Here is a 40,530-nt window from a genome sequence, read left to right as displayed (position 1 = left end):
GGGTCGTCGCCGAACAGCAGCGCCGCGTCGAGGATCACCGAATAACCATTGCCGCCCAACGCGTCTCGGCCACCATGGTCGACGTACCACTGCGCACCCTGGAACAGGCACGTATAGGTCGGCGAGTATTTCTCCAGCAGGGCCATGGTCGGATCGAGCAGGTTCATGGACCGCACGATGTTCGACTCGTTGCGGCCGATCACGTTGATGCCGGTCTGGCTGAAGCCGATCGCCGACAGCAACAACGAATCCAGCGAGCGCTGGTCGTCCGTGATGGTCGCGCTCGTCGTCGTCGCCGAGTCCAGGATGGACAAGATGTTCTGCGCCGCATCGGAGTAGATGGCGGTGGTCTTGCCGAACAGCCGCCAGTCCTTTCCGATGGTGTCCATGCGCGGGTTGACGGTGAGTAGCACGTTGTTGGCGTCGGTGATCGCTTGTCCGAGCCGGTCGCCCTTGCCGCGCACGGATTGCGCGAAGGCCGAGAGGATCGCGTTCAGCTTTGCCGGGTCGAGCGCCTGGACCACCGACTGCAGGTTCTCGAAGACGGTGTTCACTTCCACGGTGACGTTGCGCGAGCGCAACAGCGCGCCGGGTTTCAACGATGCCGGGCTGGGATGGTCGGGAACGATCAGATCGACGTATTTCGAGCCGAACGCCGTGGTGGATTTGATCTCGGCCTCGAGGTTGCTCGGCAGATACTTGAAGGCGTCCGGTTGGATCTTCAGCTGCAGCCGAGCGGTCTTCACGTCGGTGCCGATCGACGCGACCTGACCCACCTGGACGCCGCGCAGCTTGACCTTGGCGCCGTCTTCCATCACCAGGCCGGCGCGGTCGGACACCAGCGTGAGCGGGACAAAGGCCTGGAATTTGCCCGAGAACGAGGCCGCGGTCATCGCGATCAGGCCACCGATCAGGATGAACAAGGTGGGTGCCCACCAGATCGGGTCAATCTTGCTGTGGCGGGTCCTGTTTCGCTGGAACGCCCCGTCGGCTTTGTGAGTGCTCATCCGGTCATCCCGACAGGTTGAAGTTGCCGGACTGCCCATAGACGGACAGCGAGATCATCAGGCACACGAAGGCCGTGACGATCATCGACGACCGCACCGACCGACCGACCGCTTCCCCGACGCCCGCCGGACCGCCCGTCGCGGTGAAGCCGTAATACGTGTGCACGACCATCACCCCGGCCGCCATGGTCAGCGCCGCCAAAAACGACCAGAACAGATCGGTGGGGCGCAAAAAGGTGGCGAAGTAGTGCTCGTAGACGCCTCGTGACTGCCCGTACACGTAGATCGTGAGGAACTTCGCCGCGACGAACGACATCAGCACGGCGACGGCATAGAGCGGGATGACGACCAGGATGCCGGCGATGATCCGGGTGGACGCCAAATAGGTGACCGCGCGGATGCCCATGACTTCCAGCGCGTCGATCTCCTCGTTGATGCGCATCGCGCCCAGCTGCGCGGTCGCCCCCGCACCGATCGTGGCGGCCAGTGCCAGACCGGCGGTGCAGGGCGCGATCATCCGCACGTTCAGGAACGCCGAGAGGAAGCCGGTCAGCGCTTCGACGCCGATGTTGGACAGCGTGTCGTAACCCTGTACCGCCACGAGGGCGCCGGTGGTCAGCGTGAGAAACCCGATGATGCCGACCGTGCCCCCGATGACGGCCAATGCCCCTGTGCCCATGCCCATCTCGGCGATCAGGCGCAGCAGTTCGTTCGGGTAGCGCCGTACCGCATCGACGGTGGCGGTCAGGGATTGCCCGTAGAAGGCGGTCTGTTCGCCCAGCTTCCGCGTGGAATCCGCGAGGCGGGGGCCAAGATTGACGAACCACGAGGGCTCGCGCGCGGCGTCGGTCATTTGGCCGTCACCTTCACACCGAGCGCGGTGGTCAGGATGTTGATGAAGAACAAGGCCATGAACGAGAAGACCACGGTTTCGTTCACCGCGTTGCCGACGCCGGTCGGGCCACCGCCCACCGACAGGCCCTTGTAGCAGGCGATCAGGCCGGCGGACAGCCCGAACAGCGTCGCCTTGATCAGCGAGATCACCACCTGCGGCAGCCCGGTGACCAGGGTCATCCCCGCGACGAACGCGCCGGGCGTGACGTGCTGGACGAAGACCACGAAGATGTAGCTGCCGGTCAGCCCGGTGACCGCCACCACCGAGTACAGCAGAACCGCGACGAACGTCGCCGCGATGATGCGCGGAACCACCAGTGCCTGAATCGGATTGACGCCGATCACCTTCATCGCGTCGATCTCCTCGCGGATGGTGCGCGCGCCGAGATCCGCGCACATGGCCGTCGACCCGGCACCCGAGACGACCATCGCCGTGACGACCGGTCCCACCTGAGTCACCGACGCCAACCCGGCGCCGGCACCCGACAGATCGCCCGCGCCGATCTCGACCAACAGGATGTTGAGGACGAACACGATGAGCACCGTGTACGGGATCGACAACATAATCGTCGGAAAAATGGAAACGCGGGCGACAAACCAAATCTGCTCGAGCACTTCGCGCCACGCCCATGGGCCGCGCACCGCCGCCACCAATGCCTCGGCGCTGAGCAGAAAGAATTGGCCCAGCGCGGTCATGGGCCGCGCAAGGACCGCCGCGTTCACGCTGCTCGTCCAGCCCAACGGAGGTCTTTGACTCAACCCGACCCCCATTTTCGTAACAGCGTTTATACGTTGGTAATTCGCTGGCCCTAACGCAAACAGCACTGTTTACCTGCGCCGCGTCTGCTTGAGCGCACTAGATGAGGGAATGTACGGGCAAAACGATGCCCGGCGTCAGGTTTGCAATCAAGAAGAAGAAATATTGGGTGGCGCCGCCAGGCCTGCGCCGATGTTCTATCCGGCCGCTGGCCTGCGTGATTAGTCGGAACCGGCCCGACGCAGCGGCCCCCGCAGCAGCGGCCGGCAGACGGACCGAGTAGCGACCGGTGGCGCACGCAGACGAAGGGTCCGGCGCACGGGAAAACCGGGGTGGCAGGCCGAATCAGCTTGCAACGCAGCGCTTCTCAACGCAGCACGGCCTGCGCCGCGGGTGCGGCTTTCCGTCCGCTCCGAAACCAGATGAGCATCCACGGCCACCGTCCCGTTCGGCTGTCGTCGCCGAATGCCACAGTTCGGGCAAGACCGCTTGAACACAATGGTTTCCTTCAGCCTGACCCTAAGCGCGCTAGCCCGGATAAGATTCGAGCGTTCTGGATACACTCTGCCGGTGACCAATAGCCCGTCGTCATATCTGGTGCTGGCGTCGCAGCGCAGCGGCAGCACGCTGCTGGTCGAGTCGCTGCGCGCCACCGGCGTCGCCGGCGAGCCGCAGGAGTTCTTCCAGTATCTGCCGTCCACCAGCCAGTCCCCGCAGCCCCGGGAATGGTTCGCCGGCGTGGAGGACGAGTCGATCCTGAGCCTGCTCGACCCGCTGGACGTCGGGACGCCCGACCTGGCGCCGCCCGAGATCTGGCGGGCCTACATCCGCACGGTCGGGCGGACCCCGAACGGGGTGTGGGGCGGCAAGCTGATGTGGAACCAGACGCCACTGCTACTCGACCGTGCGAAGAACCTGCCGGACCGCAGCGGGGACGGCCTGCTGGCGGCGATCACGGATGTGGTGGGCGAGCAGCCGCTGTTGATTCACGTCTACCGGCCCGATGTGATCTCCCAAGCGGTGTCGTTCTGGCGGGCGGTGCAGACCCGGGTCTGGCGCGGCCGGCCCGACCCGGTCCGGGATGCGCGCGCCACCTATCACGCCGGGGCCATCGCCCACGTCGTCACCATGCTGCGCGCGCAAGAAGAGGGTTGGCGGAACTGGTTCGCCGAAGAAAACATCGAACCCATGGACATCTCGTATCCGGTGTTGTGGCGCAACCTGACTCAGATGGTGGGGTCCATCCTGGAGGCGTTGGGCCTGGATCCACAGCTGGCGCCCGAGCCGGTGCTGGAGCGTCAGGCCGACCAGCGCTCCGACGAGTGGGTGGACCGCTATCGGGCCGATGCCGAGAAGCACGGCCTGCCAACCTGATCGGCCGGCCGAGCTAAATTCAGCCCGAGCCAATCACTTGGATGTAGCGTGCCCGGACGCCACCATTCCGGTCAAACGGATGCGGCTGGGAGACGCCGCCATAAGCGCTTGAGGAGCGGTCATCGTGGGTGAAGGCGTGCCAACTAACGGAAAGGACCCCGACGCTCCGCAGGGGCCGGACTGGGCGGCCCGGCTCGGTTCGGTGTCGGTGGACTGGTGGGCGACCGCGGTGGCGGGCGTGATCGTCGCGTTGGCCGTGGCCAACGTGCTTCCGAGGATCCCCTGGTGACCGGCGTGAGCACCGTCCGCACGGCACCCGACGAAACGTCGGACGAGGTCACCTTCACCAGCACCCGTCCCCTGGACTATGTGCCGGGCATCCTGCTGCTGATCGGCGTCGGGGTGCTGGGCAAGTACGCCCAGATCTGGTGGAACGCACTGGCCAAGCACCAGCACTGGACCGTGCCCGACATCGAATATGTGTTGTGGGCGATCGTGATTGGGCTCTTGGTCACCAATACCATCGGCCTGCACCCGATATTCCGCCCCGGCGTGCTGACCTACGAATTCTGGCTCAAGGCCGGGATCGTGGCGCTCGGCTCGCGGTTCGTGCTGGGCGACATCGCCAAACTCGGCGGCATCAGCCTGGTGCAGATCCTGGTGGACATGACCATTGCCGGGACGATCATCATCGTGGTGGCCCGCGCGTTCGGGTTGTCGGGCAAGCTCGGCTCGCTGTTGGCGATCGGCACGTCCATCTGCGGGGTGTCGGCCATCGTGGCGGCCAAGGGGGCGATCCGGGCCCGCAACTCCGATGTCAGCTACGCGATCGCGGCGATCCTGGCGCTGGGCGCGGTGTCGCTGTTCGTGTTGCCGCCGTTGGGGCACGCGATCGGTCTCACCGACCACGAATTCGGTTTGTGGGCCGGGCTTTCCGTGGACAACACCGCCGAAACCACCGCCACGGGATATCTGTACTCCGACCACGCCGGCAAGATCGCGGTGCTGGTGAAGTCGACCCGTAACGCGCTGATCGGCTTCGTCGTGCTGGGCTTCGCGCTGTTTTGGGCCGCGCGAGGGGAAGCCGACGAGATCGCCCGGGGCGCCAAGGCCAAGACCGCGTTCATCTGGGGCAAGTTCCCGAAGTTTGTGCTCGGCTTCCTGGTGGTCTCGGCGATCGCCACGGCGGGGTGGCTGACCAAGGGCCAGACCGCCAACCTCGCCAACGTGTCGAAATGGGCCTTCCTGCTGACCTTTGCCGGCGTGGGACTCAACACCGACATCCGTCAGATCGCGCGCACCGGGTGGCGGCCGTTGGTCGTCGCGGTCATCGGGCTGACCGTCGTCGCCACCGTCTCGCTCGGCATCGTGCTGCTGACGTCGCGCGTATTCGGTTGGGGTGCGGGAACTTAACGGTTCAGCGCCTGAACCGCATCGCGCTACGCGCCCGGCTGGGCGGGCGCTCGAATCCCCACGCCCGGCCGGCCGGGCGCTCGGCACGCCGGCCGCTCAGCCGACGTTGGTACCGCCCTCGGCGATCCGGCGCACCGCCTTGAGGAACACGTCGATCTCGTCGAAGGTGTTGTAGAACGCGAACGACGGACGGACCGTGGCCTCCAGACCCAGCCGCCGCAGGGCGGGCTGTGCGCAGTGATGGCCCGCGCGCACCGCGATGCCCTCGGCGTTGAGCGCCTTGCCCACCTCGAGCGGCTCGTGGCCGGCCAGCACGAAGGACAGCACGCTGGCCTTCTCCTGCGCGGTACCCACCAGGCGCACGCCCGGGATGTCGGCCAGCCGCGGCGTCGCGTACTCGAGCAAGGCGTGCTCGTAGGCGGCGATCCGCTCGACGCCCAACCGTTGCACATAGCGCAGCGCCTCCGTCAGCCCGACCGCGTCGGCGATGTTGCCGGTGCCGGCCTCGAACTTGGTCGGCGGTCCCTGGTACAGCGACCGGTCCAGCGTGACGTCGGCGATCATGTGACCGCCGCCCTGCCACGGCGGTGTCTCGGTCAGCGCCTCCTCGGTGCCGTAGAGCGCACCGATTCCGGTGGGGCCGTAGATCTTGTGTCCGGAGAACACGAAAAAGTCCGCACCGAGTTCGGCGACGTCGATCGGTATGTGCTGAATCGACTGAGCCCCATCGATCAGCACCCTGGCGCCGTAGCGGTGGCCGAGCTCGACGATCTTGTCCACCGGTACCACGGTGCCCAACGCGTTGGACACCTGGCTCGCGGCGACCAGCTTGGTCCGCGGACCCAGTAGCTCCTCGAACTCGCTCAGCAGCAGGTTGCCCGCATCGTCGATCGGGGCCACCTTCAGGATCGCGCCGGTTTTTTGCGAAATCAGCTGCCAGGGAACGATATTCGCGTGGTGCTCCAGGTGGGTGATGACGATCTCGTCGCCGGGCTGCAGATGCTTGCCACCCCATGCGTGCGCCACCAGGTTGATCGCCTCGGTGGTACCGCGGACGAACACGATGTTCTCGGAGCTCGGCGCGCCGATGAAATCGGCTACCGTGTCGCGGGCCTCCTCGTAGGCGTCGGTGGCCCGGGCCGCCAATTCGTGCGCGGCGCGGTGAATATTCGAGTTCTCGTGGGCGTAGAAGTGCGCCAACCGATCGATCACGACCTGCGGCTTCTGGGTGGTCGCCGCGTTGTCGAACCAGATGAGCGGCTTGCCGTTGACGATCTCCTTGAGGATCGGGAAGTCCGCCCGGACCGCGTTGACGTCGAATATCTCGTGCTCGTCCGAAAGCCGCGGCACGGGAGCGGCTTTGGTCAGGAAGTGGTAGTCCCCGTCGTCACCGGCCGGTGCGTTCGGTGCCGACGCGGGCGCGTCGGACCAGCCCAGGTCGGTGACGGCCGGCGCCTCGGGCAGCCACGACGGCGCCGAACCGCGCGAGCCGGCGGGCACGGTCGGTGTCGTTCCGGCCAACACACCGGGCACCGTGGGCACGATGCCGCCGGGCACCGCGAACGCACCCGGTTCACCGCCGAACCACGGGACGGCGGCCAGCGTCGTCGTGTCGGGCGCTCCCCCGCGTGGGGCCACCGGCGCCGTCTGCGGCGGGACGTCGGGTTCGGCCGACGTCGGCGCCGGTAGATAGATGTCGGAGAAATTCAGCTGCGGCACCGGCGACGGGTACACGTCGGCCGCCCCGGCGCCCGCCTGGCCGGCCGAGGTCGCCGCCGTGGCATCCGGGGCGCTGCCGCGCGGGGCCACCGGCACCGTCTGCGGCGGGGCTTCCGGTGCGCTGGAGGTGGGAGCCAGAACGTAGACGTCGTGGCCACCGACCAACGGGACCGGTCCGGGGTAGACGTCGGCCGTGCCGGCCGCCGCCTGCCCTGCCGACGTCGCCGCCGTCGCGTCCGGCACGTTGCCACGCGGCGCGACCGGGGCCGACTGCGGTGGACTGTCCAGGCCCGGCCGGATGCTGGCCGCATACAACTGGCTGGCCAGCGCGGCAAGCTCCGCAGCGCTGATAGGCAGGTCGCTTTCGGCGTCTACCGCTCGGTACTCACTTGTACTCATGGAACTGGTCCACGGCGACGTCGTCGAGCACGGCGAGTGCGTCGTCGGTCAAAACAGCCAGGGACGTGTACAGGGTGACCAGGTAAGTCGCGATCGCCGACTGGTTGATGCCGGTGAACCGCACCGACAGACCCGGCGCCTGCTCCCCGACCAGGCCGGGCTGGAACAGGCCGACCACGCCCTGCCGCTCCTCACCGGTGCGCACCAGGATGAACTTGGTCTTGCCGTCCTCCACCGGGACCTTGTCCGACGGAATCAGCGGAATGCCGCGCCAGGTGATGAACTGCGCACCGAACAGGCTGACCACTGGCGGCGGGACGCCCCGGTAGGTGGCTTCACGGCCGAATGCGGCGATACCCAGCGGATGGGTGAGGAAGAAGCTGGGCGTCTTCCACACCTTGGTGATCAGCGCGTCGAGGTCGTCGGGCGCGGGGGCACCGGCGAGCGTCTGGATGGTCTGCTCCGGCGTGGCCTGCGCGAGCAACCCGTACTCGGGGCTGTTGATCAGTTCGAACTCTTGACGTTCCTTGATCGTCTCGATCGTCAGCCGCAGCTGCTGAGCGATCTGGTCGTGCGGGCTCGAGTACAAGTCGGACACCCGGGTGTGAATGTCGACCAGCGTCGAGATGCTGCGCAGCGTGTATTCGCGCGGGCTGGTCTCGTAGTCGACATAGGTCTCCGGCAGCGGTTCGTCGGTGCCGGCGCCCGCCTCGGCCTTAATCGCGACCTGCTCGGGGTTGACCACCCGGTTCACCCGGTAGATGCCGGCCTCCACCGGGACCCAGCCGAGCAGGTGCAGCAGCCAGCGCGGCGTGATGGTCGAAAGCTGGGGGACAGTCTTCGTCGCGTTGGCTAGTTGCCGGGCAGCGAGGTCGCCAAGTGTCTGAGACTCGTTTTGAGCCGACGTCATCGTGATCCTTTCATGCGTGAACTGCGGCCGGGATCGGGCGGATCTATCGTCCCCCAACAGAAGCGGGTCCGCGCGCCGAGCCTAGGCAAGTGTAGGGGCAGGCCAGAAGGTTTTGAGCCCGGCTGAGCGAAACGGATCGAGAAGTGCCGATGCCCTATAGTGGGGATATGCAACACCCCGCACAGTCGTGCTTTGTCCCGTCGCGCTGCGTCGGCGTGGACTGTTGTTGCTGTTGTTGCTGTTGATTTCCTGAGCCCTCTGACGCTGTAGAAATCCCCGCGCTAGCCCATTTCCGGGCGGTACCGCCGGGTCTGCCCGGTGGCGTGAAGGCGTGGGCCAACCAAAGCCTTTCAGGAAGACCAGCAACCCATGACCATATTGTCCGAGCCCAACCGTGCCCTGGCGCCGGTGGCGACCCGCCGGCGTTCGGTGGTCCGACCGGCCACCGCGCTCAACCGCATGACCCGTTACCGGGGTGGCACCTATTCCCACACCGTCGACCGGGTCGTGTTCACCGACGGCAGCTGGGCGCGCACCGACCTGATCAGGCTCAACCCGAACGTGCACGCCTACTCGCTGGATTTCACCGGCGTCGCGCCGCAGCACCCGTCGCGCTACCGCGTCGACACCTGGGCTGCCCTGCCCCATCTGCGCGCATCCAGCCACGAAGCCACGGTCGGCTGGATCCTGCGGAACTCCTTTCCGATGCGCTCCGTCGCCGAACTGAGCCGCCAGGTGCGTGACGCGGGTTATCCGCTCGGACCGGCCAACATCAACGAGCACGAGGCGATCGCCGCGACCCAGGCCGCGATCTGGTTTTTCACCAACGGCCTGGCGCTGGACACCCGCCCGCTCAACGTGCCCGTCGCCGTTCACCGCTCACCGGGGCCGGTGATCACCTTCGAATTCGACGGCGCGCCTCAGCTCGGCGGCTACTCGGTGTGGGTCGCCTCCAACGGGCACCTCACGGTACGGCTGCAGAAATCGGCCAATGGCCTTGACTGGCAAGACGTTTCGGGATCCGAACTGGCCGTGCGCCCCGGCCGGGGCCGCCACCAGCGCACGTTGGGCGAGGGCAGCACACTGTCGTCGAGCAGCCATGGCCGCGGCGGGCGCGGGTACCGCTACTACCGGCTGGTCGCACAATCCGATGCCGATGTCCCCCGCATCGAGCACGTCAGCTTCCGGCTCACCGGTGCGCGCCACTATCGCAACGCCGACAAGGTGGTGCACCTGTACAACTATCTGCTTGCGCAGGCGCGAAAGTTCGCTCACCAGGCCGCCGACGAAGCCCTGCTGGTCGACCAGCACGCCGCCGCGGATTCGGGCCTCGTCGGGCCGTTCCAGGTGCGAATCCCGCTGATACTCAGCGCCACCGGCGGTCACGAGCTGCTGGACGCCGACGGCTTCGCATTCGGCGACACGATCCAACCCGGCACGGATTTCTACATACGCCAGGCGCCGGGCACCTCGGGAATAACGCTCACCGCGAAAACGGTTGGCGATCTGCATGGACGCGTGCTCACCGGGGTGGCGCTGGACGAAGCGTCGCAACGCTTTACCCCTGTAGCGCTAGCCATCCCCACCGAGATGAACATAGAGTTCGATATTAGCTGGCAGGCGGATGAGGCCTGGTCCTACGTCGTTGGAGACAAAAGATAGATGAGCATCGCGGAGAACGTCACGGAATTGATCGGTAACACCCCGCTGGTCCGGCTGAACCGGGTCACCGAGGGTGCGGTCGCCGACGTCGTCGCCAAGCTGGAATTCTTCAACCCGGGAAACAGTGTCAAGGACCGCATCGGGGTCGCGATGATCGACGCGGCCGAGCAGGCGGGCCTGATCAAACCGGACACCATCATTCTCGAGCCCACGAGCGGCAACACCGGCATCGCCCTGGCGCTGGTGGCCGCGGCCCGCGGCTACCGTTGCGTGCTGACCATGCCGGAGACCATGAGCGTCGAGCGGCGAATGTTGTTGCGCGCCTTGGGAGCCGAGATCGTGTTGACCCCTGGATCCGAGGGCATGCCGGGCGCCATCGCCAAGGCCGAGGAGCTTGCCAAAAGCGACCAACGCTATTTCGTGCCACAGCAGTTCGAGAACAAGGCCAACCCCGCGATCCACCGCAAGACCACCGCGGAAGAGGTGTGGCGCGACACTGACGGCAAGGTCGACATCTTCGTCGCCGGGGTGGGCACCGGCGGCACCATCACCGGTGTGGCCCAGGTGATCAAGGAGCGCAAGCCCTCGGCGCAGTTCATCGCCGTCGAACCGGCCGCGTCGCCGGTGCTGTCCGGCGGACAGAAAGGGCCGCACCCGATCCAGGGCTTGGGCGCCGGGTTCGTCCCGCCCGTGCTCGCGCTGGATCTGGTCGACGAGGTCATCGCGGTCGGCAACGAGGAATCCATCACCCTGGCCCGGCGGCTGGCCGCCGAGGAGGGCCTGTTGGTGGGCATCTCCTCGGGGGCGGCGGTGGTAGCCGCCCTGCAGGTGGCCCGCCGGCCCGAGAACGCCGGGAAGCTCGTCGTCGTGGTGCTGCCCGACTTCGGCGAGCGGTACCTGAGCACGCCGCTGTTCTCCGACCTGGCCGATTAGTCATGCTCGAAGCCATCCGTCGTGACATCCGAGCGGCCAGGGAACGCGATCCGGCCGTCCCGACCACGCTGCAGGTGATCTTCGCCTACCCGGGCGTGCACGCCATCTGGGGTCACCGCGTCAGCCATTGGCTGTGGAACCGCGGCGCAAAGGTGGCCGCGCGAACGTTCGGCGAGATCACCCGCATCCTCACCGGCGTCGAGATCCACCCCGGCGCGGTGCTCGGCCCCGGTCTCTTCATCGACCACGCCACCGGGGTGGTAATCGGCGAGACGGCCGAGGTGGGCGAGGACGTGACCATCTATCACGGAGTCACCCTCGGTGGCAGCGGCAGGGACACCGGCAAACGTCATCCCACCATCGGTGATCGGGTCACCATCGGCGCCGGGGCGAAGGTCCTGGGCGCCATCAAGATCGGCGACGACAGCCGTATCGGCGCCAACGCCGTGGTGGTCAAAGAGGTTCCGTCCAGCTCAGTGGTCGTCGGCGTGCCCGGACAGGTCATCAGCCGCAGCCGTCCCGGCAGCCCGGACGACTCGATGATGCCCGACCTCGTCGGAGTCAGCCTGCAGTCGCTGCTGACCCGGGTGACCAAACTCGAAGCCCGCGCGGACGGTGCCCAGAGCAATCACGTCATCCGGCCGCCCGAAGCCGGCGTGTGGCACGGCGAGGACTTCTCCATCTGAAAGACGGTGGCGTTCAGAGCAAGACGCCGTGATCGCCCGTATTCGCCACGCTGCACCGAACCCGCATCGCCGCGTTCCGCCGGGCTGAACTCGGCGAAGTATTACTCAGCCTGAACTTAACCCGGTTTTGGAATGCAGCGCCGTCGGCAGCGTTGCACAGTGGGTTATGACCATGCTGCGCGACGCCGAACCGACGGGGATCACCGGGGACCGACCATGACCGAGCTGCATCTGGCTGTGGGACTGGACGGCTACGGCTGGCACCCCCACGCGTGGCGATACGCGTTCGCGCACAACGCGACCGGTGGCGGGCAACTGAGCGGCCGCTATTGGGCAGCGCTGGCGAGCACCGCCGAGCGCGGCCTGCTGGATTTCCTGACCATCGACGACAGCCTTGACGCGCAACCCGGCCGCAGCGCCGACATCTCGCCGCGGCGCCTAGCGGGACGCGCGGATGCCACGCTGGTCGCCGCCCGCATCGCCCCGGCCACCCGACACATCGGCCTGATTCCGGTGGCGACCGTTACCCATACCGAACCGTTCCACGTCTCGAAAGCCATTGCGACGCTTGACCATATCTCCCACGGCCGGGCGGGATGGCAGGTGCGGGTGAGCCCGACGGCGCACGAGGCCGCCCTGTTCGGCCGGCGGGCCGCCCCCGACGGCGACGACCTGTTCGACGAGGCCGCCGACGCGGTGGAGGTGGTGCGCCGGCTCTGGGACAGCTGGGAGGACGACGCGGTCATCCGCGATGTGGCGACCGGCCGCTACATCGACCGCGACAAACTGCACTACATCGACTTCGTCGGCGAGCGCTTCTCGGTCAAAGGGCCCTCGATCACCCCGCGCCCGCCTCAGGGCCAGCCGGTGGTGGCCGCACTTGCCCACGCACCGCGGGTCTACGAATTCGCCGCCGCCAGCGCCGACCTGGTCTTCATCACCCCGCACGACGAGGGCTCGCTGCGGGCCATCCTGGCCGATGTGGGCCACGCGCAGCGGGCCGCCGGCCGGAAGCTCAAAGTCTATGCGGACCTGGTGGTGTCGCTGGTCGACGATCCACTGGCGCCCGCAGCGGCCATCTCGTCCGATGCACTCGTATTCGTCGGTAGCACAACTGATTTGGCGGATCTCCTGCTCGCCTGGCAGGACGCCGGTGTCGATGGGGTGCGGCTGCGGCCCGCGGTAAACGCCCTCGACCTGCCCGCCATCGTCGACGACCTGGTGCCGCGCCTGCAGCGCGCCGGCCGGTTTCGCACCGGCTACCGCGACGGCGAGACACTGCGCGACCGCCTCGGGTTGGCGACCGCACCGAACCGCTACGCGACGGCGCCGTCATGAGCATCACTCCCCTGTCGATCCTCGACCTCGCGCCCATCAGCGCCGGCAGCGACGCCGCGACGGCACTGCGCAACACCATCGATCTGGCCCAGCACGCCGAGCGCTGGGGCTACCGACGCTACTGGCTGGCCGAGCACCACTTCGTCGCGGTCGCCAGCTCCTCGCCGGTGACGCTGATCGGCCAGATCGCCGCGGCCACCGAGCGAATCCACGTCGGGTCGGCCGCCGTGCAGATCGGCCACACGACGGCGCTCGCCGTGGTGGAAAGCTTCGGCATCCTCGACGCGCTCTACCCCGGCCGCATCGACATGGGGCTGGGCCGGTCCGGGCAGCGGCGCAAGGAGGCCGCCGTGGCGCCGCCCCCGGTCCACTCCGAGCGTGCGCCCACGCCGTGGCGTGAGGTCGACGGGCTTGTCATCCCCGCACCCTTCGACCAAACACCGCTGATGAAAAGCGAGCGGATCCGGGCGCAGGCCTCCGCGCTGGTGCAACCGTGCGCACAACCTCCCGACTTCGCCGACCAACTGGCCGACATCGAAGCGCTGCTGGCGGGCACCTACAGCGTCGATGGCCATGACCTACATGCCGTTCCCGGCGAGCGCGGTCAGTTGGCGCCGTGGATCTTCGGCAGCACCAAGGGGCAAAGCGCCGAGGTCGCCGGCGCCCGTGGGCTTCCGTTCGTCGCGAGTTACCACATCACCCCCGGCACGGCGCTCGATGCAATCACCGCCTACCGCAACGCCTTCCGCCCGTCCGCGCGGCTATCGGAGCCCTACGTGGTGGTGTCGGCCGACGTCGTGGTCGCCGAGGACAGCGCCACCGCGCGCCACCTCGCGTCCGGTTACGGCCGGTGGGTGTATTCCATCCGCAGCGGTCACGGCGCCATCCCCTACCCCGACCCCGATTTCTGCGAGCCCTTGACCGAGGAGCAGCAGGCGCTGGTGGCCGACCGCACCGCAACACAATTCGTCGGCAACCCCGACGAGGTCGCCGACCGGCTCGAACTGCTGGGCCGGGTCACCGGCGCCGACGAACTGGTGATCACCTCCGTGACCCACCGCCACGTCGACCGGCTGCGCTCGCATGAACTGATCGCCAAACGATGGGGACTGACCGGATGAGCGTTCGAGAAGCAGGCCACCGCAAGCAGATTCATCTGGGCGCCCACTTCCCCGGGGTGAACAACACCACGGTGTGGTCGGATCCGAGTGCGGGCAGCCAGATCGCGTTCGAATCGTTTGTGCACCTTGCCGAGACCGCCGAGCGGGGGCTGTTCGACTTCTTCTTTCTGGCCGAAGGCCTGCGGCTGCGTGAGCATCGCGGCAAGATCCACGACCTCGACGTGGTCGGACGGCCCGACACCTTCACCGTGCTGGCCGCGCTCGCCGCGGTCACCGACAGGCTCGGCCTGGCCGGCACCATCAACACCACGTTCAACGAACCCTACGAAGTGGCAAGGCAATTCGCGACGCTGGACCACCTGTCCGACGGGCGGTCGGCCTGGAACATGGTCACCTCCTCCGACGCGTTCACCGGGGAGAACTTCCGCCGCGGCGGGTTCCTGGCCCACGCCGACCGCTACCACCGGGCCGAGGAATTCATCACCGTCGCGAGGCGGTTCTGGGACAGCTGGGCGCCCGATGCCGTCGTCGCCGACGTCGGCGCCGGGATCTATGCCGATCCGGCGCGCATCGGCGTCGTCGAGCACCACGGTCCGCAATTCGACGTCCGCGGCGTGGCCTCCCTGCCGGCCGGGCCGCAGGGCCACCCGGTGCTGCTGCAGGCTGGTGACTCCGACGACGGCCGTGACTTCGGCGCCAGGCACGCCGATGCCCTGTTCACGCTGCACGGGTCGCTCGAGGCGGGTCAGCGCTACTACAGCGACGTGAAGAGCCGCGCCGCGGCCCATGGGCGCGACCCAGACCAGCTCAAGGTCCTGCCCGGCGCGACGTTCGCGCTGGGAGACACCCCCGAAGAGGCGCAGGACAACGCCCGCCACATCCGCGAGCAGCAGGTCAGCGGCCCGACCGCGATCGCATTCCTCGAACAGGTGTGGGGCGTGGACCTGTCGGCCTACGACCCCGACGGGCCCCTGCCCGACGTCGATCCCGTCGAGAACCCGAACATCACCCGCGGGCGGGTCCGGCACGGCGACCCCAAGACGGTCGCCCAGACCTGGCGCGCCCGGGCGGAAGCCGAGAACCTGTCGATCCGCGAGCTGATCATCGAGGTGACCAGCCGCCAACAATTCGTCGGAACGCCGGCGCAGGTCGCCGCCGAGATCGATCGCTACGTGCAGTCCGATGCCTGCGACGGCTTCATCCTGGTGCCGCACCTGACGCCGCACGGCCTCGACGAATTCGTCGCCAAGGTGGTGCCGCTGCTGCAGGAGCGCGGTAGCTTCCGCACCGAATACCGCGGCCACACGCTGCGCGACCACCTGGGCTTGTCACCCACGCCGGGGCGGGCCGGGCAGGCGACCGGCGCCGAGCGCTTCGAAAGTCGGTGCGCCACAGGCTAATCCGTGACTATGACGGGTGCCGATCCGGGCAGGCGATGGCCGGGTTATCGGGGTGCGCGCTCAGCCGCGTGACCTCATCGGTGCGCCAGACGCGCAGCGGCATCGAGGCGAGCACTCCTAATAGTCTGGGGTCACAGTAGATTCACGATTCGCGGCGTACCACCCGGGGTGGCGCGTCGATCGCCGCATTCGCCGACAGACCGCGCAAGGAGACCTCCGTTGACCGCAGATCACGCCCGTCAGAAAGTCGCGATCATCACCGGCGCCTCCCAGGGCATGGGTGCCGCCCTGGTTGACGCCTACCGCGAACTCGGCTTCGCGGTGGTGGCTAATTCGCGATCGATCGCCGCCGGCGCTGACGCCGAGGTGGCGGCCGTCGCCGGTGACGTGGCCGATCCCGCGACCGCTGACCGCATCGTCGCGACGGCGCTGGACCGGTTCGGCCGGGTGGACACGCTGATCAACAACGCGGGCGTGTTCGTGCCTAAGCCGTTCACCGAGTACACGCCGGCCGACTACGAGTTGGTGACGGGGGTGAACCTGACCGGCTTTTTCCACATCACCCAGCGCGTCATCGCCCAGCTGCTGAGGCAAGGCGGGGGCGGCCACGTGGTCAACATGACCACCTCCCTGCTCGAGCAGGCCAACTCCGGGGTGCCGGCGGGATTGACCGCGCTCACCAAGGGTGGCCTGGCGGCGGTGACCAAATCGCTGGCCATCGAATACGCCCGCAACGGGATCCGCGTCAACGCCATCTCCCCCGGCAACATCGCCACGCCGATGCACGCCGACGACGACACGACCGCGCTGGCCGCCATGCATCCGCTGGGCCGGATGGGCACCATCGCCGACATCATCGAGGGGATTCGCTACCTAGAGGGCGCGTCGTTCGTGACCGGCGAGACGCTACACATCGACGGCGGCCAGAGCGCCGGCCACTGAGACGTTCAGAGAAGTGCTCCCCCGCCTGGACTCGAACCAGGAACCCTTCGGTTAACAGCCGAATGCTCTGCCAATTGAGCTACAGGGGACTAACCCGATCGCGGGACGAACTCTAGCGTACTGGCACGACCGCACCCAACTAGCGTGGACCACCCTCGGGCCGCCCATAGACGGGGATCGACCGCGCGGGCGCCCCGGCCGGTGAGGCAGGATGGAGCCATCGATAGTCGGGAGGAAAGTTTTGATCCGGTATGTCGTGGTGCTTGGGCTGGGTTACGTGCTGGGTTCGAAGGCTGGGCGTCGCCGATACGAGCAGCTCGTCGGCACCTATCGCGCGCTGACCAGCAGCCCCGTGGCCAAGTCGATGATCGAAGGGGGGCGGCGCAAGATCGCGAATCGGATCTCACCCGATGCCGGTTTTGTCACCCTGACCGAGATCGACGACCAAACGGCCATCATGGAACGCGACGCCGAGGGCTCGGCCGACGACGTGCTGACGCCGTCTAATCGTCGCCGCTAGCCTGCTCCAGCAGGCTGCGCCGGTAGGACTCCATCGCCACCAGGTCCCCGAACAGGGCGTGGTACTCGTCGCCCTGCTCAATCGGTGACATCCGCTGCAGCTTCGACTTCACCTCGGCGATCTGCCGGCCCATCCACACCTCTTGCAGCCGGGCCAGCACGCCGCCGATGTAGCGCGGCAGCTTCTCCTCGTCGACCGCGATGGCCTCCACCCCCAACTCGCTGGCCAGGCCGGCGGTCAGCGGCGACGAAGCCTGCTCACGCACCGCCTCGATCCATTGCGCGCCGGTGATCCCGCTCGAGGTGCCCCCCGCCGTCTCGATGGCCGCGCGGATGGCCGCGTATCCGGGATGGGTGAAGCTCTCGACCGTCAGCGTGTCGAACACCGGCCCGGCGAACGCCGGGTATTGCAGGGCCGCCTTGAGCGCCTCACGCTGCGGCCACAGGGTGGGGTCTCGGGGGTCCGGACGGCTGGCGGCCGGCTGGGCCGCGGCGGGCGGCTGCGCCGCGCGGCGGGGCGCCTTGGGTCCGGAGCCACCGCGGGCCGCGGTGTTGGACGTCTTGGCCTGGCTGCGCACCCGGTCGATGACCTGCGCGACGTCGTCCCAGCCGACCCATCCGGCGAGCTGGCGGGCGTACTCGTCGCGCAGCGTGGGGTCCTTGATCTGGCTCACCATCGGCACGCAGCGGCGCAGTGCGGCGACCCGGCCCTCGGCGCTGTCCAGGTCCATCTCGGCGAGCGCCGAACGGACCGCGAACTCGAAGAGCGGGGTCCGCCGGGCCACCAGATCGCGCAGCGCGCCGTCACCGGACTTCAGCCGCAGATCGCAGGGATCCATGCCGTCAGGCGCGACGGCCACGAACGACTGGCCCGCCAGGTTCTGTTCGCCGCCGAAGGCCTTGAGCGCGGCGGCCCGCCCGGCCGCGTCGCCGTCGAACACGTAGATCAGTTCGCCGCGAAAGAAACTGTCGTCCATCATCAACCGGCGCAGCATCGACAGATGCTCGTCGCCGAACGCGGTGCCGCACGACGCCACCGCGGTGGTGACGCCGGCCAAATGCATCGCCATCACGTCGGTATAGCCCTCGACGACGACGGCCTGGTGCCCCTTGGCGATGTCGCGTTTGGCCAAGTCGATGCCGAACATCACGTTCGACTTCTTGTACAGCAGCGTCTCGGGCGTGTTGATGTACTTGGCTTCCATCGGATCGTCGTCGAACAGCCGCCGGGCGCCGAAGCCGATCACCTCGCCGGCCGAACTGCGGATGGGCCACAGCAACCGGCGATGGAAGCGGTCCATCGGTCCGCGACGCCCCTGCCGTGACAGGCCGGCCGCCTCCAGCTCCTTGAACTCAAATCCCTTGCGTATCAAGTGCTTTGTCAGCGAGTCCCAGCCCGAGGGTGCGAAGCCGCAACCGAAGTGACGGGCCGCGTCGGCGTCGAAGTTCCGCTCGGTCAGATACTGCCGGGCCGGTGCCGCCTCGGCGGATTCCAGCGCCGCCGCATAGAACTCCGCCGCCGCCGCGTTGGCCGCGACGAGCCGGCTGCGACTGCCGCGGTCGCGCTGCACGCTGGTCGCCGGGCCCGAGTAATTGATGGTGTGACCGATCCGGTCGGCGAGCAGTTCGACGGCCTCGACGAAGCTGACGTGTTCGATCTTCTGGATGAACGCGTACACGTCGCCGCCCTCACCACAGCCGAAGCAGTGAAAGTGGCCGTGGTTGGGGCGGACGTGAAACGACGGTGACTTCTCGTCGTGGAACGGACACAGGCCCTTGAGCGAATCGGCGCCGGCGCGGCGCAACTGGACGTAGTCGCCGATGACCTCGTCGATGCGCACCCGCTCGCGGATGGCGGCGATGTCGCGATCGGGAATCCGGCCCCGACCCCGGGCACGGCCGTCGCCCTCCGCGCGTGAACCTGCCGGGCTTGACATCGGCTCAGTCTAAGTCGCGACGGCGCACGCTAGCCGGTACCGATGACGCCGCACGCGACCCGATCCATTGCGTTCTCGGTGTCCTGGGCGCCGTGCAGCATCAGCGCGGTCTTGTTGCCCGCCAGCAGGTCGTCCCGGTTGAACGAATCGGTGGTGGTGACCAGGTACGCCGAGCCGTCCTGCCGGACCTCGAGGGACGCCAAGTCGCCACTTTCGGGCTTGCCGGTGTGTCCGGGGGCCTGGTAGTGACCGCCGGCGGACAGGAAGTTGCCGGGCGCACCGCCGGTGGGCGCCACCGAGTTCGGCTCGCACTTGCCGATCTCGTGCACATGCAGGCCGTGGATGCCGGGCGTGAGGATGCCAGGCGCCTCCGTTTTCACCGTCACGGTTACGTAGCCGCCGGTGAAGTCGAAGGTCGCAGTGGCCGCCGAACGGCCATCGGGCGTCTTCAGTTCCGCGCGCAGCGAGCCCGCGGCGGGCGCCGGGGTCGACGTCGACTCCCCGGACGACGGAGCGGCACCCTTCACCGGTGGTGTGGTGCCCGGCTGGGTGCTCGCATGCTGCGGTGAACTGCAGGCAGTCATGGCGACGACGGGGAGCCCCATCAACAAGGAGGCCACAAAGGGCGAGCCGCTGAATTTCTTCATGTCGGGCAGCCTAACTCGCGGCGGCCGCGCCGATTCCCAGACCGGACGACTTCCTTCCGACCGGCGACTACGGACCGGCCTGGCGGGTATCGATCCGTTCGAGCCGACCCTCGGTATAGGAGGCGATCTGGTCGACGATGACGCGCCACCGCGCGCCGTCGTCGGCCGCGGTGTTGAAGGCCGCAGCAAAGAACGGGTCCAGCGTGCGGGGCGCTCCCGCATACAGCCAGTGCGCCACCCGATGGATGCGTTCACGCTGCCCGGCTTGTGTTTCCTGATGACGCGGATCGGACATGATGAACTGCAGCGCCAGGATTTTCAGCAGGGCCACCTCGGCGCGCACCAGGTCGGGAACCTGCAACTGGGCCCGGTAGCGCACCAGCGGGCCGGGACCGGCCGCCGCGCGAGTGGTGGCGATGGCGGCCGAGGCGAACCGGCCGACCAGTTCACTGGTCAACCGCTTGAGCGCCACCGAAGCCGCGAGCGTGGCGTCGTACTTTCCGACGGCGGCGACCACCGGCAGGGCGGAGAGCCGTCGCGCCGCCGCCATGAAGTCGTCGGCGCGCACCCGGAAAAATTCGGTCTCGCCCAGTTTGGCCAGTGCGGCGGCCTCGTCTTCGTCGGCGAGCACCCGCAGGTCGATGCGCTGGGACACCACACCGTCCTCGACGTCGTGCACCGAATAGGCCACATCGTCGGCCCAGTCCATGACCTGCGCTTCCAGGCACATCCGCCCCTCCGGTGCGCCCGCCCGAACCCAGGCGGCCGGCTCGCGGTCGTCGTCGTAAAACCCGAACTTGCGTTGCGCTTCGCCGCGGGGCCACGGGTACTTGGTCACCGCGTCCAGCGACGCCCGGGTCAGGTTCAACCCCGCGCTATTGCCTTGCTCGTCAAGGACTTTGGGCTCCAGACTGGTCAAGATCCGGAAGTTCTGGGCGTTGCCCTCGAAACCGCCGTAGTCCGTCGCGACCTCGTCGAGCGCGCGTTCGCCGTTGTGTCCGTAGGGCGGGTGGCCGATGTCGTGGGCCAGTCCCGCCAGCTCGACGAGGTCGGGGTCGCAGCCCAGCCCGATCGCCATCCCCCGCCCGATCTGGGCGACCTCGAGCGAATGCGTCAGCCGGGTGCGCGGTGTGTCCCCTTCTCGGGGCCCGACCACCTGGGTCTTGTCGGCCAATCGACGCAGCGCGGCGCTGTGCAGGACCCGCGCCCGATCCCGGGCGAAGTCGGTGCGGTGTTGACCCTCGGCGCCCGGCAGCCCCGCAGTCTTGGGCGCTTCGGCCACCCGTCGCTGACGGTCGAAGTCGTCGTAGGGGTCGTGCTGATTCCCGGTCACCGACGCACAGTCTGCCAGGGAACGCCCGCCGGAGTATGGCTCGACTCGGGCCTACTGGCCTGCATCGTCGCGGGGCTAGATTGGCCCTATGCGTTGCACCGCTCGCCTGATCGCCGTGATCGCGACGATCCTCACGGTCGGCTTCGGCGGCGGCCTGCTGCTGGCGCCGGCCGCCGGCGCGCAACCCCCATTCCGGTTGGCCGACTACATCACCGACAACGCGGGTGCCCTGTCGGATTCCGGGCGCGCGGCGGTCGCCTCTGCTCTCGGCAAGCTGTACACCGACCGCCACATCCGGCTGTGGGTGGTCTACGTCGACAACTTCTCCGGGCAGAGCGCGGCCGGGTGGGCACAGCGCACCGTGACCAACAGCGATCTGGGCGCCTACGACGCGCTGCTGGCCGTCGGCACCCACAGCCGTGAATACGCCTTCCTGGTGCCCTCCACGGTCAAGGGCGTCACCGCAAATCAGGTCGACAAGTTGCGGCGCAACAAGATCGAGCCCGCCCTGCATGACGGCGATTGGAGCGGCGCCGCCGTCGCGGCGGCCAACGGACTCGACACCTCGCCCGATTCGTCGGGCCGGGTGGCGCTGCTGGCCGTGCTGGCGGGCATCCTGGTCGCGCTGGCAGTCCTGTTGCTGGTCATGCGTTATCGCGGTCGGCGCCGCCGCGCCGCGGCGTTGGCGGCGGCGCGTCGGGTCGACCCCACCGACGCCGATGCGCTGGCCGCGGTGCCCCCGCAGGCACTCGACGACCTGTCCCGCGAACTGGTGGTGGACGTCGACAACGCGTTACGCACCAGCGCCAACGAATTGGACCTGGCGGTCACGGAGTTCGGCGCCGACCGGACCCAGCCGTTCACCCAGGCCGTGACCAACGCCAAAGCCGCACTGTCCCAAGCCTTTACGATCCGCCAACAACTCGACGACGACACGCCAGAGACGCCGGCGCAGCGCCGGGAACTGCTCACCCAGGTGATCGTGGCGGCGGCGCGCGCCGACCGGGAACTGGAGTCACAGACCGAGGCGTTCGAGAAGCTGCGGGATCTGGTGATCAACGCCCCCTCCCGGCTGGACGCACTGACACAGCAATACGTGGAACTCACCACCCGCATCGCGCCGGCTGAACAACGACTTGCCGCGCTGCACAACGACTTCAGCGCGGCCGCACTGACTTCGGTGTCGGGCAACGTGACCGCGGCCAAGGAGCGGCTGGCGTTCGCCGACCGCAACATCACCAGCGCCCGTGAGCTTGCCGCCCATGCCGTCAGCGGGCGGCAAGCCGGTCTGGTCGACGCCGTCCGCGCCGCCGAGTCGGCGCTGGGCCAGGCGCGCGCGTTGCTCGACGCGGTGGACAACGCGGCCGGCGACATTCAGCACGCCATCGACGGGCTGCCGTCGGCCCTGACCGACATCCAGCACGACATCGAGCGCGCGGACGAACTGCTGCGCCTGACAGCGAAGGTCAAGACCGCGCACACCGGTGATCTGGTTGCGGCGCGCGATGCCGCCCTCCGGGCCGTCGACAGCGCACGGGCCGGCGCTGCCGACGATCCGCTGGGCGCATTCGCTCAGGTGACCAAAGCCGACGCCGGCCTCAACGGGCTACTGGCCACCCTGGCCCAGGAGCAGGCCGCGGCCGAGCGGCTGAACCGGTCGTTGGAGCAGGCGCTGTTCACCGCGCAGTCGCGGGTGCGTGCGGTGTCGGACTACGTCGACACCCGCCGGGGCAGCATCGGCCCCGAGGCGCGCACCCGGCTCGCCGAGGCCAGACGGCATCTGCAGGCCGCGCAGGACAAACGATCGACGCTGCCGACCGAGGCGATCGCGCACGCCAACGCGGCGTCGACGCTGGCCGCCACCGCGCAGTCGCTGGCCAACGACGACGTGCAACTGGCGCAGCGGGCCTACGTCGGCCGCGGCGGCAGTGACATGGGTGCGATGCTCGGCGGGATCATCATCGGCAACGTGCTAAGCGGCGGCATGCGGGGCGGATTCGGCGGCTGGAGCCCGACCTCGTTCGGCGGCAGCCCCGGTGCGTCCGGCGGCGGTTTCATGGGTGGCGGCGGCCGATTCTGAGCAGCGCCTGGCGCCGCTACCGCAGCGGTTTGGGTTTCGCCGGGCTCAGCCGGCTGCTGGGGAATGCGGGATCACACCCGATCCCCGCGACACGGTGTCGCCTTCCCACCCGCTCCACACGCCGTCCGCAACGGCGGTCGGGCGGGGAACGTCGGCCGGCTGTTCAAGGGTTTCGGCGTCCGGCTTCGGTGCCCAATGGTCATAGTCATCCGGCGGGACGACCACGCCCCACTTGAGCGGAACCGACAGCCCACCGAGCATGCCGGACTCTCCTCGAACTGCCGACACCGTGTCATCCGGCAACGGCGAACCGAGAGGCAAAAGCACCCCTGCCCCCTTCCACAGCCGATAGAGCGTTCGGGCGCTGTGGCGAACCTATTTACACCAACCGGTTCACATCGTAAGACAAAGTGAAGAAAATATGCGGGAATTGCCAATATTCTTCTGTCGAGCACATGCGAACCGACGGCGACCCGACACCGGATCCGCGCTCACGCCCGCCGGATGTCGCCGCCCGCCTGCACAACAAAGAAATGCCACGCGGGTCGGCTCGGCGGCTTCATCCCGCGAATCGACGCTCGCACATGCGTTGCCCCGCAACGGTTTAGCGCTACCAATAGGACGTGCGTTCGAGGGCCGACGAGTTTTCGAGCGGACCGCCGCCTGCGGATTTTCGCCCGGTTCCTGCGACGAGCCGCGCACCTGTTGCGGGTTTCACCAGACCAATCAGACGAATTCGGCGTTGCGCATACAACGTTCCGTCGGGGCGTATGCCGGCATATCGAAAAGTATCGAATTCCGGCCGCTTTGCACACTATTCACGTCTGCAACAGCAGCACCGCTGCACTATCCCGGGCGATTGCGCGGCACCACCTTGGGACGAGACCTGACCACCTGCGCCCTGGTCCCGCGGTCCTCGCCCTCGGGGGTCTTGTCACCGACCGGCATCGCCGTCATCGGCACACCACTGCCCGATCCGCCGGCCGCCGCGGCCGGCGCCCCGGAGCCCGCCCCGGACATCGCCGGGGTGGCGATGTAAGCCGGCATCGATCCCTGCCACGCCGCGGGCACCGTCAGCGACCCGACGAACCGCGCGCCGCCCAGGCCCGCCGTCGCAACGCCCAACGCGCCCAACCCTGAACCGGCCAACGGCGGCAAGTCCGACAGGACGCTGCCCGCGCTGCGCGGCGCGGCGAGGGGCGCGCTGGCCGCGCCCACCAACGCCGGCGCGTGAGAGAGCGGCGACGCGGCCGCCGCCGGTGCGGGGGCGGCACTTTGGGCAAGCGTCACCATGGGCGTCATCAACGCGGTCGCCGGGTACATTCCGGCCTGCGCCACCGACGTCAACGTCGCCACCGGCGTCGACGACAGCAACGAGACCGCCGGCGAGAGCGCCCCGAACACCGACTGCAGTTGGGAGACGAACGCGGTTCCCAGCGAGGACAGGCCCTGGAAGAACTGTGACGCGAGAGTCAGGGGTGCCGTCACCAATCCGGCCAGGCCCGACAGGTCCGCGGCGGGCGCGCCGCCGCCGAGGGCCGCCGGCGGCACGCTGAATTCCGGCAGCGCCTCCGCCATCGATTGGGCCCCGGCGTGATAGCCCAACATCGCCGCCACATCCTGCGCCCACATCTCGACGTATTCGAGCTCGGTCTGTGCGATGGCCGCGGTATTGATGCCAAAGAAGTTCGTGGCAATCAGGACGAGCAACCGGGCCCGATTGGCCAGCACCTCCGGCAGCGGAACCGTCGCCACCAGTGCGCCCTCGAAAGCCAGTGCGGCGATCCGGGCCTGCAAGGCCGCCACCTCCGCCTGCGCCGCCGCGATGATCAGCCATTGCACGTAGGGCGCCGCGGCGCCGGTCATCGCCATCGACGACGGCCCCATCCAGGCGCTACCGGCCAGATCGGAAACCGTGGTGTGAAACGACGATGCCGAGGATGACAGCTCGGCGGCCAGCCCGTCCCACGCCGCGGCCGCCTCGAACAGAGGGCCGGCCCCGGGGCCGCCGAATATCAAGGCCGAGTTGATCTCAGGAGGGAAGAACACAAACGCGGGAATCATGTGCAACCCCAACCGACCGAGTCAACGGCTCCTGCCCCGGACGGAGCGACATCCACCCGCGGCCATTAGCTATCTACTTATGCCCCAGTGGCGATCCTAAGGCACCAGCACCGCGAAAAGCCGGACTTTTAAGCAAACCTTATTCCGCGGAATTCGGTGTGGGTGCGGATGCATCACCGGCGCCACGGCGGCCGGACCCGCGCCGATGCAACGGGACAAGCAATCTACAAGACGGCCCGCGAGTGGTCGATTAACAACCCTTGAGGCGCGCCGCCAGATAATCCGACACGGCATTCATCGGCACCCGCTCCTGGGACATGTCGTCGCGGCGGCGGACCGTCACGGCGTTGTCCTCGAGTGAGTCGAAATCCACCGTCACGCAGAAGGGCGTGCCGATCTCGTCCTGGCGTCGGTAGCGTCGCCCGATGGCACCGGCGTCGTCGAAATCGATATTCCAAAACTTCCGCAACTCGGCGGCCAGGTCTCGGGCCTTGGGACTCAAGTCGGCGTGCCGGGACAGCGGCAGCACCGCGGCCTTGACCGGTGACAGGCGCGGATCCAGCCGCAGCACCGTGCGTTTTTCCATCTTGCCCTTGGCGTTCGGGGCTTCGTCCTCGGTGTAGGCGTCGATCAAGAACGCCATGAACGACCGCGTCAGACCGGCGGCGGGCTCGATGACATACGGGGTGTACCGGGTGTCGGTCACCTGGTCGTAGAACGACAGGTCGACGCCGGAATGCTTTGCATGCGTCGACAAGTCGAAATCGGTGCGGTTGGCGACACCTTCCAACTCGCCCCACGGATTACCGGCGAAGCCGAACTTGTACTCGATGTCGACGGTGCGATCGGAGTAGTGCGACAGCTTGTCGGCCGGATGTTCAAATAGCCGCAAGTTCTCCGGGTCGATACCCAGTTCGACATACCAGTGCAGGCGGGTGTCGATCCAGTACTGATGCCATTCCTTGGCGGTCGAGGGCTCGACGAAGAACTCCATTTCCATTTGTTCGAACTCGCGGGTCCGGAAAATGAAGTTGCCCGGGGTGATCTCGTTGCGAAAACTCTTGCCGATCTGACCGATACCAAAAGGCGGCTTCTTGCGGGCGGTGGTCACCACGTTGGCGAAGTTGACGAAGATGCCCTGCGCGGTCTCCGGACGCAGATAGTGCAGGCCCTCCTCGGTTTCGATCGGACCGAGATAGGTCTTGAGCATCATGTTGAATTCGCGCGGCTCGGTCCACCGGCCGGGCTCGCCGGTCTCCGGGTCGCGGATGTCGGCCAGGCCGTTGGGCGGCGGGTGTCCGTGTTTGGCTTCGTAGGCTTCGATGAGATGGTCGGCGCGATAACGCTTGTGGGTGATCAGTGACTCGACGAGCGGGTCGTGGAAGACCTCGACATGGCCGGAGGCCACCCAGACTTGCCGCGGCAAGATGATCGCCGAATCCAGGCCCACGACGTCGTCGCGACCGGTGACCACCGAGCGCCACCACTGGCGTTTGATGTTCTCCTTGAACTCCACACCCAGCGGGCCGTAATCCCATGCCGATCGGGTGCCGCCGTAGATCTCCCCCGAGGGAAAGACGAAGCCGCGCCGTTTGGCCAGGTTCACTACGGTGTCGATGACGGACGCCACGGGGTGGTGCACTCCCTTTCCGGGTTTGAGCGGGCACGCGCGGCGCTCGACCGCGGTGCGCAGAGCATCAGTCATGGTAGCGATCGGCACCGCGGTCTTTGACATGCGTCATCATGCATGTGACAGTGGATGGCAGCCGACAACGACTTTCACCGGCGACTACTTTCCCACTACCTGGCACTTCTCGAGGTGATGCCGCCCCCATGATGACGTCCCCGTCACCTTCTGCCTCGATGCCGGCCGCCGCGGATGGCGATTCGGACCCGGGCGTCCTCGCCCACGACCACGACGCGCTGGGCGCCGCCGGGCACTCCGGAGGGGCCGCCTATCCCGTGCCGCCGCCGCGGGACATCCTCGATGCCGCCGGTGAGTTGTTGCGCGCGCTGGCCGCGCCCGTGCGCATCGCCATCGTGCTGCAGCTGCGCGAGTCGCACCGCTGCGTGCACGAGCTGGTGGACGCGCTCGGCGTGCCCCAGCCGCTGGTCAGTCAGCATCTCAAGATCCTCAAGGCGGCCGGCGTGGTCACCGGGGAGCGATCCGGGCGCGAAGTGCTCTACCGGCTCGCGGATCATCACCTCGCGCACATCGTGGTGGATGCCGTCGCGCACGCCAGTGAGGAGCCGCGCCAATGACCCGCGCCGGCGACGATGCAGCGGGGGCACCCCCAGCCGTGAAGCGGCGAGGGGGACGAAGCGATGAAGAGGAGCCGCGCCAATGACCAGGGTCAGCGTCCGCTCCACCCGGCAGCGGGCGGCGATCTCCACGCTGCTGGAGACCCTCGACGAGTTCCGCTCGGCCCAAGAGCTGCACGACGAGCTGCGCCGGCGTGGCGAGAACATCGGCCTGACGACCGTCTACCGGACCCTGCAGTCAATGGCCGCGGCCGGGATGATCGACACGCTGCGCACCGACACCGGCGAATCGGTCTACCGCCGATGTTCGGAGCACCACCACCACCATCTGGTCTGCCGCAGTTGCGGCGCCACCATCGAGGTGGGCGATCACGAGGTCGAACAGTGGGCCAGCGAAGTGGCTGCCAAGCATGGCTTCTCCGACGTCAGCCACACCATCGAGATCTTCGGCACCTGCTCGGATTGCGGGGGCCGGTAACCGGTTACGCCGTCAGCGCCCGACGTATCTCGGCGCCGGTGTCGAGCACCAGCAGGATCAAGGTCCGCAGGGCATCGTCGGTCAGGCCGGCGCCGGGGAAGTTATAGCGCAGCATCACGTCGGCGGTTTTCGCCGCACTCCTGCCCGAATTGCGTTGCACCGCTTTATCGTTGACCTTCTCGACCATGGTCACGCTACCGAAGTTGCTGTCGCGGGCCTGCTTGGCCACCTGCTCGCTTAGCTTCTTGGTCGACGGCAGATCCCACGCCAGTATCTGGGTGAGCGAGACCAGATCGAGGCCCTCGGCGATGTTGACCACCCGCAACGAGGCGATGGTGGCGTCGTGGCGCACCGTCACGGCGCCGTCGGCCTCCGCCTCGAGCGGAAGGACGTCGCCGAGTATCGATGCCAGGCGCTCCTGCAGCGGCGGCACTATGCGCTCCCGAATCTGCGGTTGCGGGAGGCGTATTCCTCACACGCCGCCCACAGGTCGCGGCGGTCGTAGTCGGGCCACAGCTTGTCCTGAAAGACGTATTCGGCGTAGGCCGCCTGCCACAGCATGAAGTTGCTGGACCGGTGCTCCCCCGAGGTCCGCAGGAACAGGTCCACGTCGGGGATGTCGGGCCGCTGCAGGTGATGCGACACGGTCGACTCGGTGATGCGCTCCGGGTTCAGCCGGCCGGCGGCGGCCAGGCGCGCGATTTCCCTTGTCGCCTCGGCGATCTCGGCGCGACCGCCGTAGTTGACGCAGTAGTTGACGGTGATGACGTCGTTGTCCTTGGTCAGGTCTTCGGCAATCGCCAGTTCGTTGATCACGCTGCGCCACAGGCGCGGCCGCGAACCAACCCACCGGATCTTGACCCCGATGGTGTTCAGGTTCACCCGGCGCATGCGCACCACGTCACGGTTGAATCCCATCAGAAAGCGGACCTCCTCGGGGGAACGCTTCCAGTTCTCGGTGGAGAAGGCGTACAGACTGAGCCATTTGATGCCGAGTTCGATTGCGCCACAGACGATGTCGATGACCACCGCCTCGCCCGCCTTGTGACCGTCGGTGCGGGTCAATCCCTGCTGGGTGGCCCAGCGGCCGTTGCCGTCCATCACGATGGCCACATGGTTGGGCAATCGATCGGCCTCGATCTTGGGCGCGGCCGCCTTGGAAATGTGCTGTGGGGGCCGGCACGGCCCACCGTCGGCCGGGGGCGGCAGCTCGGGAAAGACGACCGGCCAGGTCGACTTGTCGGGGAACACCGGGTAGCCGTCGGGGGCGGGGGGCAGCTGCGGGAAATCGGCTGACGCCGTGGCGAGCTCGGCCTTTCGGCCCGAGCCGCCGGCCCAGAGTTTAGCCACAGTCCATATCCTGCCCGATCAGCGCCGCGCGCTGGTCGGCGATGGTGCGGTCGGCGTGATACGTCCGTTCCACCAGCGGCAGGGTCTTGAGCTGCCGCTCCAGATGCCACTGCAGGTGCGCGGCCACCAGACCGCTGACGTAGTTACGGTGCGACTGCGGGGTCTGCTCGGCGAAGTCCCAATCGCCGTCGTGCAGCGCGGACATCAGGTCCAGCACTCCCGGGGGTGGCGTCGTCGAACCGGCCGGGCGGCAGTGTGTGCAGACGCTGCCGCCGGCGCCGACGTGGAACGCCCGATGGGGACCGGGCGTGGCGCACCGGGCGCACTCGTTCAGCGCGGGCGCCCAGCCTGCGATGCCCATCGCGCGCAACAGGTAGGCGTCCAGCAGGAGGTCTCGGGACCGGCGGCCGTCGGCCACCGCCCGCAACGCGCTCACCGTGAGCCCGTGCAGCGCCGGGGCGGGTGCCCGCTCCTCGCCGGCGAGGCGTTCGGCGGTTTCCAGCATGGCGCACCCGCACGTGTAGCGGCCGTAGTCGTTGACGATGTCGGTGGCGAACGCGTCAATGGAGACGACCTGGGTGACGATGTCGAGGTTGCGGCCGGGGTGCAGCTGCGCGTCGATATGCGCGAACGGCTCCAGCCGAGCACCGAATTTGCTGCGGGTGCGGCGCACGCCCTTGGCAACCGCGCGGACCAGCCCGTGCTCACGAGTCAGCAGGGTGACGATCCGGTCGGCTTCACCGAGCTTGTGCTGGCGCAACACAACAGCTCGGTCTCGGTATAGCCGCATCACAATAGTTTTGCACCCCGCCGCGACATTACGGGTATCCGCGCCGTTAGTCTCGTACCCCGTGATTGGCGCTTCTGGGTCGGGTCCCGGGTCCATTTCCGGATCCGGCCACCGGCGCCTGCCCACGCTCACTGACCTGCTCTATCAGCTGGCGAGCCGCTCGGTGACGTCCACCACACTGGTCGGTCGCTCGCTGCACGCCATCCACGCCAGCCAGCCCACGCTCAACGCCTTTCGGGTGGTGCTCACCGAGTCGGCGCTGGCCGACGCCGCCGAGGCCGACCGGCGCCGCGCGGCCGGCGACACCGCCCCGCTGCTGGGGATCCCGATCGCGGTCAAAGACGACGTCGACGTTGCTGGCGTGCCCACCGCCTTCGGGACCGAGGGGACGGTCGCGCCGGCGACGCACGACGCCGAGGTGGTGTGCCGGCTCAAGGCGGCCGGCGCGGTGATCGTCGGCAAGACCAACACCTGCGAGCTCGGCCAGTGGCCGTTCACCAGCGGACCCGGTTTCGGGCATACCCGCAACCCCTGGTCGCGCCGGCACACCCCGGGCGGATCGTCGGGGGGCAGCGCCGCGGCGGTGGCGGCCGGACTGGTCACCGCGGCCATCGGCTCCGACGGCGCCGGCAGCATTCGCATCCCGGCGGCGTGGACGCACCTGGTCGGCATCAAGCCGCAGCGCGGGCGCATCTCGACCTGGCCACTGCCGGAGGCGTTCAACGGCATCACGGCCAACGGCGTGCTGGCCCGGACGGTGGCCGATGCGGCGCTGGTGCTCGACGCCGCCTCCGGAAACGTGGAGGGAGACCGGCACAAGCCGCCGCCGATCGTCGCCTCCGACTACGTGGGCAAGGCGCCCGGCCCGCTGAACATCGCGCTGTCCACCCGGTTCCCCTACACCGGCTTCCGGCCGAAGCTGCACCCGGAGATCCTGGCCGCGACGCGGGCGGTCGGCAAGCAACTCGAACTGCTCGGCCACACCGTGGTGCCGGGCAACCCCGATTACGGCATGCGGCTGTCGTGGGACTTCCTCGCCCGGTCCACCGCAGGCCTGCGCGATTGGGAGGAGCGGCTGGGCGACGGGGTGGTGCTGGACCCCCGCACCCTGTCCAACCTGCGCCTGGGCGCCGTGCTGGGCCAGGCGATCCTGCGCAGCGCGCGTCGCCACGAAGCCGAAGACCAGCGCCGGGTCGGCTCGATCTTCGACATCGTCGACGTGGTGTTGGCGCCGACGACGGCCCAGCCCCCACCCCTGGCACGCGCCTTCGACCGGTTGAGTGGGTTCGGCACCGACCGCGCCATGATTGCGGCGTGCCCGCTGACGTTCCCGTGGAACGTGCTGGGCTGGCCGTCGATCAACGTTCCGGCGGGCTTCACCTCCGAGGGCTTGCCGATCGGTGTGCAACTGATGGGCCCGGCGAACAGCGAGGGCATGCTGATCTCGCTGGCCGCCGAACTGGAAGCGGTCAGCGGGTGGGCGAGCCAACAGCCCCAGTCGTGGTGGGACCAGACCACAGACGCGCCGGGCGCCGCCGGGCCCCACGCCTGACGCCGGTGTTTACGCAGGTAACTAGGACGAATTAGCCGCTGACAACTCGGGTATTCGTTGGCGATGGACCAATCGACCGCTCCCCTACTCGATGCGCTGGCCGATTATCGGGCCAAGAACCGTTACGGATTCACGCCACCGGGCCACCGCCAGGGCCGCGGCACCGACGACCGCGTCCTGCAGGTGCTGGGCCGCGAACCGTTCCTCGACGACGTGCTAGCCAGCGGCGGCCTGGATGACCGCAGAACCAGCAACCAGTATTTGAAGCACGCGGAGGACCTGATGGCCGAAGCCGTGGGCGCCGACGTTGCCTGGTTTTCCACCTGTGGCAGCTCCCTGTCGGTCCGGGCGGCGATGATGGCCGTGGCCGGCGGCGACGGCAGCCTCCTGGTTGGGCGCGACAGTCACAAGTCGATCGTGGCGGGGTTGATCTTCTCCGGTGTGCAGCCGCGCTGGATCACTCCGCAATGGGACGCCGAACACCACTTCTCTCATCCACCCTCGCCGCAGCAGGTAGACGAGGCGTGGGACAAGCATCCCGACGCCGCCGGGGCGCTCATCGTGAGCCCCAGCCCGTACGGCACCTGCGCCGACATCGCCGGCATCGCCGAGGTGTGCCATCGGCGCGGAAAGCCGTTGATCATCGACGAGGCGTGGGGGGCACATCTGCCGTTCCACGACGACCTGCCGACCTGGGCGATGGATGCGGATGCGGACGTCTGCGTGGTCAGCGTGCACAAGATGGGCGCCGGCTTCGAACAGGGCTCGGTGTTCCATGTGCAGGGCGACCTGATCGATCAGGACCGCCTGTCGGCCTGCGCGGATCTGCTGATGACGACCAGCCCCAACGTCCTGCTGTATGCGGCCATGGACGGATGGCGCCGGCAAATGGTGGAGCATGGACACGAATTGCTCGGCGCCGCACTGGATCTCGCACACAAATTGCGTGCGGACATCGAAACTTTGCCCGGCGTCGAGGTGCTCGACGACGAGCTACTCGGGGCGCAGGCGTCCCACGACCTGGATCGCTTGCAGGTGCTGATGGACGTCTCGGGCACGGGCACCTCCGGTTACCAGGCCGCCGACTGGCTGCGCGCGAACGCTCACGTCGACACCGGGATGAGCGATCACCGCCGCATTCTGGCCACCCTGTCCTTCGCGGACGACAAAACCACCGCCGGCCGTCTCACCGGTGCGCTGCGGGCGTGGCGCAGGGCGGCCGACGACTTCGACCGCCCGCCGCAGATCGACCTGCCCTCTCCCGACGAGCTCCAGTTGGAGACTGTGTGTCTGCCCCGCGACGCGTTCTTTGGGCACGTGGAGGCGGTGCCCACCGATCAGGCCGCCGGGCGGATCGCCGCCGAACAGATCACGCCCTATCCCCCGGGCATCCCGGCGGTGGTGCCCGGAGAGCGTCTCAATGAGGCCGTGCTGAATTACTTGTGTTCCGGCGTGCGCGCCGGGATGAACACCCCGGATGCCGCCGATGCGTCGATGAAAACGATTCGGGTGCTGGCCTGATCCGCCGGGCCATCGGTTCAGTTGCCCCGCGGTTTCGACATCACCCGATTGCCAACGGCTTTGACCGTGTCCGGTAGCAGGCGGTTCGCCGCACCCATGACTTTTGTCAATGCGGAGCCGGCCACCACCTTCTGATCGCCTTGCATCAGCGCCTCGAATCCCTGCCGCGCGACCTGGGCGGGGTCGTCCTTGCGCATTTTGCCCATCAGGGAATCCACCATCTTGGCGCGGCCGAAGAAGTTGGTGTCGGTCGGTCCGGGCATCAAGGCGGTGACAGTGATTGCCGTGTCGCGCAATTCGTCGTGCAGCGCCTGGGCGAAGGATTGGATGAACGACTTCGACGCGTTGTACACCGGCTGATAGGAACCCGGCATCTGCGAGGCGATGGACGAGGTGAACAGCACCTTGCCCGCATTGCGATTCGCCATGTCACGCAGAACCAGCTTGGCCAGGTGCACGGTGGAGCGCACGTTGAGATCGATGATGCTGAGGTCGTCGGCGAGCTCGCTCTTGAGGAACATTTCCCCGCGGCCGATCCCTGCATTCAGCGCGGCCGCGGCGAGCACGCGGTCGCCTTCGATTGCGCTCTCGTACACGTGCTCCACCCCCTCGGGGCCGCGCAGGTCCGCCTGGACCGGCTGCACCGCCGCGCCGAACTGCGAGAGTTTGCCGGGCACGTCGTTGATCGCGTCGTCTTCGGCGGCAACGACCAGGTCATAGCCATGCTGGGCGAACTGCTTGGCCAGTTCGAATCCGATGCCGCTGGACGCGCCGGTGACGAGCGCGAGTTGAGGTTGCGTCATAGGCCGCGGCTACCCAGGGCGAAGGCGACCAAACGCGCGGCGGATGCGCGCACCAAAATATAACCGGGCCAGATGCGTCGCCTCTGCTCGGCATATGGCCTTTTCACGTGCGCTAGCGACGGTGCTAGCACGAATGAAAGTCACCTCTTGGTCCGGCGACCGCGGGCGATGCCGTCGCGTGCGATCGCTAAAAGCCCAGCCGACCAAGCTGTTTGGGGTCGCTCTGCCAGTTCTTGGCAACCTTGACCCGCAGATCGAGGTAAACCTTTGTCCCCAACAGCTTTTCGATCTGGGCACGCGCCGCGGTGCCCACCTCCCGCAGCCGGGCACCGCCCTTGCCGATGACGATTCCCTTCTGGCTGTCGCGTTCGACGTAGAGCAGGGCATGCACGTCGATCAGGTCGTCGCGGTCCTCCCGCGGGTTGACTTCGTCGATGACCACCGCCAACGAATGCGGCAGTTCGTCGCGCACGCCCTCCAGGGCGGCCTCCCGGATGAGCTCGGCCATCAGGACCTCTTCGGGTTCGTCGGTCAGCTCACCGTCGGGGTAGTACGCCGGGCCGGGCGGCAGCGCCGCGGCCAGCACGTCGATCAGGATGTCCACCTGCGCCCCGGTGACCGCCGACACCGGCACGATCTCCGCTGAGTCACCCACCAACTCGCTGACCGCCACCAGCTGGGCGGCCACCCGGTCTCTGGGCGTCTTGTCGATCTTGGTGACGATCGCGACCAGCGTCGTCTTCGGCGCGGTCGCGCGGATCTGTTCGACGATCCACCGGTCGCCCGGACCGATCGCTTCGTCGGCCGGGATGCACAGCCCGATCACGTCGACTTCGGAATAGGTATCGCGCACCAGATCGTTGAGCCGCTTGCCCAGCAGGGTGCGCGGCCGATGCAGGCCCGGCGTGTCCACCAGGATGATCTGGAAGTCGTCGCGGTGCACGATGCCGCGGATGGTGTGCCGGGTGGTCTGCGGCCGCATCGAGGTGATCGCGACCTTGGTCCCGACGAGCGCGTTCGTCAGCGTCGATTTGCCGGTGTTCGGACGGCCCACCAAACATACGAAGCCGGAACGGAATTCAGTCATGCTGCTCGGATTCCTCGCCATCGGATGAACCGTCGGATTCGATCGGGCTGAGCAGCACGGTATTGATCCGCACCCGACCCCGGTGATCGGTGCCGCCTTCGGCCTGCAGCCGCAGACCGTGCGAGACCACCTCGGCGCCCGGCAGCGGCACCCGGCCCAGCTCGAGGGCGAGCAGGCCGCCCACCGTGTCGACGTCGAAATCGTCGTCGAACTCCACCCCGTACAGCTCGCCCAGGTCCTCGATCGGCAACCGCGCCGACACCCGGAAGTGCTTGTCGCCCAGGTCTTCTATCGGCGCCGTCTCCGCCTGGTCGTACTCGTCGGCGATCTCGCCGACGATTTCCTCCAGCACGTCTTCGATGGTGACCAGGCCGGCGATCGCGCCGTACTCGTCGACGAGCAGGGCCATGTGGTTGCGGTCGCGCTGCATTTCCCGCAGCAGCGAGTCCAACGGCTTGGAGTCCGGCACGAAGACGGCCGGCCGCATCACCTTCGACACCGGCGGGGTGCGGCCGCCGTCACCGGACAGAACCGTCTGCTGGACAAGGTCTTTCAGGTACACGACGCCCACGATGTCGTCGACGTTTTCGCCGATGACCGGGATGCGGGAATGCCCGCTGCGCACCGCCAGGTTGATGGCCTGGCTGGCGAACTTGTCGCTTTCGATCCAGATCATCTCGGTGCGCGGCACCATCACCTCGCGGGCCGGGGTGTCACCGAGTTCGAAGACCGACTGGATCATCCGCCGCTCCTCGGCGGCCACCACGCCGCGCTGCTGCGCCAGGTCGACGACTTCACGCAACTCGATCTCGGAGGCGAACGGGCCGTTGCGCAGGCCACGGCCGGGCGTCACCGCATTACCCAGCACCACCAGCAGGCGGCTGATCGGCATCAGCAGCCACGAAATTGCCTGCAGCGGAAGGACCGTCGTCAGCGCAATGGAGTAGGCGTTCTGACGGCCGAGGGTACGCGGTCCCACGCCCATCACGACGAAGCTGGTGACCACCATGATGGCGGCGGCGCCGAACAGCCCCCACCTGAGCCCGAAGTTGTCGTAGAGGAACACCACCAGCAGCACGGTCGCCGTGATCTCGCAGGTGATCCGCAGCAACACCACCAGGTTGATGTAGCGGGGCCGTTCGGACATGACCTTGGACAGGGCCACCGCGCCGGGCCGCTCGTCGCGCACCAACTCCTGAACCCGGGCCAGCGACACCGTGCTGATGGCCGCATCGATCGCCGCGAACAGTCCGCCGAGCGCGATCAGCGCGACTGCACCGAGCAGCTCAGACCAGCCGGTCATGAATCAGCGTTCTGCTCCTCGGCCCGGCTCCGGCGAGCGAGCAGCCAGGCGACCAGGCCGACCACCACCGCGAACCCCCCGAAGCGCAGCGCCAAAGTCCATCCGGACTGATTGGGCTGACCGGGCTCCTGATGATGCACGGCCAGCAACACCAGGAAGCTGCCATCGTCGGTCGGCCCGACGCCCGGCGTGGGCTGGGTCTTGATCACCCTGATCTGGGCGGGCGCGCTGCTGGTGTTGTCGATCTGCCCGAAGGCCAGGGTGGAGTCGTCGAGCAGGAAGGTGTCCTGGCCGCCCGCGGGTTGACTCCCGTCGTGACCCACCACCGACACGTGGCCCACCTCCACGGTCTCGCCCTTGGCGGGAACGAACACCGTGACGTTCTCGTACAGCTTCGGCGGCGCCGGCGGCTTGTAGTCGGGCGGCGGCGGACCGTTGTAGCCGTTCAACGGAATTGAGCCCCCGCCATAGAAGCTGCCCGCGGCCACGTAACTGTCACCCACTGCGGTGAACGGGACGACGCCGACGGTCGCGGCGTCGAGCACCATCCGGCCTCCGCGCGGCAGGTACGCCTCCTGATAGGCGCCGTTGTAGAAGTAGCGGAACGTGATCGGCTGGTTGAGCGGGTTGTAGATGGTCGGGCGGCGATAGGAGTCGTCGTAGTCGAGGTAGTCCCAATGGCGCGGCCGGACGAACTTCTGATCGTCCACCTTGAGAATGTCGACGTTCTCCCGGTGCGAACTCACGACGTTCTGCACCCGCTGGTTGAAGTCCACCTGGGTCGGCGGTTTCGGGGGGTTGGCGGGATCGACCCGCGCCACGGGTGCGGCCTTGGCCGCCGCGATCGCCAGCGAGGGCGCGTCCAGCCCGCGCGGCGGCGCCACGACCGGTGCGTTGCGCGGCGCGTCGGGGCCCGGCGGCGGGATGTCCAGCACCGGGACGTTCTGACCCGCGTTGGGCGGCGGGAGGACCAGTGGGTTGTGCGCCGGCGGCGGCATCGGGGGCGGCTCGTACGCCGGGATGGGAACTTCCGGCACCGGCGTGGGCGCGTTGCTCGGGGGTCCCTGGACCCCGCGGCGATCCTCGTTGCACACGTTCGCGGTGTGATAGGCGTTCACGTAGAACATGCAGTGCTGGCAGGAATCCGGGTTCGATCCGGCGCCCGCGCACGGGGCCGCCTGCGCCACCGAAGCGTTGGTGGTGACCACCATCGACAGCGGTGCGAAGGCGATGGCGGCGGCCGCCAGGATGCGAAGTGGCCTCAATGGTCGAAATACCTTGACTTGTCGAGCAATCGGCGGTCGCGTTCGGATTGGCGGTCCTGGTGGTAGGCCTCGACCTGCTCGGCGACCCACTCTTCGAGCAACCGGTCCTGCAGGGCGAACATCTCCTTTTCCTCGTCCGGCTCGCCGTGGTCGTAGCCGATCAGATGCAGCACCCCGTGGATGGTCAGTAGCGCCAGCTCGTGCCCCAGGCTGTGCCCCGCCGAGGCGGCCTGGCCGGCCGCGAATTCCGGGCACAGCACGATGTCGCCCAGCATCGAGGGCCCCGGCTCGGGGGCGTCCGGACGCCCGCCCGGCTCGAGCTCGTCCATCGGAAAGCTCATCACGTCCGTCGGGCCGGGCAGGTCCATCCAGCGCATGTGCAGGTCCGCCATCGCGGCGGTGTCCAGCAGCACCATCGACAGCTCGGCCGCCGGATTGACGTCCATCTTGGCGATGACGAACCGCGCGACGCTGATCAGTTCGGCCTCGGAGACGTCGATACCCGATTCGTTGGATACCTCAATGCTCATGAAATCCGCTCACCGCACCATCATCGACGACCGCGCGAGCCCGTCGCCCGCCGCGCCGCCCGGTTCAATGTCAGGCCGGGCTCGTCAAATTTCGCATAGGCGTCGACGATCTCGGAGACCAGCCGGTGGCGAACCACGTCCACGCTGGTCAGCTCCGCAACATGGATGTCATCGACGCTGTCCAGGATTTCCATCGCCGAGCGCAGGCCCGACTTGGCGCCGCCCGGCAGGTCGACCTGGGTGATGTCGCCGGTGACGACGATCTTGGATCCGAAGCCGAGCCGGGTGAGGAACATCTTCATCTGCTCGGCGGTGGTGTTCTGCGCCTCGTCGAGGACGATGAACGCGGAGTTCAGCGTGCGTCCCCGCATGTAGGCCAGCGGCGCCACCTCGATGACCCCGGCGGTCATCAGTTTGGGGATCAGTTCGGGATCCATCATGTCGTAGAGCGCGTCATACAGCGGCCGCAGATACGGATCGATCTTCTCGCTGAGGGTGCCGGGCAAAAAGCCAAGGCGCTCACCGGCTTCCACGGCCGGGCGGGTCAGGATGATGCGGCTGACCTGTTTGGTCTGCAGCGCGTTGACCGCCTTGGCCATCGCCAGATAGGTCTTGCCGGTGCCGGCCGGGCCGACCCCGAAGACGATGGTGTTGGCGTCGATGGCGTCGACGTAGCGCTTCTGGTTGAGCGTCTTGGGCCGGATGGTCTTTCCCCGCCGCGACAGGATGTCCAGCGTCAGCACTTCGGCCGGTGACTCGTTGTCGGTGCCGGCCAACATGGCGACGCTGTGGCGAACCACCTCCGGGGTCAACGGCTGACCGCCGGCGACGATGGCGACCAGCTCGGAGATCACCCGCTCGGCGAGCGCGACGTCGGCGGGTTCACCCGCGACGGTGACCGCGTTGCCACGCACGTGCAGGTCGGCTTTCAGGCTGCGCTCGAGGGCCCGCAGGTTTTGGTCGGCCGAACCCAACAAGCCCATCACGACATCGGGCGGAACGTCGATGCTGCTGCGAACCTGAGCAGAGGTCGGGACGGCTCCGGCTGCGTCAGCAGCGCTGGTCTCGCGGGGCGTCACGTGGCTCTCGATGCCTGCTTTCTCGGCTTGTCGGTGGGTTGCTGGGCCGTCTCAGTCTACGCCGAGGGCCCGGATTGGTCAGCGTTCAGCAACGTACTCGACGTCGGGTCGGTGTCGCGAACCCGCAGCGTGTGGCCGTTTGCCGGAACGTCGCTGCGCTGGTCCCACCTCGGGGTCAGCACGCCGAGGGCGCCCAGCGCGACCGCCGCGGCGCTCGACGTCCGCAGCACCTGGGGCCCGAGCCGCACCGCCGTCGCGCCCGCCTCGGACAGCGCCGCCATCTCGTCTTCCGCGATGCCGCCTTCCGGACCGACCACCAGCAGCAGCGATTCCGCTTGAGCCAGCCCGACATCCGCGAGCCGGTCGGTGGCCGACTCGTGCAGGGCGAGCGCCGTCGCGCCGGCGGCTACCTCGTCGCGGATCCGCCGGGTCAGCTCGGCGGTGGACAGCACGCCATCGACCGGCGGGATGTGCGCCCGACGGGATTGGCGGGCCGCCGACCGGGCGACGGCACGCCATCGCCGCAAACCCTTGTCGACCCGGTTGCCCTGCCAGTTGGCCACGCACCGCGCGGCATGCCAGGCCAGGAACGCGTCGGCGCCCGCTTCGGTGGCCAACTCGATGGCCAGCTCCGAGCGCTCCGACTTCGGCAGCGCCTGGACCACCGTCACCCGCGGGGATCCCGGGGGAACGGTCCAGCGTTCGAGCACCCGCGCGCGCAGCCCGTCGCGCCCGGCGTGCTCGACCTCGCAGTGGGCCAGGGCCCCGGCGCCGTCGCCCAGCACCAGCCGCTCGCCGGGGCGGATGCGCCGCACGGTCGCGGCGTGGAAACCCTCGTCACCGCCCAGCACGGCCAGCGAGCCGGGCTCGGGCAGATCGTCGAGGTAGAACAGGGTCGCGACCATGTGCGCGCCTTCGCGGCTCCCCGCTAGCGTCCGGTGAAGGTTTCGCGCAGCCGGCTGAACAAGCCGCCCCCGGCGTGCGTCGAGCGGACCTCGGGCACGTCGCGGTTGCGGCGGGTCTTGAACTCGCGCAGCAGTTCGGTGTCGCGGTGGTCCAGCCGGGCCGGAACGACGACCTCGACGTGCACATGCAGATCGCCGCGGGTGCCGGAGCGCAGGTGCGGCATGCCGTGGCCGCGCAGGGTGAGGTCGGGCCCGGCGGCGGCCCGGCCGGCGACCTCTACGTCGAGGTCCACGAACAGCCCCACGACGTCTTCGTCCGCGAAGGCGACGATCTGCACTGCACGGTTTCGGTGCCGATGGTCGACGCGGCGCTGGGCGCCACCGTCACCGTCGACGCCATCTTGGACGGCGTCAGCGAAATCACCATCCCGCCCGGCACCCAACCGGCGTCGGTCATCACCCTGCGCGGC

37 protein-coding genes, 1 tRNA gene and 2 pseudogenes are annotated in these 40,530 nt (G+C 68.0%); 17 read left to right on the top strand and 23 right to left on the bottom strand.

The features are described 5' to 3' along the window. The 3 genes from A5624_RS19585 to A5624_RS19575 form a co-directional block, all read right to left on the bottom strand. Window positions 1–1,007, bottom strand: a 1,007-nt coding sequence (locus A5624_RS19585; RefSeq protein WP_066869646.1) for an MCE family protein, incomplete at its 3' end; no start/stop codon positions are given. A 4-nt stretch (window positions 1,008–1,011) separates the two neighbouring features. Continuing rightward, a complete protein-coding gene (locus tag A5624_RS19580) occupies window positions 1,012–1,860 on the bottom strand; it encodes an ABC transporter permease (protein WP_066869643.1) in 849 nt (282 codons plus the stop codon). Further along, window positions 1,857–2,624, bottom strand: coding sequence for an ABC transporter permease (locus A5624_RS19575; RefSeq protein WP_066869640.1), 768 nt, complete (start codon window positions 2,622–2,624; stop codon window positions 1,857–1,859). Before A5624_RS19575 ends, A5624_RS19580 begins: the two co-directional genes overlap by 4 nt. 604 nt (window positions 2,625–3,228) lie before the next feature. Here A5624_RS19575 and A5624_RS19570 point away from each other — a divergent pair. The 3 genes from A5624_RS19570 (at window position 3,229) to A5624_RS19565 (ending at window position 5,445) form a co-directional block, all read left to right on the top strand. Then, window positions 3,229–4,032 carry a Stf0 sulfotransferase family protein gene (locus tag A5624_RS19570; RefSeq protein ID WP_066869637.1) on the top strand — a complete coding sequence of 268 codons (804 nt, stop codon included), beginning with the start codon at window positions 3,229–3,231 and terminating at the stop codon, window positions 4,030–4,032. A 136-nt stretch (window positions 4,033–4,168) separates the two neighbouring features. Further along, window positions 4,169–4,321, top strand: coding sequence for a hypothetical protein (locus A5624_RS28690; RefSeq protein WP_165827908.1), 153 nt, complete (start codon window positions 4,169–4,171; stop codon window positions 4,319–4,321). Further along, window positions 4,315–5,445 (top strand): YeiH family protein, encoded by a 1,131-nt coding sequence (locus tag A5624_RS19565; protein WP_066869661.1) that lies wholly within the window; start codon window positions 4,315–4,317, stop codon window positions 5,443–5,445. Before A5624_RS28690 ends, A5624_RS19565 begins: the two co-directional genes overlap by 7 nt. A 96-nt stretch (window positions 5,446–5,541) precedes the next feature. Here A5624_RS19565 and A5624_RS19560 read toward each other — a convergent pair whose 3' ends face one another. Next, window positions 5,542–7,563, bottom strand: a complete 2,022-nt coding sequence (locus A5624_RS19560) for a family 2A encapsulin nanocompartment cargo protein cysteine desulfurase (protein WP_066869634.1) — start codon at window positions 7,561–7,563, stop codon at window positions 5,542–5,544. Next, entirely contained in the window at window positions 7,550–8,473 is a 924-nt protein-coding gene (locus A5624_RS19555; RefSeq protein ID WP_065026699.1) for a family 2A encapsulin nanocompartment shell protein, read from the bottom strand. Before A5624_RS19555 ends, A5624_RS19560 begins: the two co-directional genes overlap by 14 nt. Window positions 8,474–8,842: 369 nt before the next feature. Between A5624_RS19555 and A5624_RS19550 the strand changes: the two genes are divergently transcribed. The 7 genes from A5624_RS19550 (at window position 8,843) to A5624_RS19520 (ending at window position 16,555) form a co-directional block, all read left to right on the top strand. Next, window positions 8,843–10,135: a thioester domain-containing protein gene (locus A5624_RS19550; protein WP_066869631.1), complete on the top strand. Its 1,293-nt coding sequence runs from the start codon at window positions 8,843–8,845 to the stop codon at window positions 10,133–10,135. Beyond that, a complete protein-coding gene (cysK, locus tag A5624_RS19545; protein ID WP_066869628.1) occupies window positions 10,136–11,068 on the top strand; it encodes a cysteine synthase A in 933 nt (310 codons plus the stop codon). A 2-nt stretch (window positions 11,069–11,070) separates the two neighbouring features. After that, complete coding sequence (gene cysE, locus A5624_RS19540) at window positions 11,071–11,754, top strand: serine O-acetyltransferase (RefSeq protein WP_066869625.1); 684 nt, start codon at window positions 11,071–11,073, stop codon at window positions 11,752–11,754. Between the two features lie 216 nt (window positions 11,755–11,970). After that, window positions 11,971–13,092 carry an LLM class flavin-dependent oxidoreductase gene (locus tag A5624_RS19535; RefSeq protein ID WP_066869622.1) on the top strand — a complete coding sequence of 374 codons (1,122 nt, stop codon included), beginning with the start codon at window positions 11,971–11,973 and terminating at the stop codon, window positions 13,090–13,092. Beyond that, a complete protein-coding gene (locus tag A5624_RS19530; RefSeq protein ID WP_066869619.1) occupies window positions 13,089–14,213 on the top strand; it encodes an LLM class flavin-dependent oxidoreductase in 1,125 nt (374 codons plus the stop codon). The genes A5624_RS19535 and A5624_RS19530 overlap by 4 nt, the downstream gene beginning before the upstream one ends. After that, complete coding sequence (locus tag A5624_RS19525; RefSeq protein WP_066869615.1) at window positions 14,210–15,613, top strand: NtaA/DmoA family FMN-dependent monooxygenase; 1,404 nt, start codon at window positions 14,210–14,212, stop codon at window positions 15,611–15,613. Before A5624_RS19530 ends, A5624_RS19525 begins: the two co-directional genes overlap by 4 nt. A 219-nt stretch (window positions 15,614–15,832) precedes the next feature. Then, entirely contained in the window at window positions 15,833–16,555 is a 723-nt protein-coding gene (locus A5624_RS19520) for an SDR family NAD(P)-dependent oxidoreductase (RefSeq protein WP_255362081.1), read from the top strand. A gap of 16 nt (window positions 16,556–16,571) precedes the next feature. On the opposite strand, the gene A5624_RS19515 is transcribed toward A5624_RS19520, so the two are convergent. Continuing rightward, window positions 16,572–16,644: transfer RNA gene (locus A5624_RS19515), tRNA-Asn, on the bottom strand. Window positions 16,645–16,796: 152 nt separating this feature from the next. On the opposite strand from A5624_RS19515, the gene A5624_RS19510 reads away from it, so the two are divergent. Further along, window positions 16,797–17,075 (top strand): hypothetical protein, encoded by a 279-nt coding sequence (locus tag A5624_RS19510; protein WP_066869612.1) that lies wholly within the window; start codon window positions 16,797–16,799, stop codon window positions 17,073–17,075. On the opposite strand, the gene dnaG is transcribed toward A5624_RS19510, so the two are convergent. From dnaG to A5624_RS19495, 3 genes are all read right to left on the bottom strand, one after another. Further along, window positions 17,059–19,011, bottom strand: a complete 1,953-nt coding sequence (gene dnaG, locus A5624_RS19505) for a DNA primase (RefSeq protein WP_066869609.1) — start codon at window positions 19,009–19,011, stop codon at window positions 17,059–17,061. The two genes, A5624_RS19510 and dnaG, sit on opposite strands and share 17 nt — an antisense overlap. A gap of 29 nt (window positions 19,012–19,040) precedes the next feature. Beyond that, a complete protein-coding gene (locus A5624_RS19500; protein WP_066869607.1) occupies window positions 19,041–19,658 on the bottom strand; it encodes a superoxide dismutase family protein in 618 nt (205 codons plus the stop codon). Window positions 19,659–19,725: 67 nt separating this feature from the next. After that, on the bottom strand, window positions 19,726–20,991 hold the full coding sequence (locus A5624_RS19495) for a deoxyguanosinetriphosphate triphosphohydrolase (RefSeq protein ID WP_066869604.1): 1,266 nt from the start codon (window positions 20,989–20,991) through the stop codon (window positions 19,726–19,728). An 88-nt stretch (window positions 20,992–21,079) separates the two neighbouring features. On the opposite strand from A5624_RS19495, the gene A5624_RS19490 reads away from it, so the two are divergent. Beyond that, complete coding sequence (locus A5624_RS19490) at window positions 21,080–23,071, top strand: TPM domain-containing protein (RefSeq protein ID WP_066869601.1); 1,992 nt, start codon at window positions 21,080–21,082, stop codon at window positions 23,069–23,071. Between the two features lie 173 nt (window positions 23,072–23,244). Here the strand turns inward: A5624_RS19490 and A5624_RS29145 are convergent. From A5624_RS29145 to A5624_RS19475, 3 genes and pseudogenes are all read right to left on the bottom strand, one after another. Continuing rightward, window positions 23,245–23,398: pseudogene (locus A5624_RS29145) on the bottom strand (hypothetical protein); the annotation flags it as partial. Window positions 23,399–23,917: 519 nt separating this feature from the next. Then, window positions 23,918–25,135 (bottom strand): PPE family protein, encoded by a 1,218-nt coding sequence (locus A5624_RS19480; RefSeq protein ID WP_066869595.1) that lies wholly within the window; start codon window positions 25,133–25,135, stop codon window positions 23,918–23,920. A gap of 250 nt (window positions 25,136–25,385) precedes the next feature. After that, on the bottom strand, window positions 25,386–26,777 hold the full coding sequence (locus A5624_RS19475) for a glycine--tRNA ligase (protein WP_066869656.1): 1,392 nt from the start codon (window positions 26,775–26,777) through the stop codon (window positions 25,386–25,388). 191 nt (window positions 26,778–26,968) lie between these two features. On the opposite strand from A5624_RS19475, the gene A5624_RS19470 reads away from it, so the two are divergent. Further along, a complete protein-coding gene (locus tag A5624_RS19470; RefSeq protein WP_197518998.1) occupies window positions 26,969–27,397 on the top strand; it encodes a helix-turn-helix transcriptional regulator in 429 nt (142 codons plus the stop codon). Between the two features lie 82 nt (window positions 27,398–27,479). Beyond that, the gene (locus A5624_RS19465) at window positions 27,480–27,875 is read left to right on the top strand and encodes a Fur family transcriptional regulator (RefSeq protein WP_066869589.1); all 396 of its coding nucleotides are present in this window, start codon (window positions 27,480–27,482) and stop codon (window positions 27,873–27,875) included. A gap of 4 nt (window positions 27,876–27,879) precedes the next feature. Here A5624_RS19465 and A5624_RS19460 read toward each other — a convergent pair whose 3' ends face one another. The 3 genes from A5624_RS19460 to recO are packed head-to-tail and all read right to left on the bottom strand — an operon-like array spanning window position 27,880 to window position 30,015. After that, complete coding sequence (locus A5624_RS19460; RefSeq protein WP_066869587.1) at window positions 27,880–28,308, bottom strand: hypothetical protein; 429 nt, start codon at window positions 28,306–28,308, stop codon at window positions 27,880–27,882. Continuing rightward, window positions 28,308–29,225 (bottom strand): decaprenyl diphosphate synthase, encoded by a 918-nt coding sequence (locus A5624_RS19455; protein WP_082990613.1) that lies wholly within the window; start codon window positions 29,223–29,225, stop codon window positions 28,308–28,310. Before A5624_RS19455 ends, A5624_RS19460 begins: the two co-directional genes overlap by 1 nt. Then, a complete protein-coding gene (recO, locus tag A5624_RS19450; RefSeq protein WP_066869584.1) occupies window positions 29,218–30,015 on the bottom strand; it encodes a DNA repair protein RecO in 798 nt (265 codons plus the stop codon). The genes A5624_RS19455 and recO overlap by 8 nt, the downstream gene beginning before the upstream one ends. Before the next feature lie 61 nt (window positions 30,016–30,076). Between recO and A5624_RS19445 the strand changes: the two genes are divergently transcribed. After that, window positions 30,077–31,567 (top strand): amidase, encoded by a 1,491-nt coding sequence (locus A5624_RS19445; RefSeq protein ID WP_066869581.1) that lies wholly within the window; start codon window positions 30,077–30,079, stop codon window positions 31,565–31,567. A gap of 63 nt (window positions 31,568–31,630) precedes the next feature. Then, complete coding sequence (locus A5624_RS19440; RefSeq protein WP_066869577.1) at window positions 31,631–33,088, top strand: aminotransferase class I/II-fold pyridoxal phosphate-dependent enzyme; 1,458 nt, start codon at window positions 31,631–31,633, stop codon at window positions 33,086–33,088. A gap of 17 nt (window positions 33,089–33,105) precedes the next feature. Here the strand turns inward: A5624_RS19440 and A5624_RS19435 are convergent, their stop codons facing one another. From A5624_RS19435 to A5624_RS19400, 8 genes are all read right to left on the bottom strand, one after another. Next, window positions 33,106–33,891, bottom strand: a complete 786-nt coding sequence (locus A5624_RS19435) for an SDR family oxidoreductase (protein ID WP_066869574.1) — start codon at window positions 33,889–33,891, stop codon at window positions 33,106–33,108. Between the two features lie 187 nt (window positions 33,892–34,078). Then, entirely contained in the window at window positions 34,079–34,978 is a 900-nt protein-coding gene (gene era, locus A5624_RS19430) for a GTPase Era (protein WP_066869571.1), read from the bottom strand. Next, complete coding sequence (locus tag A5624_RS19425) at window positions 34,971–36,281, bottom strand: hemolysin family protein (RefSeq protein ID WP_066869568.1); 1,311 nt, start codon at window positions 36,279–36,281, stop codon at window positions 34,971–34,973. The genes era and A5624_RS19425 overlap by 8 nt, the downstream gene beginning before the upstream one ends. Further along, complete coding sequence (locus A5624_RS19420; RefSeq protein WP_066869650.1) at window positions 36,278–37,492, bottom strand: hypothetical protein; 1,215 nt, start codon at window positions 37,490–37,492, stop codon at window positions 36,278–36,280. The genes A5624_RS19425 and A5624_RS19420 overlap by 4 nt, the downstream gene beginning before the upstream one ends. Before the next feature lie 50 nt (window positions 37,493–37,542). Next, the gene (gene ybeY / locus A5624_RS19415; protein ID WP_066869564.1) at window positions 37,543–38,076 is read right to left on the bottom strand and encodes an rRNA maturation RNase YbeY; all 534 of its coding nucleotides are present in this window, start codon (window positions 38,074–38,076) and stop codon (window positions 37,543–37,545) included. Between the two features lie 20 nt (window positions 38,077–38,096). Beyond that, window positions 38,097–39,155 carry a PhoH family protein gene (locus tag A5624_RS19410; protein ID WP_066869562.1) on the bottom strand — a complete coding sequence of 353 codons (1,059 nt, stop codon included), beginning with the start codon at window positions 39,153–39,155 and terminating at the stop codon, window positions 38,097–38,099. 56 nt (window positions 39,156–39,211) lie between these two features. Then, a complete protein-coding gene (locus A5624_RS19405; protein ID WP_066869559.1) occupies window positions 39,212–40,060 on the bottom strand; it encodes a 16S rRNA (uracil(1498)-N(3))-methyltransferase in 849 nt (282 codons plus the stop codon). A gap of 23 nt (window positions 40,061–40,083) precedes the next feature. Next, the gene (locus tag A5624_RS19400; protein ID WP_369827499.1) at window positions 40,084–40,353 is read right to left on the bottom strand and encodes a DnaJ C-terminal domain-containing protein; all 270 of its coding nucleotides are present in this window, start codon (window positions 40,351–40,353) and stop codon (window positions 40,084–40,086) included. Here A5624_RS19400 and A5624_RS27625 point away from each other — a divergent pair. Beyond that, a pseudogene (locus tag A5624_RS27625) lies at window positions 40,252–40,530 on the top strand (DnaJ C-terminal domain-containing protein); the annotation flags it as partial. The gene A5624_RS19400 and the pseudogene A5624_RS27625 sit on opposite strands and share 102 nt — an antisense overlap.

The organism is Mycobacterium sp. 1482292.6, assembly GCF_001672995.1.
GTDB classification, from domain to species: domain Bacteria; phylum Actinomycetota; class Actinomycetes; order Mycobacteriales; family Mycobacteriaceae; genus Mycobacterium; species Mycobacterium europaeum_A.
Note: the sequence above shows the minus strand (reverse complement) of the source record. Positions and strands in the feature narration are given on the sequence as shown.

Bases quoted from the DNA above. Each gene is read 5' to 3' on its own strand.
- A5624_RS19525 (WP_066869615.1), top strand. From the start codon at position 14,210: ATGAGCGTTCGAGAAGCAGGCCACCGCAAGCAGATTCATCTGGGCGCC.
- cysK (WP_066869628.1), top strand. From the start codon at position 10,136: ATGAGCATCGCGGAGAACGTCACGGAATTGATCGGTAACACCCCGCTG.
- A5624_RS19500 (WP_066869607.1), bottom strand. From the start codon at position 19,658: ATGAAGAAATTCAGCGGCTCGCCCTTTGTGGCCTCCTTGTTGATGGGG.
- A5624_RS19535 (WP_066869622.1), top strand. From the start codon at position 11,971: ATGACCGAGCTGCATCTGGCTGTGGGACTGGACGGCTACGGCTGGCAC.
- era (WP_066869571.1), bottom strand. From the start codon at position 34,978: ATGACTGAATTCCGTTCCGGCTTCGTATGTTTGGTGGGCCGTCCGAAC.
- A5624_RS19490 (WP_066869601.1), top strand. From the start codon at position 21,080: ATGCGTTGCACCGCTCGCCTGATCGCCGTGATCGCGACGATCCTCACG.
- A5624_RS19465 (WP_066869589.1), top strand. From the start codon at position 27,480: ATGACCAGGGTCAGCGTCCGCTCCACCCGGCAGCGGGCGGCGATCTCC.
- A5624_RS19555 (WP_065026699.1), bottom strand. From the start codon at position 8,473: ATGACGTCGGCTCAAAACGAGTCTCAGACACTTGGCGACCTCGCTGCC.
- A5624_RS19435 (WP_066869574.1), bottom strand. From the start codon at position 33,891: ATGACGCAACCTCAACTCGCGCTCGTCACCGGCGCGTCCAGCGGCATC.
- recO (WP_066869584.1), bottom strand. From the start codon at position 30,015: ATGCGGCTATACCGAGACCGAGCTGTTGTGTTGCGCCAGCACAAGCTC.
- ybeY (WP_066869564.1), bottom strand. From the start codon at position 38,076: ATGAGCATTGAGGTATCCAACGAATCGGGTATCGACGTCTCCGAGGCC.
- dnaG (WP_066869609.1), bottom strand. From the start codon at position 19,011: ATGTCAAGCCCGGCAGGTTCACGCGCGGAGGGCGACGGCCGTGCCCGG.
- A5624_RS19580 (WP_066869643.1), bottom strand. From the start codon at position 1,860: ATGACCGACGCCGCGCGCGAGCCCTCGTGGTTCGTCAATCTTGGCCCC.
- A5624_RS19560 (WP_066869634.1), bottom strand. From the start codon at position 7,563: ATGAGTACAAGTGAGTACCGAGCGGTAGACGCCGAAAGCGACCTGCCT.
- A5624_RS19480 (WP_066869595.1), bottom strand. From the start codon at position 25,135: ATGATTCCCGCGTTTGTGTTCTTCCCTCCTGAGATCAACTCGGCCTTG.
- A5624_RS19405 (WP_066869559.1), bottom strand. From the start codon at position 40,060: ATGGTCGCGACCCTGTTCTACCTCGACGATCTGCCCGAGCCCGGCTCG.
- A5624_RS19425 (WP_066869568.1), bottom strand. From the start codon at position 36,281: ATGACCGGCTGGTCTGAGCTGCTCGGTGCAGTCGCGCTGATCGCGCTC.
- A5624_RS19440 (WP_066869577.1), top strand. From the start codon at position 31,631: ATGGACCAATCGACCGCTCCCCTACTCGATGCGCTGGCCGATTATCGG.
- A5624_RS19530 (WP_066869619.1), top strand. From the start codon at position 13,089: ATGAGCATCACTCCCCTGTCGATCCTCGACCTCGCGCCCATCAGCGCC.
- cysE (WP_066869625.1), top strand. From the start codon at position 11,071: ATGCTCGAAGCCATCCGTCGTGACATCCGAGCGGCCAGGGAACGCGAT.
- A5624_RS19420 (WP_066869650.1), bottom strand. From the start codon at position 37,492: ATGGTGGTCACCACCAACGCTTCGGTGGCGCAGGCGGCCCCGTGCGCG.
- A5624_RS19550 (WP_066869631.1), top strand. From the start codon at position 8,843: ATGACCATATTGTCCGAGCCCAACCGTGCCCTGGCGCCGGTGGCGACC.
- A5624_RS19470 (WP_197518998.1), top strand. From the start codon at position 26,969: ATGATGACGTCCCCGTCACCTTCTGCCTCGATGCCGGCCGCCGCGGAT.